Raw genomic sequence first — 56,791 nt, forward strand, 5'->3', positions numbered from 1 at the left:
AAGCGCTGCTGCAGTTCGTCCAGCGTAACGGCACTGACGAGGGGGCTGATCAGCAGGGCAAGCAGCGGTAACCACTTCATGGCGTGACTCCCATACGTTCAAATAAAATGGCCGGGCTGACGAAGCACATTTCGCGGCTCGCCTCTTCTACCGCCACCTGGATGGTGTAGCCGGTGGTGGTCCGTTTGCCGGTTTGCGCGTCAAAAATCTGATAGGCGATGCGCAGACGGTTCTCAAACTCTTCAATCTGGGCACGCACGCGAATCCGCTGCTCGAAGGTAACGGCATCGCGGTATTTCACCCGGGTATCCACCACCGGCCAGACATAGCCGGAGGATTTCATCTGGCGATAGCCGTAATCAAACTGATTCAGTAGCGCTTCGCGGGCAATCTCAAAATAGCGAAAATAGTTGCCATGCCAGACCACGCCCATCATATCGACGTCGTGAAACGGTATGGTTATCTCTACTTCAGCGGTAAAGCGGGGATCGGTCAGCACCCTTTACTCCTTCTCTTTGGCATCCGGCAGATGCCAGAAATCGAAAAAATTAAACCAGTCGAGCGGGGATTGCAGCGCGTAATGCTCAAGGCGTTGCGCATAGCGATCGACCGTCTGCTGCAATGCCTGCTGGCGCTCACCGCGGGGGAGAATCAACGGATCGGCGAACGGCTCACAGTGGATATGCAATTTGTCGTGCTGGCGTAAGGCGTAGATCAGCACCACCGGGCAACGCAGGATCGAGGCGAGAATAAAGGGCCCCTGTGGAAACGGCGCGGGCTGGCCCATAAACTGGCTCCAGACGACGCGCCAGTCGCCGCCGCGCTGGGGATTGACCGCAATACGATCGCCGACGATCGCCACCCATTCGCCGCGTTCGAGCTTCTCTTTCAGAGCAATGGCGGTTTCCGGCCCGATATCCGTTACCGGCATCAGGTTTAGCCCGGCCTGTGGCGCCATCTCCGCCATAATCTGTTTAAAACGCTGAGCGTTGTCGCTGAATACCAGCGCGTTAATGGTTTTGCTGCCCTCCATCTGCGCCATCGCGCGGCAGGCTTCCACATCACCCAGATGGGATGCCAGCAGAAGTTTGCCTTCCGGGGCATCCATGTTCAGCGCTTCGCGCGCGCCGGGGGCGAAAACCACATCCTTTTGTAAAGTCAATTCACCGCGCCAGCTGGCGACTTTATCCAGCATGGCGTTACCGAAACGCATGAAGTGGAAAAAGCTGTTCAGGCGGGCGGGTTTTGGCAAATGACGTACGGCCAACTGCTGCTCTACGCGGCGGATCCACGCCTGCGAGGCCTGACGGGCTGGCCGGGCGGTAAGCCAGTAGACGGCAATCACCGGCCACAGCAGGGCGGTAAAGGCCGTACGTCCCAGCAGTTGCCAGACGCGCAGCATCAGGCGCATGCCCCACAGCCCTTTAACCTCCTCCTGCTGCGCCCAGTGCGCGTCGCGCCGACGGAACAGCAGAGAGGGGATGCGCGGCAGCATGCCGAAAAACAGCCGGGTGTGCATCAGCGAGATGCGGACGTTATCTTTCAGGGCATCGAAGTGGGAGATACCGTCGTGCGGATAGGTCACCCGGGTCGGCAGGAAATAGCTGGTATTCCCCTGCCAGTAGAGGCGCACCATCACTTCGGTATCAAAATCCATCCGTTTGCCGAGCGTAACCCGCTCTGCCAGCTGCAGGGTCGGAGCCACCGGGTAGACGCGAAACCCGCACATGCTGTCTTTTAGCTGTAAAGAGAGCGTTTCAATCCAGACCCAGACGTGGGTGATCCAGCGGCCATACAGGCGCGACCGGGGAATCGACTCGTCATAGATGGGCTGTCCGGAGATAAGCGCCGTTGGGTGACGCGCTGCCAGTGCCAGCAGCGCCGGGATATCTTCAATGGCATGCTGCCCGTCGGCATCCACCTGGACGGCATGGGTAAACCCGGCACGAGAGCAGGCTTCCAGCCCGTGGATCACCGCCGCGCCTTTGCCGGCGTTCTCCGGCAGCCGAATCAGCGTGACATGGCTATTTTGCGCCGCCAGCGCTTCAAGCGTCTGCCGGGTACTCTCCTCACTGCCGTCATCGACCACAAAGCAGGGCAGGCCGTTGGGCGCCAGGCGCGCCAGCACCTTCGCCATCATCGCGCCGTGGTTATAGCAGGGGATCAGCACACAGGGACGAAAGGTTACCGACATAAACGGATCTTCCCGCTGCTGGCGGTGTGGCGCGCTTCGCCGTCGTGGCGCTGGTAACTGAAGCTCAGCATCTGACGCTCGCTGTTCCAGTCGAGGATGAGCGTCACGGTGGTTTCAGGCAGCAGCGGCGCCTGGAATTTGACATTCTGAATACTGTGAAAACGATAGTCAGGCGCCAGCAGCGTGATGGCGTAGTGCATCACCCAGTCGAGCTGGGCCACGCCGGGCAGCAGCGGCTGCACGGCAAAATGGCCCTGAAACCAGAACAGGCTCGGGTCAAGGTGCAGGACAATCTCAAGATGTTGTGGCTGTGCCTGGCGGCGCTCGATTTCATGGATTTTCATGAAATAACTCCTGTAACTGCGCGTAGACACGCTTGTTCATGCTGTTGACGGGCATTTCATCGATGATGCGCCAGTAGCGGGGGATGGCGACAGGTTCCAGCCACGGCAGTAGCGCCCGACGCCAGGCAAACTCCTGCGTCTTGCTGCCCTGCTGTTGCCAGCGCTGGCGAGCCTCGTCGTTAAGAACCAGCAGTACTCCAACGCCCTGGCGTCCGCCGCGAGAGACCGGCAACGCGGCCGCTTCGCAGATACCTTCCAGCGCCAGCAGACGCTGCTCGACCTCGTTCAGCGAGATGCGTTTCTCTTCGATTTTGACCACCCGACCACGGCGTCCCGCCAGACGGAACAGGCCGTTATCGTCAAAGTGAAGAATGTCATCCAGCAGCAGGCCCGCCGGCTCGGGAATTAACGGCGAGGTGACGCGACACGCCTCCGCTTCCGGAATAAGTTTCACCCCCGGGAAGGGCAGCCAGGGACGCGCGTCGGCATCGCGATGGCGCCAGGCGATGATGCCGGTTTCGGTACTGCCATAGATTTCGTCAGGCCAGATGTTCAGCCAGCGGTGGGTTTCACTCACCTCTTCCCACGGCAGCACGCCGCCTGCTGAGAGAACCATCGCGACCGGCGGCGGCGTCAGCGCCGTGTCCAGCCGTTTCAGGAAGGCAGGGCTACTGATAAAGATATAGCGATGAGTAGGAGGCAGTGCAGCCAGTTGTTCTGCGTAGTAGAGCATGGCGGCATGCAGCGGCAGCCCCAGCGTCATCGGCAAGACGATACGGAACGTCAGACCATACAGATGCTGTGGCACCACGGATGCCACCACGCGACAGCCGCTGAGCCTTTCGCCGAAACGGGCGGCGAGCATTCTGGCCTCCCGATCGAGGCTTGCTACGGGCTTAATAACCTGACGCGGCGCGCCGGTAGAGCCGGAAGTGAACAGCTCGACGTAGCTGCCCTCAGCAATGGCGGGTAGCGGTGTCCAGTCGGACAGGCTGCGGTCGGACGGGGTCACGACCAGCAGGCGACCCGCGAAATCGAGGCTCTGATCGCTGAGTACGCCGTTGAACAACGCCTGTTGCTCGGCGAGCAGTGAAACACGGCTGTGCCCCGGTATCACCGGCGTTTTACCCGCGTGCAGTGCGGCCAGTAACGCGACGATAAAGAGATAACTGTTTTCAAAGCAGAGCGCCCAGCGCTCAACTTCCTGCTGGCGCAGTTGCTGCGTTAACGTCGCAACGTCATAGCGCAGCTCCCCCAGGGTCCAGGTGCGATCATCCAGCCAGGCAATAGGTGTATTTTCCGGTCGTGGGGCATCCAGCCACTGACTTAGCGGAAGGGGGTCATTCATTATGCTTCTCTTTTTTTATTACCCGTTGACGCACCACCCACTCGGTTGCCATGAGCGTGCCCATCAGAATATAAGCAATCATGCCATTCCAGAGCGTCCATAGCTGCATATCGCCGCGCAGTACGGTAAACAGCGCGATGCTGCCGTTAAAAATGAAAAAACCGCACCAGACCCGGGTGACGACACGGGTATAACGTACCCCTTCCGGGGGCAGCAGCGGCTCGCGTAGCCGCGCCAGTCGTTCTACCAGCGGCATTGCGGTCCATAATGATCCGCCGAAAACGGCCAGCATCACGAGATTCACGACCACCGGATAGAGCAATAACCATTGATGGGCTTTGAGCAAGTAACTGGCGGCACACAGGGCAATACCGGCCAGCGCAACGCTCTGCACCACGTAGCGCATTGGCCCGGCGTTTTGCCGCGCCTGGCGCAGACGCAGTATCAGCACCAGCGCCATCAGCGGCAGTAGCCAGTGCAGGCTGTTATGCGTCAAGCCAAAGCCAATCAGGAAGGGCCAGGCGAGCAGCATTAGTCCCGTTATCAGCGGGATCGCGCCACGCACCCGGTTTTACTCTTCGTGCAGCAGTTGGGCGACGGCGTCCACAACATCCTGAACGGTGCGTACCGATTTGAAGGTTTCCGGTTTGATTTTTTTACCGGTCTTTTTCTGCAGGTGAACGATCATGTCGACGGCGTCGATGCTGTCCAGCTCCAGGTCTTCATACAGACGCGCGTCAGGGGTGATCGCTTGTGGTTCAATTTCAAACAGTTTGATCAGAAGTGCTGAGACTTCCTGGTAAATCGTGTCTTGTTGAGTCATGGGGGCTGTCTCAGGCGCGTTGAGCATGAATGAAGGATGCCAGCGTGGCAACGGAGAAGAAGTGCTGACGCATCTCTTCGCTTTCCGCTGATAACACCACGCCGTACTGGTTTTTGACCGCCAGGCCAAGCTCAAGGGCGTCGATGGAATCCAGACCCAGACCATCACCGAACAGGGCCGCCTCGGTGTCGATATCGTCGGCGGAGAGTTCATCCAGGTTCAGGGTGGAGATAATTAGATTTTTAATTTCAAGATAGAGCGCTTGCATCATTAATTCCTGCCAAAGATTGAAGACCTGATGTTAAACGTTGCTGCAGATGCCGGTTTAACTGGCGTGCCGCCAGCGCCGGTTCTTGTTGGGCCGCATCGTAAAAATCATGGGCGTTTACCCGTTCACAGACATCAACCGTGAAAAAGGGCTTATGCGGCGGTACGTCATACCACCGGCTTTTTTTATCGAGCAGATGCTCGCTGCAGTGGATAAGCACCACCCGCATATCACTGCCGCAACGTACGGCGATGTTCGCCGCACCACGCTGCAGCGTGATGGCTTCCCCGAAGCGCGTGCGCGTGCCTTCCGGGAAGATTAATAGGGTATCGCCCTGATTCAGCCGCTGCTGGCTGGAACTTAACAGCGTTTCGGCTTCGCTGTTAACCAGGTAATCCGCTGCGCGGATCACGCCGCTGACGAAGGGATTGCGCAGTAATGCGCTCTTCACCAGACAGTCCGTTTCGGGCATCACCGAGGCGAGGATAACGTAATCGATCAGCGTCGGGTGGTTAGCCACGACCAGGCAGCCACGCTCATTACGCAAAGCCTCGAGGTTATCGATGCGATAATCCAGCACGCCAAGGGTGCGGGCTACGGTTAAAAAGAAGCGGAAACTGGCGGCGATGCTGCGGCGCGCCAGACGGCGACGACGGGCGCGATCGCGCTGAACCACGAGGAGCAGGTTGAACCACACCAGCGACAGCAGTAACCCCCCTACGCCAAAAAGCGCGAAGCAGAAACCGGTCATTACCAGGCGCCACGCCCAGTTTATTTTTGCCACCAGCCGGGTCATGCGCGCGCCCATTCCCATAGCAGGCGTTCTCCGGGAACCACAAACGCGCGCTCTTCGCGCAGGTAACCTTGCAGGAACAGCAGGCTTTGCGGGAGAGGCGGCTCGTCGCTGGTGCTGCCGCTGCGGGTTGCACAGTGGAGGGTTTCACCCGCCTCAAGGACCAGCGCCAGCGCGTAGGGCCAGGTCGGCATCTGCGCAGGCAGTGCCGGATGATAAAATTCGGGCAGTGCGCCGTCAAAATCCACCAGCAGAACCCGGGAATAACCGGCCTGCAGCAGGCTCAGCACTTCGCATAAACCCTGCTGGAACGTATCCTGCCCGGCAGAGATCGACGAGGAGACAATAGGCTGACGGGCAGCGATGGTCAGGTTGCCCACCGCGGAATTATGCACCGACATGGCGAAATCAGTGGGGGAGACCGCCTGGTCCGTCGCCAGTGCATGCAGGATACGGTAATTGCGCTCCAGCTCGCCGTGGCGGCTGGTATAGACAACGGCATCGATAGCATGTTTACGCAGCATCGCCAGCCCACAATCAACGGCCAGCTTGCTGCCGGAGTTAAGACGACGGGCGGTCATCATCGGCAGGTCGGTGAGTCTGGGTAGCGGCGCGGCGGGGTCGAGAATAATCGACCCCTGTGACCATGCCTGCCACTGTGCGGCATCGCAAAGACCTGGCGCTCTGGCCTGCCAGTCAAGAAGAGTAAGTGCAAATTTCATCTACGCGCGTCCGCGATAAACCTGTAATCAAATGACGATACAAACGTCAGAACAGCCGGGGCTGTTTAATGTTCATTTTTCTGACAAATCAGTAAGGTGTGACCCAAACCAAGATTATCCAGACGTTGCTCTACGTGGAAACCGGCGGTCTCCAGGTAGTGGTAAAATTTTTCAGCGCTATAGAAGCGGCTGTTGCCGTTTGCCATGCAGGTAAAATAGAGCGATGTGGCGTTCAGGCTAAACGATGCGGCTTCAAATTTTTGCGCATCCCAGAACAGCTCCATAATGCACAGTCTGGCGCCTGGCTTCATCACGTTCGCGACGTTGCCCAGCATGGTGACAATCTGGTCGGGTGAGAAGCAGTCGAGGAACTGGCTCATCCACCAGATATCGGCTTCCCCTGGCAATGGCGCATCGCTAAGCATATCGACAGCATGGAAGCCAATGCGATGAGAAAAGCCTGCTTTTGCGACATTTTCCTGCGCCAGCGCGATTTGCTGGGGCAGATCGAGCAGCGTGACCGCCACATTTTCATCATAACCGCAGCAGCGCAATGCCCATTTTCCAGTATTGCCGCCTACATCGTACAATTTTGTCGGCTTGCTTGCGAATATATGCGGTAGCGCGGCGTCAAACGCAGCGTCTGAGTAGTAGTGATCGAACGCGAACCAGCTCGCTTTCGCCTGATCGGGCAGCTGAGATAATGCCGGATAGATGGTTGGCCATTCACCGAATACCGATAACCCGGACGGTTTACCCTGTTCGAGGGAGTCTGAAAGATTAAATAACCCCTGATAACAGACGTCCTGCGTGAAATCCATATTTACGCGGGTCATTTTATCATGCAGCAAAAAATGACCGACTTTGGCGAGATAATAGACGCCATCATGATGGGTGACGATGCGTCCGCTTAATCCCATATCCAGTAATACGCTTACCGCATATTCATTCAGGGTGCTATTTGCCACTATTTCATCGAGGTGAGAGCCGCGTTTACCTTGTTTATCCAGCCAGGAAAGTACACCCGAGTTACGCAGACAAAGGGCAGTTTGAAACAGCATTGGCGCAAAGGCGATACGTTGCGCTTCCGTGATGGCATCAAGCGCGCTGAGGGAGTCCTTTTCGTACATGGATTGCGTAACCTTTCACTGGCAAAAAGATATTATCGGGCCATGACAGCCCGACTTTAATAAAAATTACAGTGCTGCACCGGCAGAGAGATTCAGCTGAATATCTTTGTCGAGATTACGTACCCAGCGGTTATAATTCTTATGAATTTTACCGTCCGCAGCCTTCAGGTTCATGCTGTTTTCATAATGAATAGAGTAGCTTGATGCAGAATAGGTTACTTTAATATCTGCGGAGTGGTCGCGGGCCTGCAGACGGCCTTTAATGACACCTGGACCGGCTTCGGTCATGATCCATTCACGCTGGAGACCTGCTTTCAGAATGGCGTTTTTCACCTGCGCAGCGGTATGACCGGCGCTCACAACAGAGTTCACCTCTACGATAGGCGCGGTACGCGCACAGCCTGCCAGCGCACCCATAATAGTAATAGCAGCAACCCATTTAATAATTTTTTTCATCAACAACTCCATATCAGTAATAACGATTTAAGCCAATAACACTCACATATTTAAAACATGTTAAAGAGACTACGGTTATCTACGTAACCCTTTAGTCTGGCTATTATTTCCTGATGACGGTTGAAAATAATATCCGCGATCAAGAAAAAATCGGCCATTGTATTTTGCACTTTTAATTTGCTTTAAATAAGCATTAATTCCGGACTTTTGCGGGCGTTATTCAGCCACCCTGAAGGGGAAAAGACGCAGAGAATGAAAAATGCCGCTTTGTTAAAAGCGGCACATATACTACAGGTGCTGTTAAGGTATTTAACCTACTCTGTTTGGTAGGATTTCGGACCTTTTGTCATCCGGGTAGCCGGCTTTTTGGTCTGCCTGGGCCCAGCAAGATTGCCAGCTTGCTGCCGCCCTGAGTCGTCTCCATCCAGATTTTACAGACGCTGGTGAGCGGTACGGAAAGCAACATGCCGACCGGCCCCAGCAGCCAGCCCCAGACTAATAACGACAAGAAGACCACCATTGTCGACATCCCCAGACGGTGGCCCATCATGCGGGGTTCGACAATATTTCCCAGCACCATGTGTACCACCAGGAAAAGTGCACCGACCATCATGCATTCGTAAAAACCATTGAACAAAAAGGCCTGGATCATGGGCGGCCCGGCGGAGAGGACAGCGCCAATATTGGGAACATAGTTAAGCAGAAAGGCCAGCACACCCCACATCAGTGCAAACTGGACATCCAGTAGCGCGAGCCCCAGCCAGACGATGGCTCCCGTCCACAGACTCAGTAACGTTTTCAGCGCCAGATAGTGCGACACACCCTTCAGGGCGCGGTGCAGGCCGGCGATGTGGATCTGCGGATTGTGCAGGGCAAAGCGCATTTTATAGGGGACGTGGCGCACCTCGAAAAGCATAAAGACGACCGTCATCACCAGCAGCACAATGCTCGCCATCGCCCCGGAAAGTTGGGTCATGAATGCGGTGGCGAAGGTCATCACCTTCTCGGAATCCATTCGCTGCAGCATGCGTTCTGGCGAAATGTGCAGGTTAAGAAAAGGCAACATCTGCTGTAAATCCACCAGTTTGCGCGTCAATTCCCGGTTGTATTTTGGCAGCATTGCGACAAATTCATTCATCGAGGCTGCCAGTACGCCGAAGAGGGCGATGAGGACAATCAGCATTACCACCACCACAATGGTAATGGCGATTGGGCGACTGACCCCGCGCCGTAAAAACCAGGTCACCAGAGGGTTAAGGACAATTGCGAAGAAGAGCGCCAGCAACAGCTGGACAAGGATATCCGCCGCGGCGTGGATCCCGGCCAGTATCACCACCAGGCAGGCCAGCTTGAGTAAAATGTGAAGTCCTGCTTTATCGGGAGGCGTGGGCGTCATGACGATTCCTTTTGTTGTATGCATATAGAGTGTAGTGCGCGGCAGACGCTTCGTTAGACGCTGATATTCTGAAAAGTCGCTGCTGATTTTCTGCCCCTGACGTGGTAATAGTGAAACACTGTTGTAAAAATCCTGGTGATATCCATGCCCGAACCTGCCGCCGAACTGGCGCTGAGCGGATTGCGCCTCAATCTGCGTATTGTCTCTGTCGTTATTTTTAACTTTGCCAGCTACCTCACCATCGGCCTGCCGCTTGCGGTACTGCCAGGTTATGTCCATGAAACCATGGGCTTTAGCGCATTCTGGGCGGGGCTGGTGATCAGCTTGCAATACTTTGCCACCCTGATGAGCCGCCCGCACGCGGGCCGCTACGCCGATCTTTTCGGGCCAAAGAGCATTGTGGTATTGGGATTGTGCGGCTGTTTTCTCAGCGGCGTGAGCTACCTGCTGGCCGACTGGACCCACGCCTGGCCGATGGCAAGCCTGGCGCTGCTCTGCCTGGGGCGCGTGATTCTGGGTATCGGCCAGAGCCTGGCGGGAACCGGCTCAACGCTGTGGGGCGTTGGCGTCGTCGGCGCGCCGCACATTGGCCGGGTGATTTCATGGAACGGGATTGTCACTTACGGCGCGATGGCGATAGGTGCGCCGCTTGGCGTGCTCTGCTATCGCTATATTGGCCTGCAGGGGCTGGCACTCACGATTATGGGAGTGGCGTTACTCGCCATTCTCTTCGCGCTGCCGCGCCCGAAGGTGAAAGCCAGCAAAGGGAAACCGATGCCGTTTCGGGCGGTGCTGGGACGCGTCTGGCTTTACGGCATGGCGCTGGCGCTGGCCTCGGCAGGGTTTGGCGTCATCGCCACGTTTATCACCCTGTTTTACGATGCTAAAGGCTGGGACGGTGCCGCCTTTGCCTTAACGCTGTTTAGCTGTGCGTTTGTCGGCACCCGCCTGTTGTTCCCCAATGGCATTAACCGCCTGGGCGGGCTGAACGTGGCGATGATCTGCTTTGCCGTGGAAATTATCGGCCTGCTGCTGACCGGGATCGCTAACGAGCCGTGGATCGCGAAAATTGGCGTTTTCCTGGCGGGGGCTGGTTTTTCGCTGGTCTTCCCGGCGCTGGGCGTGGTGGCGGTGAAGGCCGTGCCGCAGCAAAACCAGGGCGCAGCGCTGGCGACCTATACGGTGTTTATGGATATGTCGCTCGGGATCACCGGGCCGCTGGCCGGACTGGTGATGGCATGGGCAGGGGTGCCAGTGATTTATCTTGCGGCGGCGGGGCTGGTAACGGTGGCGTTGTTATTGACCTGGCGGCTAAAAAAAAGGCCCCCGACGCCAGCGCCGGAGGCCACTTCAACGTGATGGATTACTGAATCACGAGAGTGTTAATGATATTTTCAGCGGCAGTTTGCGCTTTCTGCTGATCGTCGGCAGGCAGCGTAATCTGCAGAGTCAGCAGTTTGTTATCGACCTTGCCGAGCACCACGGATGAGTACGCGGTCTGGCCTTTGGCCGAGATAATGCTATCCAGCTGCTGCAGCTTGTGGCCTTTCAGTTCAATGGACTTGTTGGTCACCACCTGCAGCTGCGGGTCACGGGTACGCTGTTGATCTTCAAGGCGCTTCGCCAGCACGCCCAGATCTTCTGAGGTGTCGTCGCCGACAATCACGATCACGGCTTTTTGCCCCGTCGCGTCGGAATAAACGTGCATATTGTTGCTCTGGGTGCCCAGTTTACCGCTCTGATCGGTCATGTCCGCCGGCAGAGAGAAACTGAGTTTGCCATCCATCAGGCTGATCGGCTGGCTCGTTGCGTTGCTTTCAGCAGACGCGGCCTGAGCGGCAGATTTGGTATCGCTGTTGTCACAAGCTGCAAGCCCCATTACCAGCAGGCCAATCCCGACATATTTAACCAGATTGCGCATTAACTTCTTCCTTTCGATAAACGGCCATAACGGCTCATTCTTCCATCTTATCACAACTGCTCTGGGGAACCTTTACCCTGCCTGCAATGCCGAGATTTCAGATTTATCTGCCAGCTTTTTCATACACATATTCAGCAATACACCATACATCGGCAGGAAGAATACCAGGCTGATAAGCACCTTAAAGGCGTAATCCACCAGCGCGATTTCCATCCAGTGCTGCGCCATAAACGCATCCGGGCTACGCCAGAAGGCGATAAAGAAGAAGGCCAGCGTATCGCTCACATTGCCAAACAGCGTTGAGGCCGTGGGGGCCAGCCACCAGCGACGACTCTGCCGCAGGCGGTTAAAGACGTGCACGTCGAGGATCTGCCCCAGCGCATAGGCCATAAAGCTGGCGGCGGCGATACGCGCCACAAACAGGTTAAAGTGCGCCAGCGCGCCAAAGCCCTGCCAGCTTCCCATATAAAACAGGGAGGAGATCACATATGAGATAAACAGCGCAGGCAGCATCACCGCGAAAATAATGCGACGGGCCAGCGGCGCGCCAAAGATCCGCACGGTAAGGTCGGTTGCCAGGAAGATAAACGGGAAACTGAATGCGCCCCAGGTGGTGTGGAAACCAAAAATGGAGATGGGGAGCTGCACCAGGTAGTTACTGGAGGTAATCACCAGCAAATGAAAAAGCGAAAGCCAGAACAACGCTTTGACGCGCTGCGATTGTGTAAAGGAGTTCATATTGTACCTTTTTGATTAATATTTGGGGTGAGGGAACCCAATAAAGCCGCCGCATGATACTGCTTTGACAGGCGTTTGCAATGGCTAATTTTCACGCAATCGTTAACCTGGTTTGCTTTGCCTGAAACGCGGCGTAAACTACTGCCGTTTTTCTGTGAACGAGATGAAGATGACCGATCTGTTTTCTACCCCAGACCACACCCTTGATGCCCAGGGCCTGCGTTGTCCGGAGCCGGTAATGATGGTGCGCAAAACCGTGCGTAACATGCAGACCGGCGAAACGTTGCTGATCATCGCTGACGACCCGGCGACAACCCGCGATATTCCTGGCTTTTGTACCTTTATGGAACACCAGCTGGTGGCACAAGATACCGGCGCGCTGCCGTACCGCTACCTCATCCGTAAAGGCCAGTAGCCCTCTCGCCCGACAGGGCGTGACTGCCTCCCGGCAGAACGCCCATCACATTTTCAAACCATCGTTTCAAAATTAAGCGTTTTTGTGAGGCGCTTCACCTTCGCTTTTCAGGGCGTAGTCTAGTTTTTAAGCGGAAAACTAAAACAACGTTTTAACGCTTACCTCACTACCCTGGAGTTGACTCGATGAAAACGACCCTCAAGCCGTTGCTGGCCGCGCTGTGTCTGTCTGCCGTTGCTGCATCCGTCTCTGCTCAAACCATTAAAGCTGCCGATGTGCATCCCGAGGGCTACCCGAACGTGGTGGCGGTACAGCACATGGGCGAAAAACTTAAACAACAAACCGACGGCAAGCTGGAGATTAAAGTCTTCCCCGGAGGCGTGCTGGGCGATGAAAAACAGATGATTGAGCAGGCGCAAATGGGGGCCATTGATATGATTCGCGTCTCTATGGCGCCGGTTGCCGCCATCCTGCCGGATATCGAAGTCTTTACCCTGCCGTACGTCTTCCGCGATGAAGACCATATGCACAAGGTCATTGATGGCGATATCGGCAAGCAGATTGGCGATAAGCTCACGGCTAATCCGAAATCGCGTCTGGTCTTCCTCGGCTGGATGGACTCCGGTACCCGCAACTTGATCACCAAGGCCCCGGTAGCGAAACCTGAAGATCTGAAAGGGCTGAAGATTCGCGTGCAGGGGAGCCCTGTCGCGCTGGCCACGTTGAAAGATATGGGCGCTAACGCGGTCGCGATGGGGGTGAGTGAGGTTTACAGCGGTATGCAGACCGGCGTCATCGACGGCGCAGAGAACAACCCACCGACCTATATCGCCCACAACTACATGCCGGTCGCCAAAAACTACACCCTGAGCGGTCACTTCATCACCCCGGAAATGCTGCTCTACTCGAAAGTGAAGTGGGACAAGCTCAGCGCCGACGAGCAGCAGAAGATTTTGACCCTGGCCCGCGAAGCTCAGATGGAACAGCGCAAGTTGTGGAAAGAATATAACGATCAGGCGCTGGCGAAAATGAAAGCGGGCGGCGTGCAGTTCCACGATATCGATAAAGCGGTCTTTGTGAAAGCGACAGAGCCGGTGCGCGCCCAGTACGGCGACAAGCACCAGGATCTGATGAAAGCCATCGCTGACGTTCAGTAAACCGGAGTATGTATGTCCGAAATCTACCTGAAGTGGATGGACCGTCTCTACCTGCTGGCGATGGCGATTGCCGGGCTGTCGCTGCTGGTCATGACCATTGTCATTCCGATCGGCATCTTCTCTCGCTATGTGCTCAATCGCGGTGAGTCCTGGCCCGAGCCGGTTGCCATTATCTGCATGGTGACGTTCACCTTTATCGGCGCGGCGGTGGGTTACCGCGCCGGCTCCCACATCGCGGTCAACATGCTCACCGACCGCCTTCCCGCCGGGCTTAAAATGCTCTGCGCCAGGGTGGTGGATCTTCTGATGCTGCTGATTTCACTCATCATCTTCTGGTACAGCTACCTGCTGTGCATGGAGCTCTGGGAGCAGCCCGTGGCGGAATTTCCCATACTGACCTCCGGCGAAAGCTACCTGCCGCTACCGGTGGGATCGGCAATATTGATTCTCTTTGTGCTGGAGCGGCTGTTCTTTGGCTCCCAGGAAAACCGCCCGGTCGTGATGATCGGTAACCACAGTTAAGGGGTGAACGATGGACGCTTTTGTTTTGTTATTCACCCTCGCCATTCTGCTGGCACTGGGAATGCCGGTGGCCTTTGCCGTAGGGTTAAGCGCCGTTGCCGGGGCGCTGTGGATTGATTTGCCGCTGGAAGCGCTGATGATTCAGATCACCAGCGGGGTAAACAAATTTACTCTGCTGGCGATCCCGTTCTTTATCCTCGCCGGGGCGATTATGGCGGAGGGGGGCATTGCGCGGCGGCTGGTGAACTTCGCCTATATTTTTGTCGGGTTTATTCGCGGCGGATTGTCGCTGGTAAACATTGTGGCCTCGACCTTCTTCGGCGCTATTTCGGGGTCGTCGGTGGCGGATACCGCCTCTATCGGCAGCGTGATGATCCCGGAGATGGAAAAGAATGGCTATCCGCGAGAATACGCGGCGGCGGTCACGGCCAGCGGGTCGGTGCAGGCAATTTTAATCCCGCCCAGCCATAACTCGGTGATCTATTCGCTGGCGGCTGGCGGCACGGTTTCTATCGCCACCCTGTTTATCGCAGGCGTTTTGCCGGGGTTGCTATTGGGATTATGTCTGATGATCCTCTGCCTCGGGTTTGCCCATAAACGCGGCTATCCAAAAGGGGAAAAAATCCCCTTTAAACAGGCACTGAAGATTTTTGTCGATGCCCTGTGGGGACTGATGACGGTAGTGATTATCCTCGGCGGGATTTTGACCGGGATCTTTACCGCGACCGAATCAGCGGCGGTGGCCTGTCTTTGGGCCTTCTTCGTCACCATGTTTATCTACCGCGATTATAAATGGAGCGAGCTGCCGAAGCTGATGTGCCGCACGGTCAAGACGGTCACTATTGTGATGATCCTGATTGGCTTTGCCGCGGCATTTGGCGCGGTGATGACCTACATGCAGTTGCCGATGCGCATCACCGAATTCTTTACCGGGCTCTCCGACAACAAATACGTGATTTTGATGTATCTCAATATCATGTTGCTGCTGATCGGCACCCTCATGGACATGGCACCGATCATCCTGATCCTGACGCCGGTGCTGCTGCCGGTTACCAACTCTCTGGGGATTGATCCGGTGCACTTCGGCATGATCATGATGGTGAATCTCGGGATCGGGCTGATTACGCCGCCGGTAGGATCCGTGCTGTTCGTTGCCAGCGCGGTGAGCAAACAGAAGATCGAAAGCGTGGTCCGCGCCATGCTGCCCTTCTACGCCATGTTAGTGATCGTACTGGGGATGGTGACCTATATCCCGGCCATCTCATTGTGGTTACCGGGAGTGTTGGGGATGCATTGATGCCGTTTCCCCCAGCATCGTGGGTGAGGACTGGGGTGGGGCAGCAAACCCACCCCAGCCGCCATTTGGATGTTTTACCGGCGACGCAAAAGTCGCAATGCGTTCGCGGTGACCAGCACCGTCGCTCCGGTATCTGCCAGCACCGCCAGCCACAGACCGGTTATCCCGAGCAGCGTTGTGACCAGGAAAATAGCCTTCAGCCCCAGCGCGATAGCGACGTTCTGACGAATATTGGCGCGGGTGGCGCGGGCAAGGGCGATCATCTGCGCCAGCCCGGTCAGGCGATTGTGGGTCAAGGCTGCATCGGCGGTTTCCAGCGCCACGTCGGTGCCGCTACCCATCGCGATGCCCAGCGTCGCGGCTTTCATCGCCGGGGCATCATTAATGCCATCTCCCACCATCGCCAGAGGGGCATCTTCTTTCAGCTTCGCCACGGCACGCACTTTATCGGCAGGCAGTAATCCGGCCCTGTAGGCCAGCCCCAGTTCGTCCGCGATGGCTACGGCGGCGCGTGGGTTATCCCCGGTGAGGATGACGCCCTGAATGCCCATCTGATGCAGTGCGGCGACCGCCTGTTTCGCATCCTCGCGCAGGGTATCGCGTAGCGCCAGAACCCCTTTGGTCACGCCATCCTGCAGCACAACCACAACCGTTTGCCCGGCCTCCTCTAAAGCCTGAGCCTGTGCGTCAGGGGTGCCGCCCGCCGCGATAATCACGACCTTTTTACCTTCGACCTCGGCTTCAATGCCCGATCCTGGCAGCGCACGCTGCGCGGTTGCCGCCGGGATCGTCAGCCCGCGGGATTGAGCTTCACGAACAATGGCCTGCGCCAGCGGGTGCGTGGAACCTTGCTCAACGGCCGCCGCCAGCGCAAGCAGTTCGTTCTCACTGCTCTCCTGCGGATAGATACCGGTCACCTGCGGCTTTCCGACGGTCAGCGTGCCGGTTTTATCGAAGGCGACGTGCTGTACCTGACTCAGCTGTTCCAGTGCGGCGCCGCCTTTAATCAGCGCCCCCTGACGCGCGGCAGCGGCAAGGCCAGAGGTAATAGCCGCAGGCGTGGAGATCACCAGTGCGCAGGGGCAGCCAATCAGCAGCAGCGTTAATCCCTTGTAGATCCACGCTTGCCACGGCGCGCCAAAGAACAGCGGCGGAATAAGGGCTACCAGCAGGGCGACCAGCATGATGGCCGGGGTATAAATCCGGCTGAAGCGATCGATAAATCGCTCAACCGGGGCGCGGCGCTCTTCGGCTTCCTCAATGAGCTTCAGAATGCGGTCGATGGCGCTGTCGCCAGGTTCTGAGAGAACGGTAAGCTGTACCAGACGATCCACGCTGGTTGCCCCCGCCGGAACTCGTTCTCCGGTCTTGCGTTCTACCGGAATCGATTCACCGGTCAGGGCGCTTTCATCGAAACTTGCCATTGCATTTAGCAGAGCGCCATCGGCGGGCAGGCGCCCGCCTGCGGCCACTTCGATGACATCGCCCGGACGTAGCGCATTGATGGCCACGGTTTTACGTTTGTGATTAACGACCTGAGTGGCGGTTTCAGGGCGGAGCGCCATTAACGCGCTTACCCCTTTGCGCGCCCGACTCGCTGCCCAGCCTTCCAGGCGTTCACCCACCAGAAACAGCAGCAGCACCATAGCGGCCTCTGCCGTCGCGCCGATAAACAGGGCACCTATGGCCGCCACGCTCATCAGGGTTTCGATGGCAAACCAGCTTCCGCTTTTCATCAGGCGTAGCGCCTGACGGGCAATGGGATATAGCCCCACCAGCGTGGTAGCGATAAAGGCCAGGTTACCGAGAGGGTGGTTAAACTGCTCCAGCGTCCAGCTCAGCGCCATCAGCACAATCAGCGTGATAAGCGGCAGATTTTCCCGCAGGAAGGAGGTGTGTACGACCGGGGCGGATTCACTGCGCAGGGAGTAACCGGCGTTGACGACGGCGGCCTCAACCCGGGAAGTAACATCGCTGTCGGCGCTGACCAGCAACTTTTCCGTGGCGAACAGCACCTGGACGTGATTAACCCCCTGCACCTGTTTCACCGCATTTTCGACTTTGCGCGCGCAGGCGGCACAATCCATGCCGTTAACGACCCAGCTATAACGTTTTCCGCTTTCAGTCTGCGGGTTTAGCGCTTCTGTTTCGCAGGCGCTATCGCAACAGCAAGGCGCTTCGGGCTTGGCGGGTGTAAGCTTAAGTGCCGAGAATTGTGGCACTTTTTTTGACGTTTCTGGAGTCGACATGGCACTCTCCGGTAATGATAATTTTCTCATTAACCGCAGCATACACTCTGGAGTCGACTCCAGAGTCAAGCGTTTTTAAATATAGAGCGAACGCACGATCAGGAAGTGCCCGGCGAAGTAGCAGGCGGCAGCAATCGCGTTATCAGCCCGGAAACGGCGACGATAGTGGCTGCCCAGCCAGACGATATTCCCGATAAGCAGCAGGGTCGCACCGAAGAAGGCGGACATTGCCGGGGCCGTTGGGCGGAAGAACCACAGTTCGCCCGCCAGCCAGACCATCACCAGCGTCATGGCGATAAAGGTGCAAACGGGCCAGCGCATCTCCTCCAGTCGCGTCCAGATCACGGCAATCAACAGCGCCCCAATCACCAGCAGCGCCAGCGGTAGCGGCCAGAAGAAGGAGAGCGTCATCTGGCTGGCGAAATAGATGGTATAGAGCAGATGCGACAGGAAAAACGCCCCTACGGCATAGAGCAGCCGCTGGCGCGGAAGAAGTGTTAACGCATCACCCACCAGCGAGGCGCACAGTCCGGCGAGCACCAGATAGCTGACGGCGTTGAACATAGGCGCCTGCCAGGCAAGGAGTAATAAAAGCAGCAGCGTGACGGGTTTAAACAACCAGCGCTGCCAGGCTGGGCCACGGTAAGACGCATCGACGTAAAGCCATGCGGAAAAACAGACAGCGATAAATGACCAAAGCATATTAACTCCCTGTATCTGTTACGGCTGAATAATCAGTTTCTGATTTAGTGTAGTGACGCGGGCGGGCGTTTGGCAATGCGGGGAAGGCAAGGTATCCTCAATTCCGTCTAATCTGATGGAATCGTTGATGAGCAAGATGCCGCTTTTTTTCATTATCGTGGTGGCGATTATTGTCATTGCCGCCTCGTTTCGCTTCGTGCAGCAGCGCCGCGAGAAGGCGGATAATGATGCTGCGCCACTGCTGCATAAGCGCGTGGTGGTGAGCAATAAACGTGAGAAACCCATTAACGATCGCCGTTCACGCCAGCAGCAGGTGACGCCTGCCGGAACCGCCGTGCGCTATGAAGCGAGCTTCAGGCCGCAGACCGGAGGGCTGGAGATGACCTTCCGCCTGGAGGCGCAGCAGTATCATCAACTGACGGTGGGGGAGAAAGGGGTATTGAGTTACAAAGGATCGCGGTTTGAAGGATTCAGGGCTGAGTAATGCTCGATCGGTCCCCTCTCCCTGTGGGAGAGGGTTAGGGTGAGGGCATCAGGCCGCACCTTACTTCTTCACCTGCGCCTTAAACTTCTTCATCCACACCAGCAGTTCAAACACGCCGAAAATAAAGACCCGTACCTGCTGCCAGGCGGTCATCTGTGGGCCATCTTTTGGCAGGCCGTTTTTCAGCATCACCATCTGCAGGGCGTGCATAAACGAAGTGAAAATCAGCGCTACGTTAACAAAGATGTTCATTGGACGCGGGAAAGGGTGCACCAGATTGAGGATCAGAAATGCCCAGACCCCCAGCATCAGCAAACGCCCCAGATTAATCAGAACCGGCATCGGTCTCTCCTTGTGATTGTCGGTGATAAAGACGATAAGCCACCTGACCGGCCACTTTTTCCCGGTGCAGATCCCAGTGTACGGGCACCGGCGGCAGGCCGTTTTCCACTTCACTCTCTACGTAGATTAGCGCGTTATCTGCCAGCCAGCCGTTGTTTTCCAGTAATGCTAATGTCTCTTCCAGCAACCCTTTACGAAACGGCGGATCGACAAAGACCACATCGTGCGGCGTGCCGGGTTGCGCGAGGAAGGTGAGCGTGTTGGTATTCACCACTTTGGCATGGCTCGCCTTCAGGGTTGCAAGATTTTGCTGTAGCTGCTGCGCTACGCCGCGCTCCATCTCCAGCAGAATGGCGCTGGAGGCATAGCGGGAGAGGGCTTCCAGCCCCAGCGCGCCGCTGCCGGCAAAGCAATCCAGACAGCGGGCATCGGCCATCGACGGTGCCAGCCAGTTAAACAGCGTCTCACGCACGCGGTCGGTGGTGGGGCGCAGGCCGGGACTATCCGGCACCGGAAGTTTACGGCCTCGCCACTGGCCGCCGATGATACGTATCTGACCGGCCGCAGCACGGTTGGGTTTCTTCATATCTTTGCTCAGGTCACTCATTGGGCCTGCGCTTGCAGGCGGTGATGTGCGTTAAGTTAAGTGATAAACTATTTCATCATTTTTTTAGCTTCCATGTATATAGCGCCGGAAATTAACCGCGAGGGGTGTAGTCGCAAATGGCAAAAGAGAAAAAACGTGGCTTCTTTTCCTGGCTGGGCTTTGGGCAGAAAGAGCAGGAAACCGAACAGCAGGTTGAAGAGCAGCAGGCTGTTGACGCGCAGCCCGAGCCTGAAACGCCAGTAGAAGCGATTGCTGAACCCGCAGCGGAAGAGCACGCTCATTCGAAAGAAGAGACAGAGGCCTTTGCCGAAGAGGTTGTCGAGGTCACGGAGCAGGTACAGGAGAGCGAAAAACCGCAGCCGGTTGAGCCTGAGCCTCTCCCTGACGTTGAGCCTGTCGAACAACCAGAGCCGGTAACCGAGAAGAAGGTTGAGCCAACCCCGCAGGCGGTTATCGAACACGAAGCGCTGCCGCTGCCGGAAGAGGTGAAAGCCGAAGCGGTCTCAGCCGAAGAGTGGCAGGCCGAAGCGGAAACTGTCGAAATTGTCGACGCGGTGGAAGAGGAAGCAGAACGCGAACCGGAACTCACCGACGAAGAGCTGGAAGCCCAGGCGCTGGCAGCCGAGGCCGCTGAAGAAGCGGTCATGGTCGTGCCAGTGGAAGCGCAGCCAGAAGATGAGGCCGTGCAGGAGCAAGAAAAACCGACGAAAGAGGGGTTCTTCGCCCGTCTGAAGCGCAGCTTGCTTAAAACTAAAGAAAACCTCGGTTCCGGATTTATCAGCCTGTTCCGCGGCAAAAAAATCGACGATGATCTGTTTGAAGAGCTGGAAGAACAGCTGCTGATTGCCGACGTCGGTGTTGAGACCACGCGAAAAATCATCGCCAGTCTCACCGAAGGCGCAAACCGCAAACAGCTGCGCGATGCAGAAGCGCTGTACGGTCTGCTGAAAAACGAGATGGGTGAAATCCTCGCAAAAGTTGACGAACCGCTTAATATTGAAGGCAAAATGCCCTTTGTTATTCTGATGGTTGGCGTTAACGGCGTAGGGAAAACCACCACCATCGGTAAGCTGGCGCGTCAGTTCGAGCAGCAGGGCAAATCGGTGATGCTGGCGGCGGGCGATACTTTCCGTGCGGCCGCGGTTGAGCAGCTGCAGGTGTGGGGCCAGCGCAACAACATTCCGGTCATTGCTCAGCATACCGGCGCAGACTCCGCCTCCGTGATCTTCGACGCCATCCAGGCCGCGAAGGCGCGTAACGTGGATGTGCTGATTGCCGATACCGCCGGGCGCTTGCAGAACAAATCGCACCTGATGGAAGAGCTGAAGAAGATTGTTCGCGTCATGAAGAAGCTGGATGAAGACGCACCGCATGAAATTATGCTGACCATTGACGCCAGCACCGGACAGAACGCCATTAGTCAGGCGAAATTGTTCCATGAAGCGGTAGGGTTGACCGGTATTACGCTGACAAAACTGGACGGCACCGCAAAAGGCGGGGTAATTTTCTCTGTGGCAGATCAGTTCGGTATTCCTATCCGCTACATTGGTGTTGGCGAACGTATCGAGGATTTGCGTCCGTTTAAATCGGACGACTTTATTGAGGCACTATTTGCCCGAGAGGATTAACAATGATTCGCTTTGAACACGTCAGCAAGGCCTATCTCGGTGGGAGACAAGCGCTGCAGGGAGTTACCTTCCACCTGCAGCCGGGCGAGATGGCATTCCTGACCGGCCATTCCGGCGCGGGGAAAAGTACCCTGCTCAAGCTGATCTGTGGGATCGAACGGCCAAGCGCCGGGAAAATCTGGTTTAGCGGCCACGATATTAGCCGTCTGAAAAACCGTGAAGTGCCGTTTCTGCGTCGTCAGATCGGCATGATTTTCCAGGATCACCACCTGCTGATGGATCGCACCGTTTTCGATAACGTGGCGATCCCGCTGATTATTGCCGGGGCCAGCTATGATGATATCCGTCGTCGCGTCTCTGCGGCGCTGGACAAGGTTGGGCTGCTGGACAAAGCGAAGAACTTTCCGATTCAGCTTTCCGGCGGTGAGCAGCAGCGCGTGGGCATCGCCCGGGCGGTGGTGAACAAACCTGCCGTTCTGCTGGCGGATGAACCGACCGGAAACCTGGACGAAGCCCTCTCCGAAGGGATTTTGCGTCTGTTTGAGGAGTTTAACCGCGTTGGGGTGACGGTATTGATGGCGACGCACGATTTGGGCCTTATCTCCCGTCGTTCGTACCGCATGCTGACGCTCAGCGACGGGCACCTGCACGGAGGCCTTGGTGAATAAGCGCGACGCAATCAACCAGATCCGCCAGTTTGGCAGCAAATTCGACCGTTTCCGCAAACCGCATAGCGGAGGTGACGGCAATCGCAATCAACCGAGACGTGCGAAAGCCGCCCCGAAACCAAACTCGCGAAAAACTAACGTCTTTAACGAGCAGGTCCGCTACGCCTTCCAGGGCGCACTGCAGGATCTGAAGAGCAAGCCGCTGGCGACCTTCCTCACGGTGATGGTGATTGCCATCTCCCTGACGCTGCCCAGTGTCTGCTACATGGTCTACAAAAACGTAAACCAGGCGGCGTCGCAGTATTACCCATCGCCGCAAATCACCGTCTACCTTGATAAAGCGCTCGACGACAACGCTGCGGCGCAGGTTGTGGGGCAGATCCAGGCCGAGCAGGGGGTAGAGAAGGTTAACTACCTTTCGCGTGAAGAGGCGCTGGGGGAGTTCCGTAACTGGTCAGGCTTTGGCGGCGCGCTGGATATGCTGGAAGAGAACCCTTTACCCGCCGTGGCGGTGGTGATCCCGAAAATCGATTTCCAGGGCACGGATTCGTTGAACACGCTGCGTGACCGGGTTTCTCGCATTAACGGTATCGATGAAGTGCGCATGGACGATAGCTGGTTCGCGCGCCTGGCGGCGCTTACCGGGCTGGTGGGGCGCGTGGCGGCGATGATTGGCGTGCTAATGGTCGCGGCGGTGTTCCTCGTCATTGGTAACAGCGTCCGTCTGAGCATCTTTGCCCGTCGCGATACCATCAACGTGCAAAAGCTGATTGGCGCAACGGATGGCTTTATCCTGCGTCCATTCCTCTACGGCGGGGCGCTGCTCGGTTTTACCGGCGCATTTCTTTCACTGATATTGTCAGAAATTTTGGTGATGCGGCTCTCTTCTGCCGTTACTGAAGTGGCGCAGGTTTTCGGAACTAAGTTTGATATCAGTGGCTTAGGGTTCGATGAGTGCCTGTTATTACTGCTGGTTTGCTCAATGATTGGGTGGGTCGCAGCCTGGCTTGCTACCGTCCAACATTTACGTCGCTTTACTCCGGAATAATAAAAGCGTGATATAATCTTTCCCTGCACCGAGTTGTCGCTCTGCAGGGAAAGAGCTCCCTGTTGTCTCTTCCCCGCAGTATCATCTCCATGTCACAATTTGTGCGTAATTTATTCACCGTTCCACCTGGAACTTGTGGATAAAATCACTGTCTGATACAAGAGTGGATGCTATTCTCGTTGCTCAAACGCTTTGGCATGGTTATTGCCTGATGGGGATAACCTGGACCAGAAGAGATCATATTGAGAGGAATGAATGACCAAAGAAATGCAAACTTTAGCTTTAGCCCCTGTTGGTAACCTGGAGTCTTACATCCGGGCTGCGAACACCTGGCCGATGTTAACGGCCGAGGAAGAAAAGGAGCTTGCTGAAAAGCTGCATTACCAGGGCGATCTGGAAGCAGCTAAGACGCTGATCCTGTCTCACCTGCGCTTTGTTGTTCACGTTGCTCGTAATTACTCGGGCTACGGCCTGCCGCAGGCGGACTTGATTCAGGAAGGTAATATTGGCCTGATGAAGGCTGTACGTCGCTTTAACCCGGAAGTGGGTGTGCGACTGGTCTCCTTCGCCGTGCACTGGATCAAAGCGGAAATTCACGAATACGTACTGCGTAACTGGCGTATCGTGAAGGTCGCCACGACGAAAGCGCAACGCAAACTCTTCTTTAACCTGCGTAAAACCAAGCAGCGTCTGGGCTGGTTTAATCAGGATGAAGTGGAAATGGTGGCGCGCGAGCTGGGTGTAACCAGTAAAGACGTGCGTGAGATGGAATCCCGTATGGCCGCCCAGGACATGACCTTTGACATGTCTTCCGACGACGATGCGTCCGACAGCCAGCCGATGGCACCGGTTCTGTATCTACAGGATAAAACCTCTAACTTTGCTGACGGCATTGAAGAGGACAACTGGGAAGATCAGGCCGCCAACAAGCTGAGCTTTGCGATGGAAGGCCTCGACGAGCGTAGCCAGGATATTATCCGCGCCCGCTGGCTGGACGAAGACAACAAGTCCACCCTGCAGGAGCTGGCCGACCGCTACGGCGTCTCCGCTGAACGTGTGCGTCAGCTTGAAAAGAACGCCATGAAAAAACTTCGCGCCGCTATTGAAGCGTAATTTCTGCGAAGTCCCCGCTTAGCCGAAATAGTTCAGGCTGCAGGAAGGCGGCAAATGAGTGAATCCCGATGAGCTTACATGAGTAAGTGATTCGGGTGAACGAGAGCAGCCAACGCACCTGCGGCTTGAAATATGAAGGCTAAAAGCCCCTGGATGAAAATCCGGGGGTTTTGTTTTTTTAACGCCCGCTCTGGCGAAATTTTACCCCCTGGCAAACACTTACTGATGCGCTACGCATGCGATCCTCAGGGGGATAAGGTGAACAACAAAGAACTGAATGACCGGCGCTTGCAGGCCACGCCGCGCGGCATTGGGGTGATGTGTAACTTCTATGCCGATAAAGCCGAAAACGCCACGGTGTGGGACGTGGAAGGCAACGAATACATCGACTTCGCCGCCGGGATCGCGGTGCTGAACACTGGCCATCGTCATCCAAAAGTCATCGCCGCCATCGAAAAACAGCTTCACGCCTTTACGCATACCGCCTACCAGATTATCCCGTACGAAGGCTATGTCGCCCTCGCAGAGCGCATTAACGCCCGCGTGCCGATCGACGGGCCGGCCAAAACCGCCTTCTTCTCAACCGGCGCAGAAGCGGTTGAAAATGCGGTGAAGATCGCCCGCGCCTGGACCCGTCGTCCAGGCCTTATCACCTTTGGCGGTGCCTTCCATGGCCGCACCTTTATGACCATGGCCCTCACGGGCAAAGTGGCACCCTATAAACTGGGATTCGGTCCTTTCCCCGGCTCGGTCTACCATGCGCAATTTCCCAACGAACTGCACGGGGTAAGCACCGCTGAGGCGCTGCAAAGCGTGGAACGCCTGTTTAAAACCGACATCGCCCCGGATCAGGTGGCAGCCATCATCATTGAACCGGTGCAGGGCGAAGGCGGGTTCAACGTGGCCCCCGAAGATTTTATGCTGGGGCTGCGCGCCATCTGCGATAACCACGGCATTTTGCTGATTGCCGATGAAGTCCAAACGGGCTTTGCCCGTACCGGCAAACTCTTCTCAATGGAACATCACCGCGTGAAGGCGGATCTCATCACCATGGCGAAAAGCCTGGCGGGCGGGATGCCGCTCTCGGCGGTCTCGGGGCGCGCAGAGGTGATGGACGCCCCCGCGCCCGGTGGGCTGGGCGGCACCTATGCGGGTAATCCGCTGGCGATTGCTGCAGCCCATGCGGTGCTGGACGTGATCGATGAAGAGGATCTCTGCGCACGTGCGGCGCATCTCGGCCATCATCTGGTGGAAGTGCTAAACAACGCCAAAGAGAGTTGCCCTTATATCGCTGATATCCGTGCTCAGGGCTCAATGGTGGCGGTGGAGTTCAACGACCCGCAAACCGGACAGCCCTCGCCGGAATTTACGCGGCAGGTCCAGGAGCGCGCCCTGAAAGAGGGGCTACTGCTGCTAAGTTGCGGCGTGTATGGCAACGTGATTCGTTTCCTCTATCCGCTTACCCTTCCCGAAGCTCAGTTCCGTAAAGCGCTGGATATTATTTCTGCGGCGCTGACACGTTAAAGCCTTTTACCCGGCAGAAAAAACTGCCGGGTTTATCATATATTCATTTCAAATTAGCTATTCCATATCCATGAAAATGGGGTATGTTTTAGCAGAGTATGCTGCTTTGGCACCGGCAGCACACCAAAATATAACTATCATATACTTTTCTTATGCCGATAAGAAAAATAATGTGCCGCACAACAACATCACAACAATTGCAAAAACCATAACAATGGGGATTCTCAGGATGAACATGAAGGGTAAAGCGTTACTGGCAGGATGTATCGCGCTGGCATTCAGCACCATGGCCCAGGCAGATATCAAAGTGGCCGTTGTGGGCGCCATGTCCGGCCCGGTAGCACAGTACGGCGATCAGGAGTTTACGGGCGCAGAGCAGGCGGTTGCAGACATTAATGCCAAAGGCGGCATCAAAGGCGAAAAACTGCAGATCGTAAAATATGATGACGCCTGTGACCCGAAACAAGCGGTCGCGGTAGCGAACAAAGTGGTAAACGATGGGATTAAATACGTTATCGGCCACCTGTGCTCCTCATCCACGCAGCCTGCGTCTGATATCTACGAAGACGAAGGCATTCTGATGATTACCCCGGCAGCTACCGCACCGGAGCTGACTTCACGTGGTTACAAACTGACCCTGCGTACCACTGGTCTGGACTCCGACCAGGGGCCAACCGCAGCGAAATACATTCTGGAAAAAGTGAAGCCACAGCGTATCGCTATCGTTCACGACAAACAGCAGTACGGTGAAGGCCTGGCGCGCGCGGTGCAGGATAACCTGAAAAAAGCCAACGCCAATGTGGTCTTCTTTGACGGTATTACCGCCGGTGAGAAAGACTTCTCTACGCTGGTGGCGCGTCTGAAGAAAGAGAATATCGATTTCGTCTACTACGGTGGTTATCACCCGGAGATGGGCCAGATCCTGCGTCAGGCACGCGCTGCCGGTCTGAAAACCCAGTTTATGGGTCCGGAAGGGGTTGCGAACGTCTCCCTGTCTAACATTGCGGGTGAGTCTGCCGAAGGTCTGCTGGTGACCAAGCCGAAGAACTACGACCAGGTGCCTGCGAACAAACCGATCGTAGATGCGATCAAGGCGAAGAAACAGGATCCAAGCGGCGCGTTCGTCTGGACTACCTACGCGGCGCTGCAGTCTCTGCAGGCGGGTCTGAACCAGTCAGCCGATCCGGCTGAGATTGCCACCTGGCTGAAAGCGAACTCTGTTGAAACCGTAATGGGACCGCTGTCATGGGATGAGAAGGGCGACCTGAAGGGCTTCGAGTTCGGCGTGTTTGATTGGCATGCGAACGGTACGGCGACCGACGCCAAGTAAGACTGGTGCGGTTTGATGCCCTCACCCTAACCCTCTCCCACGGGGAGAGGGGACTGTTTGGTGGGGGCTTTTCTCCCGCTCGCTGAGGGAAGGGAGTGCCGGAACCGCCTTTCTCCCTCTCCCTGTGGGAGAGGGCCGGGGTGAGGGTATCAGGCCGCACATACCTAACCGCAAAAATCTAGCGCTTCTCCCACCCATTGGTCTGCGCCGTAAACCCTAAAGCCTGCATAAATGCCGCCATCACGCCGCGGTCCTCCACACCGACATCCGCCATCCACCATGACGTCACGCTCGGGTTATCGCGGATCACCTCTTCAATCAAATACTGCCCCACGCCACGACGGCGGGTCACGTCACGCACGCGTAGCGAGTCCAGCGCGCCCTGCGTACCGCTCAGGGTTACGCGAACGGCGGCCAGCAGACGTTCGTTAAAACGGGCAGCGTAAATACGATGGGTGTCATCAACGTTCAGAGAAGAGGGGGAGTATTCCGGCCAGATTTTGCCCAGGTCGATATGATCCTGGTCGCTAAAGGTCACCAGACGAATGATAGTCAGTTTCATTAGCAGCATGTCCACATTTAAAAAGTAGGGGCAGTGTACTCAATTTATATCCTGACCGGCGTCCTCTTTTTTAATCCATTATCCAGGTGATTACTTTTTTAGCAGTCGCATGGGTAGGGATAAAACGCAGGGATCGAAAAATAAGCAGAATATTACCCTGTAAGGCAGCGTTTTATTCCGCGCTTTGTACCGTTATTTTATGCTGCAAACTCCACTTTTATTTGTTTATCTCCGACTAATTTCAGAATATTATCTTTGCTTAATCGCCTGAAAAATAGAGATTTTAGTCTGGTTTTTGCCAAAAAACTGCGCTAAACCATTAAAGGCACTGGTAAAAATAGCGTTGTTCATTAAAAGTACAGAATGCTTTTTAACCATAATAAAACAAAATATAAACATCACGTCACGAATGGGGATTCACAGATGAAAAGGAACGCGAAAGCATTAATCGCGGGGATGGTTGCACTGGCAATTTCGCAGGCAGCGATAGCGGAAGAGATTAAAGTTGCCGTGGTAGGCGCGCTGTCCGGTCCTGTTGCCCAGTGGGGTGATATGGAGTTTAACGGCGCGCGTCAGGCTATCCAGGATATCAACGCTAAAGGCGGTATCAAAGGCGACAAACTGGTTGCCGTCGAGTATGACGATGCCTGCGACCCTAAACAGGCCGTCGCCGTAGCCAACAAAGTGGTTAACGATGGTATCCAGTACGTGATTGGTCACCTCTGTTCCTCTTCAACTCAGCCTGCGTCTGATATCTACGAAGATGAAGGCATTCTGATGATCACCCCGGGCGCCACCAACCCGGAGCTGACCCAGCGTGGCTATGAGCACATTATGCGTACCGCCGGGCTCGACTCCTCTCAGGGGCCGACCGCCGCCAAATACATTCTCGAGACCGTTAAGCCAAAGCGCATCGCCATCATTCACGATAAGCAGCAGTATGGCGAAGGGCTGGCGCGCTCCGTGCAGGACGGCCTGAAAAAAGGCAATGCGAACGTGGTCTTCTTCGATGGCATTACCGCCGGTGAGAAAGACTTCTCCGCGCTGATTGCCCGCCTGCAAAAAGAGAACATCGACTTCGTCTATTACGGCGGCTACTACCCGGAAATGGGTCAGATGCTGCGCCAGGCGCGCGCTACCGGCCTGAAAACCCAGTTTATGGGGCCAGAGGGGGTGGGCAACGCCTCCCTGTCTAACATCGCGGGCGATGCGGGCGAAGGCATGCTGGTCACGATGCCAAAACGCTATGACCAGGATCCGGCAAACAAAGCTATCGTGGATGCGCTCAAGGCGCAGAAAAAAGATCCAAGTGGTCCGTATGTCTGGATCACCTATGCCGCCGTGCAGTCTCTGGCCACGGCGCTGGAGCGTACCGGCAGCAAAGAGCCGCTGGATCTGGTGAAAGATTTAAAAGCACACGGGGCGAACACCGTGATTGGGCCGCTGAACTGGGATGAGAAAGGCGATCTGAAGGGATTTGAGTTTGGTGTCTTTAAGTGGCACGCCGATGGTTCGTCTTCGGCCGCCAAATAATTATCCCACCGCCCGGCTCTCCGGGCGGGTATAAAAAGGTTTGCATATGTCCGAGCAGTTTCTCTATTTCCTGCAGCAGATGTTTAACGGCGTCACGCTGGGAAGCACCTACGCGCTGATCGCTATCGGCTACACCATGGTTTACGGCATTATCGGCATGATCAACTTCGCCCACGGCGAGGTGTACATGATCGGTAGTTACGTCTCCTTTATGATCATCGCCGCGCTAATGATGATGGGCATCGACAGCAGCTGGCTGCTGGTCGCCGCCGGGTTTGTCGGCGCGATTGTGATCGCCAGCGCCTACGGCTGGAGCATTGAGCGCGTCGCCTACCGGCCGGTGCGCAGCTCCAAACGCCTGATTGCGCTGATCTCCGCCATCGGGATGTCCATTTTCCTGCAAAACTACGTCAGCCTGACCGAAGGTTCGCGCGATGTGGCGCTGCCAAGCCTGTTCAACGGCCAGTGGATTGTGGGGGCCAGCGAGAACTTCTCTGCCTCTATCACCACCATGCAGCTGGTGATCTGGATCGTGACCTTCCTGGCGATGCTCGCCCTGACTATTTTTATCCGCTACTCCCGCATGGGACGCGCCTGCCGCGCCTGCGCGGAAGATTTGAAAATGGCGAGCCTGCTTGGCATCAACACCGACCGTGTCATCGCCCTGACCTTCGTGATCGGCGCGGCGATGGCTGCCGTGGCAGGTGTCCTGCTCGGCCAGTTCTACGGCGTAATCAACCCTTACATCGGCTTTATGGCCGGGATGAAGGCCTTCACCGCAGCGGTACTGGGCGGTATCGGCAGTATCCCGGGCGCGATGATTGGCGGCCTGATCCTCGGCGTGGCGGAAGCGCTCTCTTCGGCGTACCTGAGTACAGAATATAAAGACGTGGTGTCGTTCGCCCTGCTGATTCTGGTGCTGCTGGTGATGCCTACCGGTATTCTGGGCCGTCCGGAGGTAGAGAAAGTATGAAACCGATGCATTTCGCGATGGCGCTGCTCTCTGCCGCCATGTTCTTCGTGCTGGCGGGCGTCTTTATGGGCGTCCAGCTGGAGCTGAGTGGCACCAAACTGGTCGTGGATTCCGCGGCTGACATTCGCTGGCAGTGGGTATTTATCGGCACGGCGGTGGTCTTCTTCTTCCAGCTGCTGCGTCCGATTTTCCAGAAGACGCTGAAAAACGTCTCAGGGCCGAAATTCGTGCTGCCGGCAATCGACGGCTCGACCGTTAAGCAGAAGCTGTTCCTCGTGGCGCTGCTGGTGGCCGCGGTAGCGTGGCCGTTCGTGGTCTCTCGTGGCACGGTGGATATCGCCACCCTGACCATGATTTACGTAATCCTCGGTCTCGGTCTGAACGTGGTGGTGGGCCTGTCGGGCCTGCTGGTGCTGGGCTACGGCGGTTTCTACGCCATCGGCGCCTACACCTTTGCGCTGCTGAACCACTATTACGGCCTCGGCTTCTGGACCTGCCTGCCGCTGGCAGGGCTGGTCTCGGCTGCTGCGGGCTTCCTGCTTGGCTTCCCGGTCTTGCGCCTGCGCGGCGACTATCTGGCGATTGTGACCTTAGGCTTCGGTGAAATCGTCCGTATCCTGCTGCTCAACAACACCGAAGTGACCGGCGGCCCGAACGGCATTAGCCAGATCCCGAAACCGACCTTCTTCGGCCTGGAGTTCAGCCGCACCGCCCGCGAAGGCGGCTGGGACACCTTCAGCAACTTCTTTGGCATTAAGTACGATCCGTCCGACCGTGTGATTTGGCTCTATCTGGTGGCACTGCTGCTGGTGGTCATCACCCTGTTCGTGATTAACCGTCTGCTACGCATGCCGCTGGGCCGCGCGTGGGAAGCGCTGCGTGAAGATGAGATCGCCTGCCGCTCGCTGGGTCTGAACCCGACCCGCATCAAGCTGACCGCGTTCACCATCAGCGCCGCGTTTGCCGGCTTTGCCGGAACGCTGTTTGCCGCGCGTCAGGGCTTCGTCAGCCCGGAATCCTTCACCTTTGCCGAATCTGCCTTTGTGCTGGCGATTGTGGTGCTGGGCGGGATGGGATCGCAGTTCGCCGTTATTCTTGCAGCCGTCCTGCTGGTGGTCTCTCGCGAGCTGATGCGCGACTTTAACGAATACAGCATGCTGATGCTGGGTGGTTTGATGGTGCTGATGATGATCTGGCGTCCGCAGGGCTTGCTGCCGATGACCCGTCCGCAGTTGAAGCTTAAGCGTGCGGAAGCGAAAGGAGAGCAGGCATGAGTCAGCCATTATTATCCGTTAACGGTCTGATGATGCGTTTTGGCGGCCTGCTGGCCGTCAACAATGTGAATCTGGATCTGCATAAGAAAGAGATCGTCTCCCTGATTGGCCCGAACGGCGCAGGAAAGACCACGGTCTTTAACTGCCTGACCGGCTTTTATAAGCCGACGGGCGGCACCATCATGCTGCGCGACCAGCACCTGGAAGGGCTGCCGGGCCAGCAGATTGCCCGCATGGGCGTAGTGCGTACCTTCCAGCACGTGCGCCTGTTCCGTGAAATGACGGTGATTGAGAACCTGCTGGTGGCGCAACATCAGCAGCTTAAAACTGGCCTCTTCTCCGGCCTGCTGAAAACCCCGGCCTTCCGCCGCGCGCAGGAAGAAGCGCTCGACCGCGCCGCTACCTGGCTGGATCGTATCGGTCTGCTGCAGCACGCTAACCGCCAGGCGAGTAACCTGGCCTACGGGGATCAGCGTCGTCTGGAGATTGTCCGCTGCATGGTGACCCAGCCGGAAATTCTGATGCTCGACGAACCGGCCGCTGGCCTCAACCCGAAAGAGACCAAAGAGCTGGACGAGCTGATTGCTGAGCTGCGCGATCATCACGACACCACCATTCTGCTTATCGAACACGATATGAAGCTGGTGATGGGCATTTCTGACCGTATCTACGTGGTAAACCAGGGCACACCGCTGGCCAACGGCACGCCGGAAGAGATCCGCAACAACCCGGACGTGATCCGCGCATACCTGGGTGAGGCATAAGATGGAAAAAGCGATGTTAACGTTCGACAAGGTCAATGCGCACTACGGTAAGATCCAGGCGCTGCACGATGTCAGCCTGCACATTAATCAGGGCGAAATCGTCACCCTGATTGGGGCCAACGGCGCGGGTAAAACCACGCTGCTCGGCACCCTGTGCGGCGACCCGCGAGCCAGCAGCGGGCAGATTGTGTTCGACGGCAAAGAGATCACCGACTGGCAGACCGCCAAAATCATGCGCGAAGCGGTGGCGATTGTTCCGGAAGGGCGCCGCGTCTTCTCGCGCATGACGGTGGAAGAGAACCTGGCGATGGGCGGTTTCTTCGCCCACCGCGACCAGTTTCAGACCCGCATCAAATGGGTATACGAACTCTTCCCGCGTCTGTGGGAGCGTCGCGTGCAGCGTGCCGGCACCATGTCCGGCGGCGAACAGCAGATGCTGGCGATTGGTCGCGCGCTGATGAGCCAGCCGCGTTTGCTGTTGCTTGACGAACCCTCGCTCGGCCTTGCGCCGATCATTATCCAGCAGATTTTCGACACCATCGAACAGCTGCGCAAAGAGGGGATGACCATCTTCCTCGTCGAGCAGAACGCCAACCAGGCGCTGAAACTCGCCGACCGTGGCTACGTGCTGGAGAATGGCCGCGTGGTGCTGTCCGATACCGGCGACGCGCTGCTGGCGAACGAAGCCGTGCGAAGTGCGTATTTAGGCGGTTAATCGCATTTTCCCCTCACCCTAACCCTCTCCCATGGGGAGAGGGAACCGATCGGTTTTCTCCCTCTCCCCGTGGGAGAGGACCGGGGTGAGGGCAATCAGACCGCAACGAATCCAACCCCCAACCCCTTCACACAACCATCATCCCCCTGACGTCTTGTTGTAACCTATCTGTAAACAAACAGTTATTTTTCTGTCATTCGAGCATGTCATGTTACCTCGCGAGCACAAAACGCGTGATATCGCGCATCCGGCACAATAAGAGAGATGACAATGACATCGTTACGACACACAGCTTTGGGTCTGGCAATCGGTCTGGCTTTTGCGACGAACGCAATGGCTGTCACTACCATTCCATTCTGGCATTCCATGGAAGGGGAGTTGGGTAAAGAAGTAGACTCCCTGGCGCAGCGTTTCAATGACACCCACCCGGATTACAAAATTGTGCCGGTGTACAAAGGTAACTACGAGCAGAGCCTGAGCGCGGGCATCGCCGCCTTCCGTACCGGCAACGCACCGGCCCTGCTGCAGGTGTATGAAGTGGGCACCGCCACCATGATGGCCTCGAAAGCCATCAAACCGGTCTACGAAGTGTTTAAAGACGCGGGCATCAACTTCGACGAATCCCAGTTCGTGCCGACGGTTTCCGGTTACTACACCGATTCCAAAACCGGCCACCTGCTGTCTCAGCCGTTCAACAGCTCTACCCCGGTGCTGTACTACAACAAAGACGCCTTTAAGAAAGCCGGTTTAGACCCGGAGCAGCCGCCAAAAACCTGGCAGGATCTCGCCGAGTACACTGCGAAGCTGAAAGCCGCAGGGATGAAGTGCGGCTACGCCAGCGGCTGGCAGGGCTGGATCCAGATTGAAAACTTCAGCGCCTGGCACGGCCTGCCGGTGGCGACCAAAAACAACGGCTTCGACGGCACCGACGCAGTGCTGGAGTTCAACAAGCCAGAGCAGGTAAAACACATCGCGCTGCTTGCCGATCTGAACAAGAAGGGTGACTTCAGCTACTTCGGCCGTAAAGACGAATCCACCGAGAAGTTCTACAGCGGTGACTGCGCTATCACTACCGCCTCCTCCGGCTCGCTGGCGGATATCCGTCACTACGCCAAATTCAACTACGGCGTGGGCATGATGCCTTACGACGCCGACGTGAAGGGCGCGCCGCAGAACGCCATCATCGGCGGCGCGAGCCTGTGGGTCATGCAGGGTAAAGATAACGGCACCTACAAGGGCGTGGCCGAGTTCCTCGACTTCCTGGCGAAGCCAGAAAATGCGGCCGAATGGCACCAGAAGACCGGCTACCTGCCGATCACCAAAGCCGCCTACGACCTGACCCGCGAGCAGGGCTTCTATGAGAAGAACCCGGGGGCGGATATCGCCACGCGTCAGATGCTGAACAAGCCGCCGTTGCCGTTCACTAAAGGTCTGCGTCTGGGCAACATGCCGCAGATCCGTACCATCGTGGATGAAGAGCTGGAAAGCGTCTGGACCGGGAAGAAAACGCCACAGCAGGCGCTGGATTCTGCGGTAGAGCGCGGGAACCAGCTGCTGCGCCGCTTTGAACAGTCGACGAAATCGTAATTAAAACTCATCCCCTCACCCCGGCCCTCTCCCCAAAGGGGAGAGGGTGTCATCGTCCCCTCTCCCCTTTGGGGAGAGGGTTAGGGTAAGGGGTGAAAAACTACCTGAGCTAACCTATGTCCTCATCCCGTCCGGTGTTCCGCTCCCGCTGGCTGCCCTATCTGCTGGTCGCGCCGCAGCTGGTTATCACCGTTATCTTCTTTATCTGGCCTGCGGGCGAAGCGCTCTGGTACTCGGTACAAAGCGTCGATCCGTTCGGGCTCTCCAGCCAGTTTGTTGGCCTGGATAATTTCGCTGCCCTCTGGCACGACAGCTACTACCTCGACGCATTCTGGACAACGATGAAATTCAGCGCGCTGGTTACCGTCAGCGGCCTGCTCGTCTCGCTGTTCTTCGCCGCGCTGGTGGATTACGTGATGCGCGGCAGCCGCCTCTATCAAACCCTGATGCTGCTCCCCTACGCCGTGGCGCCTGCCGTGGCCGCCGTGCTGTGGATCTTCCTGTTTAATCCCGGGCGCGGGCTGATTACCCACTTCCTGGCAGAGCTCGGCTATGACTGGAACCATGGGCAGAACAGCGGTCAGGCGATGTTCCTGGTGGTCTTCGCCTCGGTGTGGAAGCAGATCAGCTACAACTTCCTGTTCTTCTTCGCCGCGCTGCAGTCTATTCCGCGATCGCTGGTAGAAGCCGCCGCCATTGATGGTGCAGGCCCGGTACGCCGCTTCTTTCGTCTTGCCCTGCCGCTAATCGCGCCGGTGAGTTTCTTCCTGCTGGTGGTCAATCTGGTCTACGCCTTCTTCGACACCTTCCCGGTGATCGACGCCGCCACCGCAGGCGGCCCGGTACAGGCCACCACCACCCTGATTTATAAGATCTATCGCGAAGGCTTCGCCGGCCTGGATCTCTCGGCCTCCGCCGCCCAGTCCGTCGTGCTCATGTTCCTCGTCATCCTCCTGACGGTGGTGCAGTTCCGCTATGTTGAAAGTAAGGTGCGCTACCAATGATTGAGAACCGTCGTGGGCTGACGATTTTCAGCCATACCATGTTGATTCTGGGGATCGTCGTTATTCTGTTCCCGCTGTACGTGGCCTTTGTGGCCGCCACGCTGGACACCAAAGCGGTGTTTGATACGCCAATGACGCTGATCCCCGGCACGCATCTGCTAGAAAACATGAAGACTATCTGGACCCAGGGCGTGGGCGTCAACAGCGCGCCGTTCTGGCTGATGATGCTCAACAGCTTCATCATGGCGTTTGGCATTACGGTGGGCAAAATCACCGTCTCGATGCTCTCGGCCTTCGCCATCGTCTGGTTCCGCTTTCCGCTGCGTAACCTCTTCTTCTGGATGATCTTCATCACCCTGATGCTACCGGTGGAGGTGCGTATCTTCCCGACGGTGGAGGTGATCGCTAACCTCGGCATGCTCGACAGCTACGCGGGCTTAACCCTGCCGCTGATGGCCTCGGCCACCGCCACCTTCCTGTTCCGCCAGTTCTTTATGACCCTGCCGGACGAGCTGATTGAAGCGGCGCGTATCGACGGAGCCTCGCCGATGCGCTTTTTCCGCGACATCGTGCTACCGCTCTCACGCACCAACCTCGCGGCGCTGTTTGTGATCACCTTTATCTACGGCTGGAACCAGTACCTGTGGCCGCTGTTGATTATTCAGGACGTCAACCTCGGCACGGCCGTGGCAGGCATCAAAGGCATGATCGCCACCGGCGAAGGCACCACCCTCTGGAACCAGGTGATGGCGGCGATGCTGCTCACCCTTATCCCACCCGTCGTCATAGTTTTAGCCATGCAGCGTGCATTTGTCCGCGGCCTGGTCGATAGCGAGAAATAACATGGCAGGTTTAAAACTTCAGGCAGTAACCAAAAGCTGGGATGGCAAAACCCAGGTCATTCAGCCGCTCACGCTCGACGTAGCGGACGGCGAGTTTATCGTCATGGTCGGCCCGTCCGGCTGCGGCAAATCGACGCTGCTGCGGATGGTGGCGGGGCTGGAGCGCGTGACCTCCGGGGATATCTGGATCGACCGCCAGCGCGTCACCGAGATGGAGCCAAAAGATCGCGGCATTGCGATGGTGTTTCAGAACTACGCCCTCTATCCGCACATGAGCGTGGAAGAGAACATGGCCTGGGGGCTGAAAATCCGCGGCATGGGCAAAGGCCATATTGAGGAGCGCGTTAAAGAGGCGGCGCGCATTCTGGAGCTGGGCGGCCTGCTAAAGCGTCGCCCGCGTGAACTCTCCGGCGGCCAGCGTCAGCGCGTAGCGATGGGACGCGCCATCGTGCGCGATCCAGCGGTGTTCCTGTTCGATGAGCCCCTCTCTAACCTTGACGCCAAGCTGCGTGTGCAGATGCGTCTCGAGCTACAGCAACTGCATCGCCGGCTGAAAACTACCTCGTTATACGTGACCCACGATCAGGTGGAGGCCATGACCCTCGCCCAGCGGGTCATGGTAATGAACAAAGGGATTGCCGAGCAGATTGGCACGCCAGTGGAAGTGTACGAGAAGCCGGCCACCCGCTTTGTGGCGAGCTTTATCGGCAGCCCGGCGATGAACCTGCTGGAAGGGCGTATCAGCAGCGCGGGCACCCACTTTGAACTGGAAAGCGGGATGGCATTGCCCATCAACTGGTACTATCGTGGTTACGCCGGGCGTAAAATGACGCTCGGTATCCGCCCGGAACATATCGGTTTAACCTCTCAGGCGGACGGGGGCGTGCCGCTGGTGATGGACACGCTCGAGATGCTGGGGGCAGACAACCTGGCGCACGGACGGTGGGGCGAGCAAAAGCTGGTGGTGCGTCTGGCCCATCAGGAACGCCCTAAAGCAGGCAGCACGCTATGGCTGCATCTGCCGGAAAATCACCTGCATCTCTTTGATGGTGAAACAGGACAACGACTATGAGTAACTGGCCTTATCCCCACATCGTCGCCCACCGTGGCGGCGGTAAACTGGCTCCAGAAAACACCCTGGCGGCTATCGACACCGGCGCGCGTTTCGGCCATACGATGATCGAGTTTGACGCCAAGCTGTCAAAAGATGGTGAAATCTTTCTGCTGCACGACGATAACCTGGAGCGCACCAGCAACGGCTGGGGCGTAGCAGGGGAGTTGCCGTGGCGTGACCTGCTGAAAGTGGATGCCGGAAGCTGGTACAGCGGTGAATTCAAAGGCGAACCGCTGCCGCTGTTAGCGGAGGTGGCGGACCGTTGTCGTCAACACGGGATGATGGCCAATATTGAGATCAAACCCACGACCGGCACCGGGCCGCTCACGGGGAAAGTGATTGCCCTCGCCGCACGTCAACTGTGGGAAGGGATGACCGCACCGCTGCTATCGTCGTTTGATATTGACGCGCTCGAGGCGGCCCAGGCCGCCGTTCCGGAACTGCCGCGCGGAGTGCTGCTGGATGAATGGAGTGAAGACTGGCGCGCGTTAACGACCCGCCTGCAATGCGTGTCGATTCACTTAAACCACAAGCTGTTGGATGAAGCACGGGTTAAGGCGTTGAAAGAGGCGGGGCTGCATATCCTGGTGTATACCGTCAACAAACCCCAGCGTGCAGCCGAGCTGCTGCGCTGGGGAGTGGATTGCATCTGCACCGATGCCATTGACCAGATAGGCCCGAACTTTACGGCTGGTTAAGCAGGGTGCCATTCTGCTGCTGCGGCAACATATGCTGTTGCTGCATGCCGCTCTGACTGGTGGTGCTGTTGAGCATGCCGCCGCTGGTGTTGGGTAACGTCTGCACACCCGGCTGGCTTTGCTGGATCCTCTGCGTATTGTTATTCATCTGCGTTTGCAGCTGCTGTTGCTGAATGCGCGTCTGCGTCTGCAACTGCTGATTCAGCATCCCTTTCTGTTGCTGCTGTTGGTTCATCATCTGGGTCTGCATCCGTTGCTGGCTCGGATTCTGATAACCCGGCTGATTAGGGTTATTCAGCGTATTAATCGGCTGTGCCAGCACGGCAAAAGGCAATAACGTCGTCAGTAAAAGAAGTCGTTTCATTGTGATTTCCCCCTTCTGAGGTCTCCTCTAAGTTTACCTCTATTCCGTCACTACGATGATTTTTTAGGAGTTGTGAACCAGGCTTAAACGGGAATATGGGTCCCTTCACCTGGAGAACAACAATGATAAAACCAACGTTTTTACGCTGGGTAGCCATTGCTGCCCTGATGGCAGGCGGCACCTTTAGCGTGGCAGCCAATCCCCCCGCGGCGCCTCCCGTCTCTTACGGCGTAGAGGAGGATGTCTTCCATCCGGTGCGCGCGAAGCAGGGGATGGTCGCCTCGGTAGACGCGCTGGCAACGCAGGTGGGGGTCGATATCCTGAAGCAGGGCGGTAACGCCGTGGATGCGGCCGTCGCCGTGGGCTATGCGCTGGCGGTGACCCACCCGCAGGCGGGGAATCTGGGGGGCGGCGGCTTTATGATGCTGCGCACCAAAGACGGGAAAACGACCGCCATCGACTTCCGTGAAATGGCGCCGTCTCAGGCCACGCGCGATATGTTCCTGGACGATCAGGGCAATCCGGACAGTAAAAAATCGCTCACTTCACACCTTGCTACCGGCACGCCAGGCACCGTCGCGGGCTTTTCGCTGGCGCTGGAAAAATATGGCACCTTGCCGCTAAACAAAGTGGTACAGCCTGCCATTAAGCTCGCGCGTGATGGCTTTGTGGTGAATGACGCCCTGGCGGACGATCTCAAAACCTACGGCAGTGAAGTGATTCCGAATCATGAAAACAGCAAGGCCATTTTCTGGAAAGAGGGCGAGCCGCTGAAAAAGGGCGACAAGCTGGTGCAGACGAATCTCGCTAAAAGTCTGGAGTTGATTGCGGAAAACGGCCCGGACGCCTTCTACAAAGGGGCCATTGCCGACCAGATTGCCGACGAGATGCAGAAGCATAACGGACTTATCACCAAAGCGGATTTAGCGGAGTACAAAGCCGTTGAGCGCGAGCCGGTCAGCGGCGATTATCGCGGCTATCAGGTGTTCTCAATGCCGCCGCCTTCGTCCGGGGGGATCCATATCGTGCAGATCCTCAACATTCTCGAAAGTTTCGACATGCACAAATTTGGCTTCGGCAGCGCGGATGCGATGCAGGTAATGGCCGAGGCGGAGAAATACGCCTACGCTGACCGTTCGGAGTATCTCGGCGACCCCGATTTTGTGAAGGTGCCGTGGCAGGCGCTAACCAGTAAAGCCTATGCCAAATCCATTGCGGAGCAGATCGATATCAATAAGGCTAAACCTTCGAGCCAGATCCGTCCCGGCAAGCTCGCCCCTTATGAAAGTAACCAGACCACCCATTTCTCGGTGGTGGATAAAGAGGGCAATGCGGTGGCGGTGACCTACACGCTCAACACCACCTTCGGCACCGGCATCGTAGCGGGCAACAGCGGTATTCTGCTGAATAACGAGATGGATGACTTCTCGGCCAAACCTGGCGTGCCGAACGTCTATGGTCTGGTGGGCGGTGATGCGAATGCGGTGGGGCCGAAGAAACGCCCGCTCTCCTCTATGTCACCGACGATCGTGGTAAAAGACGGTAAGACCTGGCTGGTGACCGGCAGCCCTGGCGGCAGCCGCATTATTACCACCGTGCTGCAGATGGTGGTTAACAGTATCGATTTCGGGATGAACGTTGCCGAAGCGACCAACGCCCCGCGTTTCCATCACCAGTGGCTACCGGACGAGCTGCGCGTGGAGAAGGGCTTTAGCCCGGATACCCTGAAACTGCTGGAGCAGCGCGGGCAGAAAGTGGTGGTGAAAGAGGCGATGGGTAGCACTCAGAGCATCATGGTCGGGCCGGACGGCGAGTTGTATGGGGCATCGGATCCGCGTTCGGTAGATGATTTGACGGCGGGATATTGATGTTTTCCCCTCACCCTAACCCTCTCCCTAAGGGAGAGGGGATTGCCCGGTGCGGTCTGCACCTATAGGGAGAGTATTTGCCCGGTGCGGTCTTTTCCCCCTCGCCCCTTTGGGGAGAGGGCCGGGGTGAGGGGGGAGGCTTACTTCATCCGCGCCATATAATAGGCATCCACATACTCGCCGTTGCGCAGGGCAAATTTCTTGCCGGTCCCTTCAATTTCAAAACCGAAACTTTTATAGAGCGCGACGGCGGCGGGATTATCGGCAAACACCGTCAGTTCAATACGTTCAATGCGTAACCAGTTATCACACAGGTTAACCATCTCGCTCATCAGACGGCGACCTACACCCCGTCCCTGCATATCCGCGGCGACGCTGATGCCGAAGGTTGCAACATGACTACGGCGTGGATTTTCCATTACATCCAGTGCCATATGCCCCACCACGCGCTCTTCCAGACAGGCGACGAGATGGCGCCTGCCCGGCCTGGCGGCCACGCGTTCTTGCCACATCTCCAGAGAGGGGTGAGGAAGTTGTAGCGTATCTTGATACACCTCCGGATGCGTCATGATCTCGCGTAATGCGGCGGCATCGCTGGCTTCAATGTGGCGTATCACTATCTCACTCATTCCTTCTTCCTCTGTAGGTTAATGTCCTCTTTAACATCAGTGACTTTAAAATTTGAGTCAACCCACCTTTTTTGCAAAAAGTATTGGACAAGTGCGAATGAGAATGATTATTATTGCTCTGCATTCAGGAAGACCACTACGGGAACCTGAAAGCACGACATTGCTCACATTGCTTCCAGTATTACTTTAGCCAGCCGCGTGCTGGCTTTTTTTTGCCTGCGATTTTGCCTCAACCGCGTTTTCAGCCACCTCTGGCGTCAATCCCACCACGTTGGTCTTCTCAATCTTCAGGGGCATCACTTCCGCCTGGCCAGAGAAAGTACCGCCTTTTTTCACCGCCAGCGTGCGGTAGGTGAGGGTGCCGGTGACATGACCATTCTCGCAAATATCCACGATGTCGCAGGTGCACTGGCCGTTTACGCTGCCGTCAATGATCAGCTCACGGCAGCTAATATTCCCTTCAATCACGCCGCCACGCATCACCTTGATCAGGTTCTCTTTAGCATCAACATTGCCTTTCAGCGTGCCGTGAATATAGACGTGGCCGCCGGCCACGATATTTCCCTCAAAGCAGACGTCGCTGGCGATAACCGTGGTGGCCTGTTTCTCCGTCGCGGTCGGCTCTTTTTCACGAACTTCAACGGGGGCGGGACGGGAGATAACGGGCTGTTCGATCTCTTCGGATTTTTTCTTCTTAAACATACGATTAACCTGATTAGAAAAAGCGTGGATAGTGAAGTGGAGTAAGGAGAGCGCGCCGAATATCTGCGCCGGCAGGGTGGCTGATAAGGTCCAGCAAATCAGTGTGAGAAACCAGAAAACCAGCGCGATATTTAACGCGAAATAATTGCCAGCCATATGCGTAGCTACTCCCTTAGCGACCATGTGGTTTTGGCTAGTATTTATCGGGATTCGATCTCTCCAGGTCAAGCTGTTGCCTGCATTTTAGGAATGGACAAAGCCTGCTATTAGCCGCTCTGTTAACGCGTTTAAGCGCATGGGATCGTGAAAGGGTGAAGCGGTCTGATTAAATTCACCCGCGGGTTGCGCTATGGTTAAAGCAGTTTTCTGAATCAGGACAACATGATGACATTACATTGCGCCTTTATTGGCTTTGGTAAAAGCACCACCCGGTATCATCTGCCTTACGTTCTTAACCGGAAAGAGAGTTGGCATGTCGCCCATATCTTTCGCCGCAGCGCAAAGCCCGAAGAGCAGGCCCCGCAATATTCTCATATCCACTTCACCAGCGATCTCGATGAAGTGCTAACGGATCCGCAGGTCAAACTGGTGATTGTCTGCACCCATGCGGATAGCCACTTTGATTACGCGAAGCGTGCGCTGGAAGCGGGTAAAAACGTGCTGGTGGAAAAACCCTTCACCCCGACCATTGCGGAAGCAAAAGAGCTGTTCGCGCTGGCAAACAGCAAAGGGCTGACCGTCACGCCGTATCAGAACCGCCGCTTCGACAGCTGCTTCCTGACCGCGAAGAAGGCGATTGAGAGCGGCAAGCTGGGTGACATTGTCGAAATTGAAAGCCACTTCGATTACTACCGCCCGATCGTAGAGACCAAACCTGGCCTGCCGCAGGACGGCTCGTTTTACGGTCTGGGCGTACACACCATGGACCAGATCATCTCCCTGTTTGGCCGCCCGGATCATGTGGCCTATGACATCCGCAGCCTGCGCAACAAAGCCAACCCGGATGACACCTTCGAGGCTCAGCTGTTCTACGGTGACCTGAAAGCCATCGTCAAAACCAGCCATCTGGTGAAAATCGACTACCCGAAATTTATCGTGCACGGCACCCGGGGCTCGTTTATCAAATACGGCATCGACCAACAGGAGACCAGCCTGAAGGCCAATATCATGCCGGGCGAAGCGGGCTTTGCGGCGGATGACTCCGTAGGGGTGCTGGAGTATGTCAACGAGGCGGGCGAGACGGTAAAAGAGACGCTTGCGCCGGAAATCGGGGACTACGGTCGGGTCTACGATGCGCTGTATGACACCCTCAGCAATGGCGTGCCGAATTACGTCAAGGAAACTGAAGTTCTCACCAATCTTGAAATCCTGGAACGGGCCTTCGAGCAGGCATCACCCTCCACGGTAACCCTCGCCAAATAAGCAGTTCTGGCTCCTTTGTTCTTGTTCAATGATTTTGAACAGAGGAGTCAATTTTCACCCTCTATGATCCCAGGTCGATTGCGTCCACACTTACTCCATCGAAACGAACTGGGGTAAAAACAGATGATCTTCTTACGCAAAGCTAACGAACGTGGTCACGCAAATCATGGCTGGCTGGACTCATGGCACACCTTCTCGTTTGCCGATTATTATGACCCGAACTTTATGGGCTTCTCGGCACTGCGGGTGATTAACGATGACGTGATTGATGCAGGCCAGGGCTTCGGTACCCACCCGCATAAAGACATGGAGATCCTGACCTATGTGCTGGAAGGGGCGGTAGAGCATCAGGACAGCATGGGCAACAAAGAGCAGGTTCCGGCAGGTGAGTTCCAGATTATGAGCGCGGGTACCGGCGTGCGTCACTCGGAGTACAACCCGAGCAAAACAGACAAACTGCACCTGTATCAAATCTGGATCATTCCAGAAACAACCGGCATCACGCCACGCTATGAACAGCGCCGCTTTGATGCAGAGCAGGGCAAACAGCTGGTGCTCTCTCCGGATGCGCGTGACGGGTCTTTGAAAGTGCATCAGGATATGGAGCTGTACCGCTGGGCGCTGGCGAAAGACGAACAGTCTGTTCATCAGATTGCTGCTAACCGCCGCGTCTGGATCCAGGTGGTGAAAGGCGAAGTGTCTATCAACGGCACCAAAGCGACCACGGCCGATGGCCTGGCTATCTGGGATGAGCAGGCACTCTCTGTGCATGCCGACAGCGAAAGTGAAATCTTGCTGTTCGATCTGCCACCGGTATAAATAATTACTCAACCTTCCCTTTAAACGGGGAAGGTTGAGCTTTGTCCGTGATAAACTGAAGGAATCTTTCCCTACCGATTTCTCAGGACGATGAAAAAGAAACGCCCCGTACTTCAGGATGTCGCCGATCGCGTCGGTGTGACCAAAATGACGGTCAGCCGCTTTTTACGTAACCCGGAACAGGTTTCCGTGGCGTTGCGTGGCAAGATTGCCGCTGCTCTGGATGAACTGGGCTATATCCCCAATCGCGCACCCGATATTCTGTCGAATGCCACCAGCCGCGCGGTGGGTGTCCTGTTACCTTCCTTAACTAACCAGGTGTTTGCCGAAGTCTTACGCGGTATTGAAAGCGTGACGGATGCCTTTGGTTATCAGACCATGCTTGCGCACTATGGGTATAAACCGGAACTGGAAGAAGAGCGTCTTGAATCCATGCTTTCCTGGAACATCGACGGCCTGATTTTAACGGAACGTACTCACACTCCGCGTACCCTTAAAATGATTGAAGTGGCGGGTATCCCGGTGGTGGAGCTGATGGACAGCCAGTCGCCGTGTCTCGATATTGCCGTTGGCTTCGATAACTTTGAAGCGGCCCGGCAGATGACCGCAGCCATTATTGCCCGTGGTCATCGTCATGTCGCCTATCTTGGCGCACGTCTGGATGAACGTACTATCATCAAACAGAAGGGATATGAGCAGGCGATGCTCGATGCCGGTTTAACGCCCTACAGCGTGATGGTGGAACAATCATCCTCATACACGTCCGGTATTGAACTGATGCGTCAGGCACGTCGCGAGTATCCGCAGCTCGACGGTATCTTCTGCACGAACGATGACCTTGCGGTTGGCGCGGCCTTCGAATGCCAGCGCCTGGGGTTAAAAATTCCGCAAGATATGGCCATTGCCGGTTTCCACGGCCACGACATCGGCCAGGTGATGGAGCCGCGTCTGGCGAGCGTGCTAACACCGCGCGAGCGTATGGGCCGCATCGGTGCAGAACGTCTGCTGGCGCGTATTCGTGGGGAAGCGGTGACGCCGAAAATGTTAGATTTAGGTTTCACCTTGTCACCGGGTGGATCCATTTAGTGTGACAAATTTGAAGTAGCTCACACTTATTCATTTCTCGCACCTTTGGATATTGCTTCTCCATAGCCCCGGCAGGACAATGTTACCGATAACAGTTACCCGTAACAATTGACCGAGGGACTCCCTTTGAGCACGACTAACCACGATCACCACGTATACGTCCTGATGGGCGTTTCCGGTAGCGGTAAATCTGCGGTGGCCAGCGAAGTGGCGCATCAACTCCATGCTGCGTTTCTTGATGGTGACTTCCTCCATCCGCGCAGCAATATCACGAAAATGGCCGCCGGCGAGCCGCTGAACGACGACGATCGTAAGCCCTGGCTGCAGGCGCTGAATGACGCCGCCTTTGCCATGCAGCGCACCAATAAAGTGTCGCTGATTGTCTGCTCTGCGCTGAAAAAAACCTACCGCGACCTGTTGCGTGACGGTAACCCGAATCTCTCTTTCATCTATCTGAAGGGCGATTTTGCGGTGATTGAAAGCCGTCTGAAGGCGCGTAAAGGTCACTTCTTCAAAACCCAGATGCTGGTCACCCAGTTTGAAGCTCTGCAAGAGCCGGGTGCGGACGAGCAAGATGTATTAGTGGTTGATATCGATCAGCCGCTGGACGGTGTGGTAGCAAGCACCATCGAGGTTATTAATAAAAGGCAGTAAGTTTTGAGTACTTTAACGCTTGTTTTGACAGCAGTGGGCTCCGTTTTGCTGCTGCTGTTTTTGGTCATGAAAGCGCGTATGCACGCTTTCGTGGCATTGATGGTGGTGTCTATTGGTGCAGGTCTCTTTTCCGGTATGCCGCTCGACAAGATCGCAGCGACAATGGAAAAAGGGATGGGCGGCACGCTGGGCTTTCTGGCGATAGTGGTCGCACTGGGCGCGATGTTTGGCAAGATTCTGCATGAAACGGGCGCGGTCGATCAGATTGCCGTCAAGATGCTGAAATCGTTCGGCCATAGCCGCGCACATTATGCCATTGGCCTGGCCGGTCTGATTTGCGCCCTGCCGCTGTTCTTTGAAGTGGCCGTTGTGCTGCTGATAAGCGTGGCATTCTCCATGGCGCGCCATACCGGTACCAATCTTGTGAAGCTGGTCATTCCGCTGTTTGCGGGGGTGGCGGCAGCGGCGGCATTCCTGCTGCCTGGGCCCGCGCCGATGCTGTTGGCCTCGCAGATGCACGCTGACTTTGGCTGGATGATCCTGATTGGCCTCTGCGCCGCTATCCCGGGAATGATTATTGCTGGCCCGCTGTGGGGCAACTTCATTAGCCGCTACGTTGAACTTCATATTCCTGACGACATCACCGAGCCGCACCTGGGCGAAGGCAAAATGCCCTCCTTCGGCTTCAGCCTGGCGCTGATACTGCTGCCGCTGGTGCTGGTGGGCCTGAAGACCATCGCCGCACGTTTCGTGCCGGAAGGCTCTACCGCCTACGAGTGGTTCGAGTTTATCGGCCACCCGTTCACGGCGATCCTGGTAGCGTGTCTGGTGGCAATTTACGGCCTGGCGATGCGTCAGGGCATGCCGAAAGACAGGGTGATGGGGATCTGCGGCGCGGCGCTGCAACCTGCGGGGATTATCCTGCTGGTGATCGGTGCCGGTGGGGTGTTCAAGCAGGTACTGGTGGATTCCGGCGTCGGCCCCGCGCTCGGTGAGGCGTTAACCGGCATGGGGCTGCCGATTGCGGTGACCTGCTTCGTGCTGGCGGCAGCGGTACGTATCATTCAGGGCTCTGCTACCGTGGCGTGTTTAACCGCCGTGGGGCTGGTGATGCCGGTGATTGAACAGCTGAACTACTCCGGTGCGCAGATGGCGGCGCTCTCTATCTGTATCGCGGGTGGGTCAATTGTGGTTTCACACGTGAATGATGCCGGCTTCTGGCTGTTCGGTAAATTTACCGGCGCCACCGAAGCGCAAACCCTGAAGACCTGGACGCTGATGGAGACGATTCTCGGCACCACAGGCGCGATTGTCGGGATGATTGCGTTTTCACTGCTGAGCTGACCCTTGTTTTCCCCCTCTCCCTGTGGGAGAGGGTATCCAACCGCCGGGCTGACTCTGGTTTTCCCCCTCTCCCTGTGGGAGAGGGCCGGGGTGAGGGCATCAGGCCGCAGAGGTGCTATTTTGTCAGGCGGCAGCTTCGCCATACCCGACCCGAACCCCCCCAAAAAAACCGCAGCCCCGGTAGCGCAAGCTTCTACAGCAGTACGGCACCGTTCTCCGTGCGCAGCCAGCGCGGCGCCTCCAGCGGCAGGTCATCCACCGTCAGACTTGCTTTCAAATGTTCCGGCACAGGATCAAGCAGCATGGGCTGGAGCAGAGTAAGGCAGGCTGCGAGCCGCCCACACAGCGCCATCTTTTGTGCCGGGTCTTCACACTCAACCAGCACATCTACGAATCGCTCGCAGTTGTCTGCCAGGTCGGTGAAATCGGTGGTGTGATCGAACGCAGTTGTGAATAAAGCGTGAGAAAAGCCTGGGGTAGTAGTCATAAGACAGCCTCTGATGAGTTGAATGGGCCGCCAAAAGAGGGACCAACCTCACTGGTGGCGGACTGAACGGCGTTGGTCCTACCGGCCTCATCAGCTACCGGCGCGCCTTATGGCGCCACCGTCCAGCCCACCATTGAGGTGTAACTGGCCACGCGATAAAAACGTTATTTATCACGGATGAGGATAACAGGGGACCAACCCTGACGCCTGATTTTGCAGGCGTGGCGAGACGATACTGCTTTGCTGAACGGGTGGCAAGAGAGGCTCTGGAAGGCGGCTCGCAAAACGCAGGATTATTTTTGATGGTGCGGTCTGTTGCCCTCACCCCAGCCCTCTCCCTCTGGGAGAGGGGGCAATAGTGCGGTCTGTAGCCCTCACCCCAGCCCTCTCCCAGAGGGAGAAGGAGCAATAGTGCGGTCTGTTGCCCTCACCCCAGCCCTCTCCCAGAGGGAGAGGGGGCAATAGTGCGGTCTGGTGCCCTCACACCAGCCCTCTCCCAGAGGGAGAGGGGGCAACAGTGCGGTCTGGTGCCCTCACCCAAGCCCTCTCCCACAGGGAGAGGGAGCACACATTCTAGCCCTTCATCCACGCCCGGATCCCGTCGAGGAACATCTGGGTTGCCATCATTACCAGGATCAACCCCATCAGGCGCTCCAGAGCATTTACCCCTTTCTCGCCCAGCAGACGCAAAAACAGCGACGACTGCAGCAGAATAATAAAGGTGCCGCCCCAGGCAATCAGCAGGGCAATCACCAGGTGGCTCATCTGATTTGGGTATTGATGCGACAGCAGCATCAGCGTGGCCAGAATGGTCGGGCCGGCCACCAGCGGGATGGCCAGCGGTACGATAAATGGCTCCTCACCGGCAGGCAGACCACTGCTGCTGCCTTCCGCGCTCGGGAAAATCATCTTGATAGCAATCAGGAACAGAATAATTCCGCCGGAAATAGAGACGGTCTCGGCGCGCAAGTTAAGGAAGGCGAGGATCTTTTCCCCGGCAAACAGGAAGATAAACATCACCAGCAGCGCGATGAGCAGCTCGCGGATCATGATCGCCCGCCGGCGCTTCGGCTCGGTGTGTTTCAGCACCGACATAAAGATGGGCAAGTTCCCCAGGGGGTCCATAATCAGGATTAAAAGAACCGCCGCGGAAATTATTTCAGTCATTATTATTTATCCCCTGAATCCCTATGGTTATTATCGTAATAAGTGGTATTACTGATTGCAGCGCAATCATCGATTAATTTCGCTTGCGACTTTGGCTGCATTTTGTAATGTGAAGGCTGGAGCCAGTTGGAATCTGGTTCGGCACACTCAGCACACACCTCTGCAGGAAAAATACGCTATGAAAAACGTTGGTTTCATCGGCTGGCGCGGTATGGTCGGCTCTGTACTCATGCAACGCATGGTTGAAGAGCGCGACTTTGACGCCATCCGCCCGGTCTTCTTCTCAACTTCCCAGCTCGGCCAGGCTGCGCCTTCTTTCGGCGGTAGCACTGGTACGTTGCAGGATGCTTTCGATCTGGAAGCGCTGAAGGCACTCGACATTATAGTCACCTGCCAGGGCGGCGATTATACCAACGAAATCTATCCAAAGCTGCGTGAAAGCGGCTGGCAGGGCTACTGGATTGATGCAGCCTCTTCACTGCGCATGAAAGATGACGCCATCATCATTCTCGACCCGGTCAACCAGGATGTTATCACCGACGGCCTGAACAAAGGGGTGAAAACCTTTGTTGGCGGGAACTGCACCGTTAGCCTGATGCTGATGTCGCTGGGCGGCCTGTTCGCACAGGACCTGGTGGAGTGGGTTTCCGTGGCAACTTATCAGGCAGCCTCCGGCGGCGGGGCGCGTCACATGCGTGAACTGCTGGCGCAGATGGGCCAGCTACATCATCACGTGGCAGACGAGCTGGCGAATCCGGCATCGGCCATTCTGGATATCGAACGTAAAGTGACTCAGCTCTCCCGCAGTGGCGAGCTGCCGGTTGATAACTTCGGCGTACCGCTGGCGGGTAGCCTGATTCCGTGGATCGACAAACAGCTCGACAACGGCCAGAGCCGTGAAGAGTGGAAAGGCCAGGCTGAGACCAACAAAATTCTCAATACCGCTTCCGCGATCCCGGTCGATGGCCTCTGCGTGCGCGTTGGCGCGCTGCGCTGCCACAGCCAGGCATTCACCCTTAAACTGAAAAAAGATGTGTCTATTCCGACCGTGGAAGAGCTGCTGGCTGCGCACAATCCGTGGGCAAAAGTTGTGCCAAACGATCGCGACATCACGATGCGCGAACTGACCCCGGCGGCGGTCACCGGCACGCTCTCTACCCCGGTAGGGCGCCTGCGTAAACTCAATATGGGGCCGGAGTATCTCTCTGCCTTCACCGTTGGCGACCAACTGCTGTGGGGGGCCGCCGAGCCGCTTCGCAGGATGCTTCGCCAGCTGGCGTAATAATTTGTTAAATCTCAGGGGTGCTTAGACACCCCTTTTTTTGCGTAATACACGGAGTAAAACGCAGATGAGTCATTATTTATCGGGAGTCATATAAAGCGTTGGCTATGCTTTAAGTTGGATGCGTGGCATCCAGCCTGGAGGATGGGTGGAACAGAGAGGATGCACAATGTGCTGTTCCATTCAGGTCACAATAAGGTCGAACCCTTAGCACGCCAGGGCCGACAACAAAAAAAACAGGATGAACACCATGTCCGTTCGTATTGATAGAGACGTGATTAATGCGCTTATTACGGGTCATTTTGCGGACCCCTTTTCTGTACTTGGCATGCACCGTACAGAGGCCGGACTGGAAGTCCGCGCGCTGTTACCTGACGCGACGGAAGTCTGGGTCATCGAACCCAAAACGGGCCGCAAAGTGGGCAAACTGGAGTGCCTTGACTCACGTGGTTTCTTCTCGGGCATTATGCCCCGCCGTAAAAATCCCTTCCGCTACCAGCTTGCCGTACTCTGGCATGGTCAGCAAAACCTGATTGACGATCCTTACAGCTTCGGCCCGCTTCTGCAGGAGATGGATGCCTGGCTCCTCTCTGAAGGTACGCACCTGCGTCCTTATGAAACCCTGGGTGCCCATGCCGATACGATGGACGGCATCACCGGTACCCGATTCAGCGTCTGGGCGCCTAATGCGCGTCGTGTTTCGGTCGTGGGTCAGTTCAACTACTGGGATGGCCGCCGCCACCCGATGCGCCTGCGCCGTGAAACCGGTATTTGGGAGCTGTTTATCCCCGGCGCGCACACCGGACAACTGTATAAATTTGAGCTGGTCGATGCCCACGGACAGCTGCGCATTAAAGCGGATCCCTATGCCTTTGAGGCGCAGATGCGTCCGGATACGGCCTCGATGATCTGCGGCCTGCCAGAGAAGATCGCCATGAGCGAAGCGCGCGTCAAGGCCAACCAGTTCGATCAGCCCATTTCCATTTATGAAGTGCATCTCGGCTCCTGGCGCCGTCATACGGACAACAATTTTTGGCTGAGCTATCGTGAGCTGGCTGACCAACTGGTCCCCTATGCGAAGTGGATGGGCTTTACCCATCTGGAACTGCTCCCGATTAACGAACACCCCTTCGATGGAAGCTGGGGCTATCAGCCCACTGGACTCTATGCCCCGACCCGCCGCTTCGGGACCCGTGACGACTTCCGCTACTTCATCGACGCCGCGCATGCGGCCGGTCTGAACGTGATTCTGGACTGGGTGCCAGGCCACTTCCCGTCGGATGACTTTAGTCTCTCTGAGTTCGACGGCACCAACCTGTATGAGCACAGCGATCCGCGCGAAGGTTATCATCAGGACTGGAATACCCTGATTTACAACTATGGCCGTCGTGAAGTGACCAACTATCTGGTGGGTAACGCTCTTTACTGGATTGAACGCTTTGGCATCGACGCTCTGCGCGTGGATGCGGTGGCATCCATGATCTATCGCGACTATAGCCGTAAAGAGGGAGAGTGGATCCCGAATGAGTTCGGCGGGCGCGAAAACCTGGAGGCCATAGACTTCCTGCGCAGCACGAACCGTATTCTCGGCGAGCAGGTACCTGGCGCGGTAACCATGGCCGAGGAGTCTACCGATTTCCCAGGCGTCTCTCGTCCACCGTCAATGGGGGGGCTGGGCTTCTGGTATAAGTGGAACCTTGGCTGGATGCACGACACGCTGGATTATATGAAGCTGGATCCGGTGCATCGTCAGTATCACCACGACAAACTCACCTTTGGCATGCTCTATAACGGCACCGAGAACTTCGTTCTGCCGCTCTCACACGATGAAGTCGTGCATGGCAAAAAATCGATCCTTGATCGGATGCCGGGCGATGCGTGGCAGAAGTTCGCCAATCTGCGCGCCTACTACGGCTGGATGTTCGCCTTCCCGGGTAAAAAGCTGCTGTTCATGGGGAATGAATTCGCCCAGGGACGAGAGTGGAACCACGACGCCAGCCTTGACTGGCATCTGCTGGAAGGGGGCGACAACTGGCACCACGGCGTACAGCGCCTCGTGCGCGACCTTAACCTGACCTACCGTTACCACAAAGCACTGCATGAACTGGATTTCGACACCTACGGCTTCGAGTGGCTGGTGGTGGACGATCACGAGCGCTCAATCTTCGTCTTTGTGCGTCGTGATAAAGCCGGGAATGAGATTATCGTTGCCAGTAACTTCACCCCGGTGCCGCGCCATAATTATCGGTTTGGCATCAACCAGCCGGGCAAGTGGCGTGAAATACTCAACACCGACTCTGTGCACTACCACGGCAGCAATGCCGGAAACGGTGGGCTGGTGCAAAGCGATGAGCACGAAAGCCACGGTCGTTCTCACTCCCTCAGCGTGACGCTGCCGCCATTGTCTACCATCTGGCTGGTCAGGGAGGGTGAATGACCCAGCTCAGCGCAGGCCAGGCCGAACCGCTCGGCGCAAGCTTTGACGGTAAGGGGGTAAATTTTACCCTTTTCTCCGCTCATGCGGAGCGGGTCGAACTCTGCGTGTTTGATCCCCACGGGAATGAGCAACGATTCGATCTCCCTGGCCGTACCGGTGAGGTCTGGCACGGCTACCTCGACGGCGTCAAACCGGGTCTGCGTTATGGCTATCGGGTGCATGGCCCCTGGGATCCGGCTAACGGACACCGCTTTAACCCGGCGAAACTGTTGCTCGACCCTTATGCCCTTCAGGTGGAGGGCGAGCTGCGGGATACCGGTCTGCTGTGCGGCGGTCTGGATCAACCCGATAGCCGCGACAGTGCGCCCGCCGCGCCCAAAGGGGTAGTGATCGCCGACCGTTACGACTGGGAAGACGATTCACCTCCCGCGACGCCCTGGGGCAAGACGGTCATTTATGAAGCCCACGTCAAAGGGCTTACCTTCAAACATCCGGCCATTCCGGCGGAGATGCGCGGCACCTATAAAGCGCTCGGCCATCCGGCCATGATTCGCTATTTCAAACATCTGGGCATTACGGCGCTGGAACTGTTGCCTGTCGCCCATTACGCCTACGAGCCGCGTCTGCAACGGCTGGGGTTAAGCAACTACTGGGGCTACAACCCCATGGCAATGTTTGCCCTCAGCCCGCGCTATGCTGCGCATCCCGATCAAGCCCGGGATGAGTTTCGCGATGCGGTTAAAGCGCTACATGCGGCGGGAATCGAGGTCATCCTCGACGTGGTATTGAACCACAGCGCGGAGCTGGATTATGAGGGACCGACGTTCTCCCTGCGCGGAATTGATAACCGTAGCTATTATTGGATCAGAGAGGATGGCGATTATCACAACTGGACCGGATGCGGTAACACGCTGAATCTTAGCCACCCGGCAGTCATGCAGTATGCGTATGCGTGCCTGAAATACTGGGTCGAGACCTTCCATGTGGACGGTTTTCGTTTTGATTTAGCCTCCGTTATCGGACGCACGCCGACGTTTAGCCAGCAGGCGCCGTTGTTTGAGGCTATAAAAAATTGTCCGCTGCTCTCTCGCGTCAAGCTGATAGCCGAGCCATGGGACATTGGTGAAGGGGGTTATCAGGTGGGAAATTTCCCGCCCCCCTTTGCCGAGTGGAATGACCACTTTCGCGATGCAGCCCGCCGGTTCTGGCTCACGCGTAACCTGTCGCTCGGTGACGTAGCCGGACGATTTGCCGCCTCCAGCGATCTGTTTAAACGCAGCGGGCGGTTGCCGTCGGCCTCGATCAACCTGGTCACGGCGCATGACGGTTTTACCCTGCGTGATTGCGTCTGTTATGACCAAAAACATAACGAGGCCAACGGCGAAGAGAATCGCGACGGAACCAACAATAACCATAGCTTTAATCATGGTATAGAAGGTTTAGGGGGCAGTCAGGATGTGATTGAGCGTCGGCGGGCCAGCGTGCATGCGCTACTGACCACGCTACTGCTTTCGCAAGGTACACCGATGCTGCTGGCCGGAGATGAACACGGCCACAGCCAGCATGGCAACAACAATGCATATTGCCAGGATAACGAACTCACCTGGCTTGCCTGGGACGAGGCAAATACCGGGCTAACCAACTTCGCTGCTGCGCTGATTCACCTGCGCCAGCAAATCCCGGCACTCACGGCCGATCGGTGGTGGGAAGAGGGTGACGGCAACGTTCGTTGGCTCAATAGCAAAGCGCAACCTTTAAGTGCGCAAGAGTGGCAGTGGGGCGTTCCACGTCTGCAGATCCTGCTTTCAGAGCGATGGCTGATTACGCTAAACGCGACCACTGAAGTAGCAGAAATGGTTTTACCTGATGGGGAGTGGCGAGCTATTCCCCCCTTTGCCGGTGAGGACAACCCGGTGGTGATGGCCGTCTGGCATGGGCCTGCGCACGGAGTGTGCGTATTCCAGAAATGATAAAAAAGGAGTTAGTCATGGTTAGGTTAGATAAGAACGATCCATTAATGCTAGCGCGTCAACTGCCATTAAAATCTGTAGCCCTGATTCTTGCTGGTGGTCGCGGTACCCGTTTAAAAGATTTAACAATCACGCGTGCCAAACCCGCCGTCCACTTTGGCGGCAAGTTCCGTATTATCGACTTTGCACTTTCAAACTGCCTTAACTCAGGTATTCGCCGTATTGGCGTGATCACTCAGTACCAGTCCCACACGCTGGTGCAACATATTCAGCGCGGCTGGTCGTTCTTCAGTGAGGAGATGAACGAGTTTGTCGATCTGTTGCCTGCCCAGCAACGTGTGCATGGTGAAAACTGGTACCGCGGTACAGCGGATGCGGTCACCCAGAACCTGGATATCATTCGTCGCTACGATGCGGAGTATGTGGTGATCCTCGCCGGGGACCACATCTACAAGCAAGACTACTCGCGCATGCTCATCGATCACGTTGAAAAGGGTGCACGTTGCACCGTGGCGTGCTTGCCGGTGCCCATTGCCGAGGCAACCGCCTTTGGCGTTATGGCCGTGGATGAACACGACAAAGTGATCGATTTTGTCGAGAAACCTGCCAATCCGCCCGCCATGCCCGGTAACCCCGATCGTTCCCTGGCCAGTATGGGCATCTACGTCTTTGACGCCGACTACCTCTACCAGCTGCTGGAAGAGGACGACAATGACGAGCAGTCCAGCCATGACTTTGGGAAGGACATTATTCCGAAGGTCACGAAATCTGGCATGGCCTATGCACATCCTTTCCCGCTCTCCTGCGTTCAGTCCGATCCGGCCTCAGAGCCTTACTGGCGCGATGTGGGAACGCTGGAAGCCTACTGGAAGGCGAACCTGGATCTGGCCTCCGTTACGCCGGAGCTGGATATGTACGACCAGAACTGGCCGATCCGCACCCATATGGAGTCGCTGCCGCCCGCGAAGTTTGTGCAGGACCGTTCCGGTAGCCACGGTATGACGCTGAACTCGCTGGTTTCTGGCGGCTGTATTATTTCCGGCTCCGTGGTGGTGCAGTCCGTTCTCTTCCCGCGAGTACGGGTGAACTCATTCTGTAATATCGATTCGGCGGTACTGCTGCCGGATGTGTGGGTAGGGCGCTCATGCCGTTTGCGCCGCTGTGTTATAGACCGTGCCTGCGTCATTCCGGAAGGGATGGTGATTGGTGAGAACGCGGAAGAGGACGCGCGTCGTTTCTACCGCTCAGAAGAAGGCATTGTATTGGTTACGCGTGAAATGCTGCGCAAACTGCAGGTCAAACAGGAGCGATAATGCAGGTCTTACATGTATGTTCGGAGATGTTCCCATTATTGAAAACGGGCGGGCTGGCGGATGTTATTGGTGCTTTACCGGCTGCGCAAATTGCCGGTGGTGTTGATACGCGCGTGCTGCTGCCCGCTTTTCCAGACATCCGTCGCGGCATACCTGATGCACAGGTGGTGAGCCGCCGGGAGACGTTTGCCGGGCGTATCACACTGCTGTTCGGGCATTACAACGGCGTGGGTATCTATCTGATTGATGCGCCACACCTGTATGACCGACCTGGAAGCCCGTATCACGACACTAACTTATTTGCCTATACCGACAACGTGCTGCGTTTTGCGCTGCTGGGTTGGGTAGGCTGTGAAATGGCCTGCGGCCTGGATCCTTTCTGGCACCCGGATGTGGTTCATGCGCACGACTGGCATGCCGGGCTAGCGCCTGCCTATCTGGCGGCGCGAGGGCGTCCGGCAAAGTCGGTGTTTACGGTACACAACCTGGCTTATCAGGGCATGTTTTATGCGCAGCACATGGATGACATCGAACTGCCATGGTCATTCTTTAACATGCACGGGCTGGAGTTCAACGGCCAGATCTCTTTCCTGAAGGCCGGCCTCTATTACGCCGATCACATTACGGCGGTGAGTCCGACCTACGCGCGGGAAATTACCGAAGCGCAGTTTGGCTACGGTATGGAAGGATTGCTGACCCAGCGCCACCGTGAAGGGCGCTTATCGGGCATTCTTAACGGCGTGGATGAGAAGATCTGGAGTCCGGAAACAGACCTGCTGCTGGCCTCGCGCTACAACCGGGATTCGGTTGAAGATAAGGCCGAAAACAAGCGCCAGCTGCAGATAGCAATGGGGCTGAAGGTTAACGACAAAGTCCCGCTGTTCGCGGTCGTCAGCCGTCTGACCAGCCAGAAAGGGTTGGATCTGGTGCTGGAAGCCTTGCCAGGCCTGCTGGAGCAAGGC

The 56,791-nt window shown here is 56.6% G+C and carries 56 protein-coding genes and 2 pseudogenes (2 of these 58 only partly in view); 33 read left to right on the top strand and 25 right to left on the bottom strand.

From position 1 onward, the window contains the following. The 13 genes from B3511_RS00690 to B3511_RS00750 all read right to left on the bottom strand — a co-directional run. Nucleotides 1-80, bottom strand: partial view of a LolA family protein gene (locus B3511_RS00690; protein WP_212478380.1) — the 5' portion only. The gene continues 526 nt to the left of window position 1, outside the view; 80 of the gene's 606 nt are visible here — the first part of the coding sequence; the start codon lies at nt 78-80; the stop codon falls past the left edge of the window. Then, a complete protein-coding gene (locus tag B3511_RS00695) occupies nt 77-499 on the bottom strand; it encodes an acyl-CoA thioesterase (protein WP_286758419.1) in 423 nt (140 codons plus the stop codon). The genes B3511_RS00690 and B3511_RS00695 overlap by 4 nt, the downstream gene beginning before the upstream one ends. A 3-nt stretch (nt 500-502) precedes the next feature. Continuing rightward, nucleotides 503-2,194, bottom strand: coding sequence for a glycosyltransferase family 2 protein (locus B3511_RS00700; protein WP_207292559.1), 1,692 nt, complete (start codon nt 2,192-2,194; stop codon nt 503-505). Further along, nucleotides 2,185-2,538, bottom strand: coding sequence for a hydroxymyristoyl-ACP dehydratase (locus B3511_RS00705; protein ID WP_207292558.1), 354 nt, complete (start codon nt 2,536-2,538; stop codon nt 2,185-2,187). The genes B3511_RS00700 and B3511_RS00705 overlap by 10 nt, the downstream gene beginning before the upstream one ends. Continuing rightward, complete coding sequence (locus B3511_RS00710; RefSeq protein WP_286758420.1) at nt 2,525-3,886, bottom strand: AMP-dependent synthetase; 1,362 nt, start codon at nt 3,884-3,886, stop codon at nt 2,525-2,527. The genes B3511_RS00705 and B3511_RS00710 overlap by 14 nt, the downstream gene beginning before the upstream one ends. After that, a complete protein-coding gene (locus B3511_RS00715) occupies nt 3,879-4,418 on the bottom strand; it encodes a hypothetical protein (RefSeq protein WP_286758422.1) in 540 nt (179 codons plus the stop codon). The genes B3511_RS00710 and B3511_RS00715 overlap by 8 nt, the downstream gene beginning before the upstream one ends. Nucleotides 4,419-4,457: 39 nt before the next feature. Then, nucleotides 4,458-4,709, bottom strand: a complete 252-nt coding sequence (locus B3511_RS00720; protein WP_207292556.1) for an acyl carrier protein — start codon at nt 4,707-4,709, stop codon at nt 4,458-4,460. 10 nt (nt 4,710-4,719) lie between these two features. Further along, on the bottom strand, nt 4,720-4,977 hold the full coding sequence (locus tag B3511_RS00725) for a phosphopantetheine-binding protein (RefSeq protein ID WP_207293885.1): 258 nt from the start codon (nt 4,975-4,977) through the stop codon (nt 4,720-4,722). Then, nucleotides 4,958-5,773 carry a lysophospholipid acyltransferase family protein gene (locus B3511_RS00730; protein WP_414671866.1) on the bottom strand — a complete coding sequence of 272 codons (816 nt, stop codon included), beginning with the start codon at nt 5,771-5,773 and terminating at the stop codon, nt 4,958-4,960. The genes B3511_RS00725 and B3511_RS00730 overlap by 20 nt, the downstream gene beginning before the upstream one ends. Then, complete coding sequence (locus tag B3511_RS00735) at nt 5,770-6,492, bottom strand: beta-ketoacyl synthase chain length factor (protein ID WP_286758424.1); 723 nt, start codon at nt 6,490-6,492, stop codon at nt 5,770-5,772. The genes B3511_RS00730 and B3511_RS00735 overlap by 4 nt, the downstream gene beginning before the upstream one ends. Nucleotides 6,493-6,557: 65 nt before the next feature. Then, entirely contained in the window at nt 6,558-7,622 is a 1,065-nt protein-coding gene (locus B3511_RS00740; protein WP_207292553.1) for a methyltransferase, read from the bottom strand. 66 nt (nt 7,623-7,688) lie between these two features. Beyond that, a complete protein-coding gene (locus tag B3511_RS00745; protein WP_207292552.1) occupies nt 7,689-8,078 on the bottom strand; it encodes a lipoprotein in 390 nt (129 codons plus the stop codon). A gap of 346 nt (nt 8,079-8,424) precedes the next feature. After that, on the bottom strand, nt 8,425-9,474 hold the full coding sequence (locus B3511_RS00750) for an AI-2E family transporter (RefSeq protein WP_233802620.1): 1,050 nt from the start codon (nt 9,472-9,474) through the stop codon (nt 8,425-8,427). Between the two features lie 110 nt (nt 9,475-9,584). Here B3511_RS00750 and B3511_RS00755 point away from each other — a divergent pair. Beyond that, a pseudogene (locus B3511_RS00755) lies at nt 9,585-10,833 on the top strand (MFS transporter). Nucleotides 10,834-10,837: 4 nt separating this feature from the next. On the opposite strand, the gene B3511_RS00760 reads toward B3511_RS00755, so the two are convergent. Next, nucleotides 10,838-11,395: a DcrB family lipoprotein gene (locus B3511_RS00760; protein WP_046886799.1), complete on the bottom strand. Its 558-nt coding sequence runs from the start codon at nt 11,393-11,395 to the stop codon at nt 10,838-10,840. A 72-nt stretch (nt 11,396-11,467) separates the two neighbouring features. After that, nucleotides 11,468-12,133, bottom strand: coding sequence for a 7-cyano-7-deazaguanine/7-aminomethyl-7-deazaguanine transporter (locus B3511_RS00765; RefSeq protein WP_040078217.1), 666 nt, complete (start codon nt 12,131-12,133; stop codon nt 11,468-11,470). 169 nt (nt 12,134-12,302) lie between these two features. On the opposite strand from B3511_RS00765, the gene tusA reads away from it, so the two are divergent. From tusA to B3511_RS00785, 4 genes are all read left to right on the top strand, one after another. After that, a complete protein-coding gene (tusA, locus tag B3511_RS00770) occupies nt 12,303-12,548 on the top strand; it encodes a sulfurtransferase TusA (protein WP_046886797.1) in 246 nt (81 codons plus the stop codon). 185 nt (nt 12,549-12,733) lie between these two features. Continuing rightward, nucleotides 12,734-13,705, top strand: coding sequence for a TRAP transporter substrate-binding protein (locus B3511_RS00775; protein ID WP_046886796.1), 972 nt, complete (start codon nt 12,734-12,736; stop codon nt 13,703-13,705). A gap of 12 nt (nt 13,706-13,717) precedes the next feature. Further along, nucleotides 13,718-14,227, top strand: coding sequence for a TRAP transporter small permease (locus tag B3511_RS00780; RefSeq protein WP_286758425.1), 510 nt, complete (start codon nt 13,718-13,720; stop codon nt 14,225-14,227). Between the two features lie 10 nt (nt 14,228-14,237). Then, on the top strand, nt 14,238-15,524 hold the full coding sequence (locus tag B3511_RS00785; RefSeq protein WP_286758426.1) for a TRAP transporter large permease: 1,287 nt from the start codon (nt 14,238-14,240) through the stop codon (nt 15,522-15,524). 74 nt (nt 15,525-15,598) lie between these two features. On the opposite strand, the gene zntA is transcribed toward B3511_RS00785, so the two are convergent. Beyond that, on the bottom strand, nt 15,599-17,773 hold the full coding sequence (gene zntA, locus B3511_RS00790; protein WP_286758427.1) for a Zn(II)/Cd(II)/Pb(II) translocating P-type ATPase ZntA: 2,175 nt from the start codon (nt 17,771-17,773) through the stop codon (nt 15,599-15,601). Between the two features lie 75 nt (nt 17,774-17,848). Next, the gene (locus B3511_RS00795) at nt 17,849-18,475 is read right to left on the bottom strand and encodes a lysoplasmalogenase (protein WP_040078225.1); all 627 of its coding nucleotides are present in this window, start codon (nt 18,473-18,475) and stop codon (nt 17,849-17,851) included. Between the two features lie 127 nt (nt 18,476-18,602). On the opposite strand from B3511_RS00795, the gene B3511_RS00800 reads away from it, so the two are divergent. Beyond that, nucleotides 18,603-18,959 (top strand): DUF2500 domain-containing protein, encoded by a 357-nt coding sequence (locus tag B3511_RS00800; RefSeq protein WP_046886792.1) that lies wholly within the window; start codon nt 18,603-18,605, stop codon nt 18,957-18,959. Nucleotides 18,960-19,019: 60 nt separating this feature from the next. On the opposite strand, the gene B3511_RS00805 is transcribed toward B3511_RS00800, so the two are convergent. Together B3511_RS00805 and rsmD are read right to left on the bottom strand one after the other, a co-directional pair. Continuing rightward, the gene (locus tag B3511_RS00805; protein WP_040078227.1) at nt 19,020-19,301 is read right to left on the bottom strand and encodes a DUF1145 family protein; all 282 of its coding nucleotides are present in this window, start codon (nt 19,299-19,301) and stop codon (nt 19,020-19,022) included. After that, on the bottom strand, nt 19,285-19,887 hold the full coding sequence (rsmD, locus tag B3511_RS00810) for a 16S rRNA (guanine(966)-N(2))-methyltransferase (RefSeq protein ID WP_046886836.1): 603 nt from the start codon (nt 19,885-19,887) through the stop codon (nt 19,285-19,287). Before rsmD ends, B3511_RS00805 begins: the two co-directional genes overlap by 17 nt. Nucleotides 19,888-20,024: 137 nt before the next feature. Here rsmD and ftsY point away from each other — a divergent pair, with 137 nt between their 5' ends. The 6 genes from ftsY (at nt 20,025) to livJ (ending at nt 27,219) form a co-directional block, all read left to right on the top strand. Beyond that, nucleotides 20,025-21,536 (top strand): signal recognition particle-docking protein FtsY, encoded by a 1,512-nt coding sequence (gene ftsY, locus B3511_RS00815; RefSeq protein WP_286758428.1) that lies wholly within the window; start codon nt 20,025-20,027, stop codon nt 21,534-21,536. Nucleotides 21,537-21,538: 2 nt separating this feature from the next. Then, nucleotides 21,539-22,204, top strand: coding sequence for a cell division ATP-binding protein FtsE (gene ftsE, locus B3511_RS00820; protein ID WP_040078229.1), 666 nt, complete (start codon nt 21,539-21,541; stop codon nt 22,202-22,204). Further along, nucleotides 22,197-23,252, top strand: a complete 1,056-nt coding sequence (gene ftsX, locus B3511_RS00825; RefSeq protein WP_040078231.1) for a permease-like cell division protein FtsX — start codon at nt 22,197-22,199, stop codon at nt 23,250-23,252. Before ftsE ends, ftsX begins: the two co-directional genes overlap by 8 nt. A gap of 255 nt (nt 23,253-23,507) precedes the next feature. Continuing rightward, nucleotides 23,508-24,365: an RNA polymerase sigma factor RpoH gene (gene rpoH, locus B3511_RS00830; RefSeq protein WP_040078232.1), complete on the top strand. Its 858-nt coding sequence runs from the start codon at nt 23,508-23,510 to the stop codon at nt 24,363-24,365. Between the two features lie 258 nt (nt 24,366-24,623). Further along, nucleotides 24,624-25,889, top strand: coding sequence for a 4-aminobutyrate--2-oxoglutarate transaminase (locus B3511_RS00835; protein ID WP_046886790.1), 1,266 nt, complete (start codon nt 24,624-24,626; stop codon nt 25,887-25,889). Between the two features lie 229 nt (nt 25,890-26,118). Next, nucleotides 26,119-27,219 carry a branched chain amino acid ABC transporter substrate-binding protein LivJ gene (gene livJ, locus B3511_RS00840; protein WP_072039552.1) on the top strand — a complete coding sequence of 367 codons (1,101 nt, stop codon included), beginning with the start codon at nt 26,119-26,121 and terminating at the stop codon, nt 27,217-27,219. Between the two features lie 178 nt (nt 27,220-27,397). Here livJ and panM read toward each other — a convergent pair whose 3' ends face one another. After that, on the bottom strand, nt 27,398-27,781 hold the full coding sequence (gene panM, locus B3511_RS00845) for an aspartate 1-decarboxylase autocleavage activator PanM (protein WP_040078652.1): 384 nt from the start codon (nt 27,779-27,781) through the stop codon (nt 27,398-27,400). 423 nt (nt 27,782-28,204) lie between these two features. Here panM and livK point away from each other — a divergent pair, with 423 nt between their 5' ends. From livK to ugpQ, 10 genes are all read left to right on the top strand, one after another. After that, nucleotides 28,205-29,314, top strand: coding sequence for a high-affinity branched-chain amino acid ABC transporter substrate-binding protein LivK (gene livK / locus B3511_RS00850; protein WP_040078235.1), 1,110 nt, complete (start codon nt 28,205-28,207; stop codon nt 29,312-29,314). A 46-nt stretch (nt 29,315-29,360) separates the two neighbouring features. Beyond that, entirely contained in the window at nt 29,361-30,287 is a 927-nt protein-coding gene (gene livH, locus B3511_RS00855) for a high-affinity branched-chain amino acid ABC transporter permease LivH (protein ID WP_040078237.1), read from the top strand. Next, on the top strand, nt 30,284-31,561 hold the full coding sequence (locus B3511_RS00860) for a high-affinity branched-chain amino acid ABC transporter permease LivM (protein ID WP_046886788.1): 1,278 nt from the start codon (nt 30,284-30,286) through the stop codon (nt 31,559-31,561). The genes livH and B3511_RS00860 overlap by 4 nt, the downstream gene beginning before the upstream one ends. Beyond that, nucleotides 31,558-32,325 carry a high-affinity branched-chain amino acid ABC transporter ATP-binding protein LivG gene (gene livG, locus B3511_RS00865; RefSeq protein WP_028015149.1) on the top strand — a complete coding sequence of 256 codons (768 nt, stop codon included), beginning with the start codon at nt 31,558-31,560 and terminating at the stop codon, nt 32,323-32,325. Before B3511_RS00860 ends, livG begins: the two co-directional genes overlap by 4 nt. Before the next feature lies 1 nt (nt 32,326). After that, nucleotides 32,327-33,040, top strand: a complete 714-nt coding sequence (gene livF / locus B3511_RS00870; protein ID WP_046886786.1) for a high-affinity branched-chain amino acid ABC transporter ATP-binding protein LivF — start codon at nt 32,327-32,329, stop codon at nt 33,038-33,040. A gap of 270 nt (nt 33,041-33,310) precedes the next feature. Then, nucleotides 33,311-34,627 (top strand): sn-glycerol-3-phosphate ABC transporter substrate-binding protein UgpB, encoded by a 1,317-nt coding sequence (ugpB, locus tag B3511_RS00875; protein WP_040078243.1) that lies wholly within the window; start codon nt 33,311-33,313, stop codon nt 34,625-34,627. A gap of 116 nt (nt 34,628-34,743) precedes the next feature. Further along, nucleotides 34,744-35,631 carry a sn-glycerol-3-phosphate ABC transporter permease UgpA gene (gene ugpA / locus B3511_RS00880; protein WP_286758430.1) on the top strand — a complete coding sequence of 296 codons (888 nt, stop codon included), beginning with the start codon at nt 34,744-34,746 and terminating at the stop codon, nt 35,629-35,631. Continuing rightward, nucleotides 35,628-36,473: a sn-glycerol-3-phosphate ABC transporter permease UgpE gene (ugpE, locus tag B3511_RS00885; RefSeq protein ID WP_207292541.1), complete on the top strand. Its 846-nt coding sequence runs from the start codon at nt 35,628-35,630 to the stop codon at nt 36,471-36,473. The genes ugpA and ugpE overlap by 4 nt, the downstream gene beginning before the upstream one ends. A 1-nt stretch (nt 36,474) precedes the next feature. Beyond that, nucleotides 36,475-37,545 (top strand): sn-glycerol-3-phosphate import ATP-binding protein UgpC, encoded by a 1,071-nt coding sequence (locus B3511_RS00890; protein WP_286758431.1) that lies wholly within the window; start codon nt 36,475-36,477, stop codon nt 37,543-37,545. After that, the gene (ugpQ, locus tag B3511_RS00895) at nt 37,542-38,285 is read left to right on the top strand and encodes a glycerophosphodiester phosphodiesterase (protein WP_286758432.1); all 744 of its coding nucleotides are present in this window, start codon (nt 37,542-37,544) and stop codon (nt 38,283-38,285) included. Before B3511_RS00890 ends, ugpQ begins: the two co-directional genes overlap by 4 nt. Here the strand turns inward: ugpQ and B3511_RS00900 are convergent. After that, nucleotides 38,272-38,649: a DUF2756 family protein gene (locus B3511_RS00900; protein WP_040078248.1), complete on the bottom strand. Its 378-nt coding sequence runs from the start codon at nt 38,647-38,649 to the stop codon at nt 38,272-38,274. The genes ugpQ and B3511_RS00900 overlap by 14 nt on opposite strands. A gap of 122 nt (nt 38,650-38,771) precedes the next feature. Here B3511_RS00900 and ggt point away from each other — a divergent pair, with 122 nt between their 5' ends. Next, nucleotides 38,772-40,517 carry a gamma-glutamyltransferase gene (ggt, locus tag B3511_RS00905; RefSeq protein ID WP_212478399.1) on the top strand — a complete coding sequence of 582 codons (1,746 nt, stop codon included), beginning with the start codon at nt 38,772-38,774 and terminating at the stop codon, nt 40,515-40,517. A 140-nt stretch (nt 40,518-40,657) separates the two neighbouring features. Here the strand turns inward: ggt and yhhY are convergent, their stop codons facing one another. Then, a complete protein-coding gene (gene yhhY / locus B3511_RS00910) occupies nt 40,658-41,146 on the bottom strand; it encodes an N-acetyltransferase (protein WP_046886781.1) in 489 nt (162 codons plus the stop codon). Between the two features lie 186 nt (nt 41,147-41,332). Further along, nucleotides 41,333-42,004, bottom strand: coding sequence for a bactofilin family protein (locus B3511_RS00915; RefSeq protein ID WP_040078251.1), 672 nt, complete (start codon nt 42,002-42,004; stop codon nt 41,333-41,335). A 228-nt stretch (nt 42,005-42,232) separates the two neighbouring features. Here B3511_RS00915 and B3511_RS00920 point away from each other — a divergent pair, with 228 nt between their 5' ends. The 5 genes from B3511_RS00920 to gntU all read left to right on the top strand — a co-directional run bounded on the left by B3511_RS00920 (nt 42,233) and on the right by gntU (nt 47,173). Then, the gene (locus B3511_RS00920; protein WP_286767816.1) at nt 42,233-43,270 is read left to right on the top strand and encodes an oxidoreductase; all 1,038 of its coding nucleotides are present in this window, start codon (nt 42,233-42,235) and stop codon (nt 43,268-43,270) included. Between the two features lie 123 nt (nt 43,271-43,393). Further along, nucleotides 43,394-44,089, top strand: coding sequence for a pirin family protein (locus B3511_RS00925; RefSeq protein ID WP_040078253.1), 696 nt, complete (start codon nt 43,394-43,396; stop codon nt 44,087-44,089). A 90-nt stretch (nt 44,090-44,179) separates the two neighbouring features. Further along, nucleotides 44,180-45,175, top strand: coding sequence for a gluconate operon transcriptional repressor GntR (gene gntR / locus B3511_RS00930; protein ID WP_040078254.1), 996 nt, complete (start codon nt 44,180-44,182; stop codon nt 45,173-45,175). Nucleotides 45,176-45,301: 126 nt separating this feature from the next. Beyond that, entirely contained in the window at nt 45,302-45,829 is a 528-nt protein-coding gene (gene gntK / locus B3511_RS00935) for a gluconokinase (protein WP_040078255.1), read from the top strand. A 3-nt stretch (nt 45,830-45,832) separates the two neighbouring features. Then, the gene (gene gntU / locus B3511_RS00940; protein ID WP_286758433.1) at nt 45,833-47,173 is read left to right on the top strand and encodes a gluconate transporter; all 1,341 of its coding nucleotides are present in this window, start codon (nt 45,833-45,835) and stop codon (nt 47,171-47,173) included. Between the two features lie 232 nt (nt 47,174-47,405). Here gntU and B3511_RS00945 read toward each other — a convergent pair. After that, nucleotides 47,406-47,660: pseudogene (locus B3511_RS00945) on the bottom strand (hypothetical protein); the annotation flags it as partial. 573 nt (nt 47,661-48,233) lie between these two features. Beyond that, entirely contained in the window at nt 48,234-48,827 is a 594-nt protein-coding gene (gene yhgN, locus B3511_RS00950; protein WP_015960802.1) for an NAAT family transporter YhgN, read from the bottom strand. A gap of 178 nt (nt 48,828-49,005) precedes the next feature. On the opposite strand from yhgN, the gene asd reads away from it, so the two are divergent. From asd to glgA, 5 genes are all read left to right on the top strand, one after another. Then, a complete protein-coding gene (asd, locus tag B3511_RS00955; RefSeq protein WP_233802596.1) occupies nt 49,006-50,109 on the top strand; it encodes an aspartate-semialdehyde dehydrogenase in 1,104 nt (367 codons plus the stop codon). A gap of 250 nt (nt 50,110-50,359) precedes the next feature. Further along, nucleotides 50,360-52,546: a 1,4-alpha-glucan branching enzyme gene (gene glgB / locus B3511_RS00960; protein WP_040078260.1), complete on the top strand. Its 2,187-nt coding sequence runs from the start codon at nt 50,360-50,362 to the stop codon at nt 52,544-52,546. After that, nucleotides 52,543-54,516: a glycogen debranching protein GlgX gene (gene glgX / locus B3511_RS00965; protein ID WP_286758435.1), complete on the top strand. Its 1,974-nt coding sequence runs from the start codon at nt 52,543-52,545 to the stop codon at nt 54,514-54,516. Before glgB ends, glgX begins: the two co-directional genes overlap by 4 nt. A gap of 17 nt (nt 54,517-54,533) precedes the next feature. Then, the gene (gene glgC, locus B3511_RS00970; RefSeq protein ID WP_040078263.1) at nt 54,534-55,829 is read left to right on the top strand and encodes a glucose-1-phosphate adenylyltransferase; all 1,296 of its coding nucleotides are present in this window, start codon (nt 54,534-54,536) and stop codon (nt 55,827-55,829) included. Further along, nucleotides 55,829-56,791, top strand: partial view of a glycogen synthase GlgA gene (gene glgA / locus B3511_RS00975; RefSeq protein WP_046886776.1) — the 5' portion only. The gene runs 471 nt beyond the window's last position; only the first 963 of its 1,434 coding nucleotides appear in the window; it begins with the start codon at nt 55,829-55,831; its stop codon lies off the right edge, out of view. The genes glgC and glgA overlap by 1 nt, the downstream gene beginning before the upstream one ends.

Origin of the sequence: Leclercia sp. UBA1284, assembly GCF_002308415.1 — a bacterium.
GTDB classification, from domain to species: domain Bacteria; phylum Pseudomonadota; class Gammaproteobacteria; order Enterobacterales; family Enterobacteriaceae; genus Enterobacter; species Enterobacter pneumoniae.

Coding starts and splice junctions, on each gene's coding strand:
- yhhY (WP_046886781.1), bottom strand. CDS start 41,146: ATGAGTGAGATAGTGATACGCCACATTGAAGCCAGCGATGCCGCCGCA.
- livK (WP_040078235.1), top strand. CDS start 28,205: ATGAAAAGGAACGCGAAAGCATTAATCGCGGGGATGGTTGCACTGGCA.
- tusA (WP_046886797.1), top strand. CDS start 12,303: ATGACCGATCTGTTTTCTACCCCAGACCACACCCTTGATGCCCAGGGC.
- B3511_RS00710 (WP_286758420.1), bottom strand. CDS start 3,886: ATGAATGACCCCCTTCCGCTAAGTCAGTGGCTGGATGCCCCACGACCG.
- glgC (WP_040078263.1), top strand. CDS start 54,534: ATGGTTAGGTTAGATAAGAACGATCCATTAATGCTAGCGCGTCAACTG.
- asd (WP_233802596.1), top strand. CDS start 49,006: ATGAAAAACGTTGGTTTCATCGGCTGGCGCGGTATGGTCGGCTCTGTA.
- B3511_RS00745 (WP_207292552.1), bottom strand. CDS start 8,078: ATGAAAAAAATTATTAAATGGGTTGCTGCTATTACTATTATGGGTGCG.
- B3511_RS00750 (WP_233802620.1), bottom strand. CDS start 9,474: ATGACGCCCACGCCTCCCGATAAAGCAGGACTTCACATTTTACTCAAG.
- B3511_RS00805 (WP_040078227.1), bottom strand. CDS start 19,301: ATGCCGGTTCTGATTAATCTGGGGCGTTTGCTGATGCTGGGGGTCTGG.
- B3511_RS00925 (WP_040078253.1), top strand. CDS start 43,394: ATGATCTTCTTACGCAAAGCTAACGAACGTGGTCACGCAAATCATGGC.
- ftsY (WP_286758428.1), top strand. CDS start 20,025: ATGGCAAAAGAGAAAAAACGTGGCTTCTTTTCCTGGCTGGGCTTTGGG.
- rsmD (WP_046886836.1), bottom strand. CDS start 19,887: ATGAAGAAACCCAACCGTGCTGCGGCCGGTCAGATACGTATCATCGGC.
- B3511_RS00740 (WP_207292553.1), bottom strand. CDS start 7,622: ATGTACGAAAAGGACTCCCTCAGCGCGCTTGATGCCATCACGGAAGCG.
- B3511_RS00720 (WP_207292556.1), bottom strand. CDS start 4,709: ATGACTCAACAAGACACGATTTACCAGGAAGTCTCAGCACTTCTGATC.
- B3511_RS00730 (WP_414671866.1), bottom strand. CDS start 5,773: ATGACCCGGCTGGTGGCAAAAATAAACTGGGCGTGGCGCCTGGTAATG.
- B3511_RS00725 (WP_207293885.1), bottom strand. CDS start 4,977: ATGCAAGCGCTCTATCTTGAAATTAAAAATCTAATTATCTCCACCCTG.
- livJ (WP_072039552.1), top strand. CDS start 26,119: ATGAACATGAAGGGTAAAGCGTTACTGGCAGGATGTATCGCGCTGGCA.
- B3511_RS00715 (WP_286758422.1), bottom strand. CDS start 4,418: ATGCTGCTCGCCTGGCCCTTCCTGATTGGCTTTGGCTTGACGCATAAC.
- B3511_RS00765 (WP_040078217.1), bottom strand. CDS start 12,133: ATGAACTCCTTTACACAATCGCAGCGCGTCAAAGCGTTGTTCTGGCTT.
- ftsE (WP_040078229.1), top strand. CDS start 21,539: ATGATTCGCTTTGAACACGTCAGCAAGGCCTATCTCGGTGGGAGACAA.
- B3511_RS00860 (WP_046886788.1), top strand. CDS start 30,284: ATGAAACCGATGCATTTCGCGATGGCGCTGCTCTCTGCCGCCATGTTC.
- yhgN (WP_015960802.1), bottom strand. CDS start 48,827: ATGACTGAAATAATTTCCGCGGCGGTTCTTTTAATCCTGATTATGGAC.
- rpoH (WP_040078232.1), top strand. CDS start 23,508: ATGACCAAAGAAATGCAAACTTTAGCTTTAGCCCCTGTTGGTAACCTG.
- zntA (WP_286758427.1), bottom strand. CDS start 17,773: ATGTCGACTCCAGAAACGTCAAAAAAAGTGCCACAATTCTCGGCACTT.
- gntR (WP_040078254.1), top strand. CDS start 44,180: ATGAAAAAGAAACGCCCCGTACTTCAGGATGTCGCCGATCGCGTCGGT.
- B3511_RS00915 (WP_040078251.1), bottom strand. CDS start 42,004: ATGGCTGGCAATTATTTCGCGTTAAATATCGCGCTGGTTTTCTGGTTT.
- ugpE (WP_207292541.1), top strand. CDS start 35,628: ATGATTGAGAACCGTCGTGGGCTGACGATTTTCAGCCATACCATGTTG.
- ggt (WP_212478399.1), top strand. CDS start 38,772: ATGATAAAACCAACGTTTTTACGCTGGGTAGCCATTGCTGCCCTGATG.
- B3511_RS00900 (WP_040078248.1), bottom strand. CDS start 38,649: ATGAAACGACTTCTTTTACTGACGACGTTATTGCCTTTTGCCGTGCTG.
- livF (WP_046886786.1), top strand. CDS start 32,327: ATGGAAAAAGCGATGTTAACGTTCGACAAGGTCAATGCGCACTACGGT.
- livG (WP_028015149.1), top strand. CDS start 31,558: ATGAGTCAGCCATTATTATCCGTTAACGGTCTGATGATGCGTTTTGGC.
- B3511_RS00775 (WP_046886796.1), top strand. CDS start 12,734: ATGAAAACGACCCTCAAGCCGTTGCTGGCCGCGCTGTGTCTGTCTGCC.
- B3511_RS00795 (WP_040078225.1), bottom strand. CDS start 18,475: ATGCTTTGGTCATTTATCGCTGTCTGTTTTTCCGCATGGCTTTACGTC.
- B3511_RS00785 (WP_286758426.1), top strand. CDS start 14,238: ATGGACGCTTTTGTTTTGTTATTCACCCTCGCCATTCTGCTGGCACTG.
- B3511_RS00890 (WP_286758431.1), top strand. CDS start 36,475: ATGGCAGGTTTAAAACTTCAGGCAGTAACCAAAAGCTGGGATGGCAAA.
- B3511_RS00735 (WP_286758424.1), bottom strand. CDS start 6,492: ATGAAATTTGCACTTACTCTTCTTGACTGGCAGGCCAGAGCGCCAGGT.
- ugpQ (WP_286758432.1), top strand. CDS start 37,542: ATGAGTAACTGGCCTTATCCCCACATCGTCGCCCACCGTGGCGGCGGT.
- ugpA (WP_286758430.1), top strand. CDS start 34,744: ATGTCCTCATCCCGTCCGGTGTTCCGCTCCCGCTGGCTGCCCTATCTG.
- B3511_RS00760 (WP_046886799.1), bottom strand. CDS start 11,395: ATGCGCAATCTGGTTAAATATGTCGGGATTGGCCTGCTGGTAATGGGG.
- livH (WP_040078237.1), top strand. CDS start 29,361: ATGTCCGAGCAGTTTCTCTATTTCCTGCAGCAGATGTTTAACGGCGTC.
- glgB (WP_040078260.1), top strand. CDS start 50,360: ATGTCCGTTCGTATTGATAGAGACGTGATTAATGCGCTTATTACGGGT.
- glgX (WP_286758435.1), top strand. CDS start 52,543: ATGACCCAGCTCAGCGCAGGCCAGGCCGAACCGCTCGGCGCAAGCTTT.
- B3511_RS00705 (WP_207292558.1), bottom strand. CDS start 2,538: ATGAAAATCCATGAAATCGAGCGCCGCCAGGCACAGCCACAACATCTT.
- ugpB (WP_040078243.1), top strand. CDS start 33,311: ATGACATCGTTACGACACACAGCTTTGGGTCTGGCAATCGGTCTGGCT.
- B3511_RS00800 (WP_046886792.1), top strand. CDS start 18,603: ATGAGCAAGATGCCGCTTTTTTTCATTATCGTGGTGGCGATTATTGTC.
- panM (WP_040078652.1), bottom strand. CDS start 27,781: ATGAAACTGACTATCATTCGTCTGGTGACCTTTAGCGACCAGGATCAT.
- B3511_RS00920 (WP_286767816.1), top strand. CDS start 42,233: ATGACATTACATTGCGCCTTTATTGGCTTTGGTAAAAGCACCACCCGG.
- B3511_RS00700 (WP_207292559.1), bottom strand. CDS start 2,194: ATGTCGGTAACCTTTCGTCCCTGTGTGCTGATCCCCTGCTATAACCAC.
- B3511_RS00780 (WP_286758425.1), top strand. CDS start 13,718: ATGTCCGAAATCTACCTGAAGTGGATGGACCGTCTCTACCTGCTGGCG.